Genomic DNA, 55,776 nt, shown 5'->3' on the forward strand with positions numbered 1-55,776 from the left:
TGCTGCTCTTCTTCCGCGACTGGCTCACCGCGCACGACCACCAGAACTGGCTCTGGACCTGCCTCGCCGGTTTCCTGTGGGGCTTTCCCGGCCTGGCCACGATGATGCGGCACGACGCCAACCGACGCCGCCGTCGGGCGGCCACCGCCGACCGTCAGGGCTGACCGGTCAGGGCTGCCCGTACGGCTCCGCCGGCTCGGCCGCCTCCGCCGGGCCCGGGGCCGGGCCGACCGACATGGCCTCGACCGCGCTGTCGTCGTAGATGGTGGGCAGCTCCTCCACCGGCGTCTCGGCGGTGTCGACCATCGTCTCCGAGTGGGCGCCACAGCCGTGGTCGGCGCTGACCACCCGGCCGTCGTCGGGGGCGAAGAAGTTGCCGCACGCGCCGAAGACCTGGCGCAGCGCGCCGGCCAGCGGCAGGTAGAAGCCGCAGGTGCCGCAGCGGGCGGCGGCGGGCGCGGCGGCAGAGATGGCGGCGTCCGGCCCGTGGTCGCCGTCGTACCACCGTTGGGCGGTATCGGCCCGTCCCTCCCGGGACAGCACCCGGGGCCGGCCCAGGCCCAACTCCCAGGCGGTTTCCTCGACGGCCGGGTCGTCGGAGAGGAGGTAGCCGGGGGCGAGCCGCTCGTCGTCCGCCGGGGTGGGCAGCAGGTCGCCCGGGCCCAGGTCGCCCGGCTTGAGCCGCTCCTGCCAGGGCAGCCAGCCGGGGGCGAGCAGCGCGTCCGGGCCGGGCAGCAGCACGGTCTCGCAGATGGTGACGTGCTTGCTGCGGGCGACCCGGGTCACCGTGACCGCCCAGCGCCAGCCGCGGTAGCCGGCCATCCGGCATTCGAAGTAGTGGGTGACGAGCCGGTCGCCCTCGGCGACGGCTTGGAGATGGTCGCCGATGTCGGTCGGCTCCACCTCGGTGATGGCGTCGCGGGCCACCTCGACGGCGGCGGCGCAGACCTGGTCGAGCCGGGGAGCGCGGGCGGAGGCGGGCCTGGTCACCCGTCCATTGTTCCCCATGCCCGTCGAGGACTTCTCGCCGGGTGATGCGGCACGCGCGGCGCAGATGGGCCAGGATGGGACACATGGCGCTGTCCTCCCGTTCCGGCCGCTCCTTCCTCGGGTGTACCGTCGGCACCGGCATCCGCGCCTCCCGGCTGCTGCTGCGGGGCTCACTGCACGGTGGGCGCTGGATGACCCGGCGGGCCGGCACCGCCCGGGCCCGCAGTGCCGGCAACGAGGTGGGCATGGTGCGCCTCTTCGACCTGCACGCGCTCTCCTGCGCCGGGGACACGCTGATCGCGATCGGCCTGGCCGGGACGATCTTCTTCGACGTCCCGCTGGGTGAGGCACGCAACAAGGTCGCGCTCTACCTGCTGGTGACCATGGTCCCGTTCGCCATGCTGGCGCCGGTGGTCGGCCCGCTGCTCGACCACTTCCGCCACGGTCGCCGCTACGCGCTGGCCACCACCATGCTCGGCCGGGCGTTCCTGGCCTGGCTGATCTCCGACTACATCGGCGGCTTCGGGCTCTACCCGGCGGCGTTCGGCGTGCTCGCCCTCTCCCGGGCCTACGGCGTGGCCCGCTCGGCGGCAGTGCCCCGGCTGCTCCCCGACGGCCTGGGGCTGTCCCAGGTCGGGGCGCGGGCCAGCGTGTACGGCACGGTCGCCGGCGCGCTGGTCGCCCCGATCGGGCTGGCCGCGTTCTGGTTCGGGCCGCAGTGGCCGCTCCGGGTCGCCTCGGTGATCTTCCTGCTCGGCATGGTGATCTCGCTCCGGCTGCCGCCGAAGGCCGACTCCGAACCGCCGGAGCGGATGCCGCGCCCGCTGCGGGCGATGCGCCGGCGCGACGGTGAGCGCCCGCTGGGCCGGGGCCGTCCCGCCGGCCGCCTGGTGATCGCCACGCTGATCGGGGCCGCCGCGTTGCGTGGGCTCTACGGCTTCCTGCTGCTCTTCCTCGCCTTCGCCATCAAGGCCGGCGACCTCACCACCGACTTCTTCGGCCGCACCCTGGGTGCCCAGGGCGCGTTGGGCCTGGTCGGCGGCGCGCTGGCGGTGGGCACGTTCCTGGCCACCGCGATCGGCACCCGGCTGCGCATCCACCGGCCGACCGCGATCCAGTCCAGCGGCACCGTCATCGTGGCCGGTGTGGCGGTGCTCGCCGCGATCAAGTTCTCCCTTCCCATGGTGGCGCTGCTCTGCCTGGTGGCCGCGCTGATGAGCGGGATCGCCAAGCTGGCGGTGGACGCCTCGATCCAGGAACGGATCCCGGAACGGCTGCGGGCCAGCTCCTTCGCCCATTCGGAGACCGCGCTGATGCTCGCCTTCGTGGCCGGCGGCGGCCTCGGTCTGGTGCCGTTCACCGGCCTGATGGGCGTGTCGGTCGTCGCCGGCGTGGCCGCGCTGGTGGCCGTACGCGGGGTGCTGGTCGCCGGCCGGCTGCGCGGTGAGCACCTGCTCGGCCGGCCGCTCGGCGACGACGAGCTGGCGGCGGCACCGGTCGGCGCGCCGGGCGGGACGGGCGTCACCGGGGCGGGCGGACCGGCCGTCACCTCGTTCGACGACCCGGCACCCACCTCGCCGGCGCCGCAGCGCGCCGACGCGCCACCGGCGGACGACGACGACCTCGCGCCGCCCGGGTTCCACATCTACCGCCCCTCGTCGTCCGTCGGCGGGCCCGGCGCGGCAGACGACGAGACCCGACGCGACCCCCGGGGGCCGCTGGCGTGACCGGGCTGCTGGTGGTCACGGCGGTGCCCGCCGAGGCCGAGGCGGTTCGCGCCGGCCTCACCGACCCGGGCGTGACGGTGCGCCCGGTCGGGGTCGGCCCGGCCGTCGCCGCGGCCGCCACGGCACGGCTGCTGGCGCTGGCCGAGGCGGCCGGCCGGCCGTACCGGGCGGTGGTCAGCGCCGGCATCGCGGGCGGCTTCGTCGGCCGGGTCGCGGTCGGCGGCACCGTGCTGGCCGACCGCAGCGTCGCCGCCGACCTCGGCGCCGAGTCGCCGGCCGGCTTCCTCCCGGTCGAGGAGCTGGGCATGCCCGCCGACCTGCTGGGGGTCGGCCGCACCGTGCCCGCCGACCCGGCGCTGCTGGGCGCGCTGCGCGCCGCGCTGCCGGCGGCCACCGTCGGCACGGTGCTCACGGTCAGCACGGTGACCGGCACCGCCGCGAGCACCACGGCCCTCACCGACCGGCACCCGGACGCGGTGGCCGAGGCCATGGAGGGGTACGGCGTCGCCGTCGCCGCGGCCCAGGCCGGTGTCCCCTTCGCCGAGCTGCGCACGGTCTCGAACCCGATCGGCCCCCGCGACCGCGACTCGTGGCGCATGCGCGACGCGTTCGCCGCGCTCACCACCGCCGCCGCCGCTCTCCACTGACCGCCTGATCGAACCGCATCACCGCCGCCCGCCTCGACTCGATGGTGAATCCACACCGGTGGAGCAGGCGCGCTCCGTCGTCCTCGGTGACGGCATGGGCCGACGGCACGCCGCACCGGGCCATCTCGGCGGTCAACACGGTCAACAGCCGCCGCCCGATGCCGAGCCGCCGGTATGCCGGCGCGACCAGCACCCCGTCCAGCACGAGATGGTGCCGATCCGGCAACGGATAGCCGAGGAGCAGTTCGTCGCTTCGCTCGTGTGCGCGCAGTTCGCCGACCAGCTCGCCGTCGGGCAGTTCGGCGACGAACCGCCAGCACGTCGTCGGAAGGGCCGGATCGAGGTATCGACGGACCCGACAGTCCCGGCGCACGCGCTCCCGGCGACGGTCGCGGTCCCGCTGGTCCCGGTCGAGCCGATACGTCACGGCCGGCAAGGGGGACGAGTAGCCGGCCGACTGGCCCGGCCAGTGTGCCCACCAGGCACCGGGCCAGTCCTTCGGTTCGCGCACCGCGCGGGCGTCCAGGTGCGCCGGGCAGTGCCGACCCGCCGCGTCCCGTAGCGCCTCCTGCGGCACCGACCGCAGCTCCGCGGACGACGTTCCGATGCACACCTCCGATGTCCTCGTGCCCACGACGAGCGGTGGCTGCCCCGCGTCCGATGACGACGCGATGGTGAGCCGGCCGCCTGCCCCGGCGACCAGCCGCTCCACGGTGCGGAAACTCGGCCCGACCGACCGCCCGGCCTCGATGCGGGCGACGGTCGTCTGCGGCACCCCCGACCTGGCGGCCAGCTCGCGCTGGCTGAGGTCCGCCGCTCGGCGCAGCGCTCGCAGCGTCGCACCCAGATCGATGATCAGCTCGGCGTCGGTCATCTAGCCATGTTCTGCTGTCGCGCCGCCACCCTCCACCCCGCGCCGTCCACCTGTGGACAACCCTGTGGAAAAGCCGTTCCGCTGGGGACGGGAAGGTTCACCGGCGCGCCTACAAACTTGATGGCGAGAACGGGTCGCGCCAACAGCGAGGCGGGAGTGGGACGATGGCGGGGCAGGCACCGCGTCAAGGGCGACTCATCCACGCCATCAAGTTCCTAGCGGCCGAAGAGCGGTGCTTGCGCCGGCACGGGAAGCGGCAGCCCGGGAACCGGGATGACGGGCCGGAGGGCGGGCGGAGTTACGGTGGGGGCGTGGCGCTCTCCCTGGCGATTTCTCCCTGCCCCAACGACACGTTCGTCTTCGACGCGCTGGTGCACGGGCGGGTGCCGGGTGCGCCGCCGGTCGAGGTGACCTACGCCGACGTGGACGTCACCAACACCGCGGCCGAGCGGGGAGCGTTCGACCTGGTGAAGGTCAGCTACGCGGCGTTGCCCTGGCTGCTCGACGACTACCACCTGCTGCCCTGCGGGGGCGCGCTGGGCCGGGGCTGCGGCCCGCTGGTGCTGACCCGGGGCGACCGGGCCGACCTGTCCGGCGCGACGGTCGCGGTGCCCGGCGAGCGGACCACGGCGTACCTGCTGTTCCGGCTCTGGGCGGCGGGTCAGGCCCCGGCGCGGATCGAGGTGGTGCCGTTCCACGAGATCATGCCGGGCGTGGCGGCCGGCCGGTACGACGCCGGCCTGGTGATCCACGAGGCCCGCTTCACCTACCCACGGCACGGGCTGACCGCCCTGGTCGACCTGGGCGAGTGGTGGGAGGGCGACACCGGGCTGCCGATCCCGCTCGGCGCGATCCTGGCCCGCCGCGGCGCGGTCGACCCGGTCGAGGCCGCGGCCTGGATCCGCGAGTCGGTGCGGCAGGCCTGGGCCGATCCCGAGGCCAGTCGGGGGTACGTGCTCGCGCACGCGCAGGAGATGGAGCCCGACGTGGTGGACCGGCACATCGGCCTCTACGTCAACGAGTTCACCGCCGACCTGGGAGAGGCCGGCTTCGCCGCCGTGGAGGCGCTGCTGGGCCGGGCCGCCGACGCCGGGCTCGTCCCTCAGACCTCCAGCTCGCGCGCCACCGCGTGGACGAGCTGAGCGATCTTCTGCGCGGCCTTGCGATCCGGGAAGCGCCCCCGGCGCAGGTCCGGCTGGACCTTCGCCTCCAGCACCTTGATCATGTCTTCGACCAGACCGTGCAACTCCTCGGCCGGCCGGCGACGCAGCTCCGCCACGGACGGTGGCGCCTCCAGCAGCTTGACCCCCATGGCCTGGGCACCCCGCCGGCTGTCCACCACACTGAAATCGACCCGCTGGCCACCCTTCAGGTCGGCGACACCCGCCGGTAGCGCGCCCTTCGGCAGGAACACGTCGCCACCCTCGTCACTGGTGACGAACCCGTATCCCTTGGCCGCGTCGTACCACTTCACTCGACCCGTCGGCACCTGTCGAACCCCGCTCCACTCGAACCGTCTACGCCTCCAAGGCTAGCCCGACGATCCGGTCGACCGCCGCCGAGAATTCGGTGAGATCATCCAGCACCAGGTAGGCCCCGGCCTCGCTCAACTCGTCGGTGGAACAGGGGCCGGTCGCCACTCCCACCCCCGGGATTCCGGCCGCCCGCGCCGCGGCCATGTCGGCCACGTGATCGCCCACGTAGAGCGTCGCGCCGTGCTCCCGCAGCGCGGTCGCCTTCTCCTCGGCGAACAGGTCACCGGCCAGGGCGTCGACCGGCAGGCCGAGGTGGTCCAGGTGCAGCTTCGCCAGCCGGCCGATCTTGGACGTCACGACCATCACCCGGCCGCCGCGCTCGTGCACCGCGCGCAGGGCCGCCGCCGCGCCCGGCATCGGCACGGTCGGGGTGATCGCGTACGCCGGGTACAGCTCCCGGTAGAGCGTCACCGCCTCCTCGATCCGCTCCGGCGGGAACCAGTTCGCCAGCTCGGTGCGCAGCGGCGGGCCCAGCCGGGACACCACCAGGTCCGCGTCCACCGGCACCCCGGTGCGCTCGGTCAGCGCCCGGTAGGCGGCCGCGATGCCGGGACGGGAGTCGACCAGGGTCATGTCGAGGTCGAAGCCGACCATCAGCGGAGACATGCCGAGAACCTACCCGGCGGGCTAGCGTGGTACGACGATGACCACCTCACTCGCCGACCATCTGCGGGCCCTGCCCGACGAGTCCCTGGCCGCCCTGCTCCAACTGCGGCCGGACCTCGTCGTGCCGGTGCCGGCCGACGTGTCCGCCCTCGCTCTGCGCGCCCAGTCCCGGGTCTCCGTGGCCCGGGCGCTCGACGGGCTGGACCAGTTCACCCTCCAGATCCTCGACGCCGCCCGCCTCACCCGCGGCCCCGAGGGCGTCACCTCCACCGACCAGATCCTCGCCATGGCCACCGCCGGGCCGCACCCGCCCGCCCCGACCGCGGTCCGCGCCGCGGTGGACCGGCTCCGGGCGCGGTTCCTGCTGTACGGCCCCGAACACGACCTGTACGTGGTGGGCGGCGTCGACGAGGTGTCCCCGTACCCGGCGGGGCTCGGCCGGCCGGCGGCGGAGCTGGACCCGCGCGCGGCGGCCCTCTGCGCGGAGCCGGCGAAGCTGCGGCGGACGCTGCTCGCCGCGCCGCCCTCGGCCCGCGCGGTCCTGGACCGGCTCGCCGCCGGCCCACCGGTCGGGACCGTCGCCCCCGGCGCGTTGGAGGCCCCGGCCACCGGCGCCGAGGACGTGCTCCCGCCGGACCTGGTCAACGGCGGGGCACCCACCGGCTCCCCGATCCGCTGGCTGGTCGAGCACCGGCTCCTGGTGCGCATGTCCGGCGGCCGCAACGGCACCGTCGAGCTGCCCCGCGAGGTGGGGCTGGTGCTGCGCCGCGACGCCGGTCCGCTCGGCCCGCTGCGCACCAGCCCGCCGGTGGTCTCCGGCCCCTCCCGCGAGGTCAAGGCCGTCGACTCGGCCGGCGCCGGGCAGACCATGGAGGTGGTACGCCACACCGAGGCGCTGCTGGAGGCGCTCGTCGTCGAGCCGGCCCCGGTGCTGCGCTCCGGCGGTGTCGGCGTGCGGGACCTGCGCCGGCTCGCCCGTGGCCTCGGGCTGGACGAGCCGACCACCGCGCTGCTGTTCGAGGTGGCGTACGCGGCCGGGCTGGTCGGCGAGCTGGAGCTGACCGGGGCGGCCAGCACCCGGTACGGCGGTGACCAGCAGATCATGCCCACCGGCGGGTACGAGGTGTGGCGGGCGGCCTCCCTCGCCCAGCGCTGGGAGCAGCTCGCCCGCGCCTGGCTGGCGATGCCCCGGCAGGCGGGCCTGGTCGGGCAGCGCGACGACCGGGACCGGCCGATCACGGTGCTCTCGCCCGAGGCGGAACGCGCCGGTGCGCCAGCCGCCCGGCGGGCCGTGCTCGCCGTGCTGACCGACCTGCCGCAGGGCGCCGCGCCGACCCCGGACGAGGTGCTGGAGACACTGGACTGGCGGGCGCCCCGGCGGGCGCGGGGTCGGGAGGCCGCGCACCGGGAGGTGCTGGTGGAGGCGGCCCGGCTGGGCGTGACCGGGCTGGGCGCGCTCACCTCGTACGGGCGGCTGCTGCTGGCCGAGTCGACCGACGCCGACGAGCGGGGCGACGACCCGCTCGGGCTGCGCTCCGACGCCGAGTCGGGCGAGCCGTCGACGACGGTACGCGCGCTGGATGCGCTGCTGCCCGCCCCGGTCGACCACGTGCTCGTGCAGGCCGACCTGAGCGTGGTGGTGCCCGGCCCGCCCGACCCGGCGCTCGCCGCCGAGCTGGACGTCATCGCCGAGCACGAGTCGGCGGGCGGGGCGAGCGTGCACCGGGTCACCACGGCGAGCATCCGGCGGGCCCTGGACGCCGGCTACACCGCCGACGACCTGCACGCGCTGTTCCGCCGCCGGTCGCGTACCCCGGTGCCGCAGGGGCTGACCTATCTGGTGGACGACGTCGCCCGCAAGCACGGTGGGCTGCGCGTCGGCTCCGCCGGGGGCTACGTGCGCAGCGACGACGAGGCGTTGCTCACCGAGGTGCAGGCGGACCGGCGACTGGAGCCGTTGGCGTTCCGCCGGCTGGCCCCGACCGTGCTCGTCACGCCGTACCAGGTCAACCGGATGCTGACCGCGTTGCGCGACGCCGGGTACGCGCCAGTGCCCGAGGACGCCAGCGGCGCGACGGTGCTGGCCCGGCCGAAGACCCGGCGGGCGCCGGCCCGCACACCGGTCACCGGTCGCGTGGTCGACCCGCTGGCCACGCCGAAGCTGCCGATGCCCCGCCTGCTCGGCGTGGTCGAGCACATCCGCCGGGGCGACGCGGCGGCCCGGGCGGCGCGGCGGGCCCCGGCGGTGGTCCGCGGCGGCGCGGCGGTCACCGGCCCGGCGCCGGTGCTCGGGCACGGCGACGCGCTGGCCGTGCTCCAGCAGGCGGTACGGGACAAGGCGCTGGTCTGGGTGGGTTACGTCGACGCGCACGGGGCGACCGCGTCCCGGCTGGTGCGGCCGGTGTCCATCGGCGCCGGCTACCTGCGTGCCGAGGATGACCGCACCGAGATGCTGCACACGTTCGCGCTGCACCGGATCACGGCCGCGGTGCTCCAGGAGTGACCCCTATTCGCCGTTGCGGCGCAGCGTGCCGACCACCGAGACGGCGAGCAGCAGCGCGAACGCCGCACCGGCGGACTCGCCGACCGAGTCGACGAAGCCCTGCCGCTGCACCAGCAGCCCGAACAGGAACCACCCGAAAACGCCCACCGCGGCGGCGGCGTAACCGACCATCACCGCCATGGAGACCCCGTGCTGCCGCGTCCGCTCGTTCTCCCGAAGCATGTCCTGGTCGACGGTCATGGCAAGCCCCTCCCCGCCCCGTGGTGGCCCCGGCTTCTACAGTGGCACCGACCGAAGCGTGCGGACAGGGGTTAAAACCCTGATCCGGCCGGTCCGGTCACGGGCTCGGGCGGGCTCAGGTGCCCAGGCGGCGGCCGATCACCACGACGCGGGTGCCGATCGAGCCCAGTTCCCAGAGGCGTACCGCGTCGCGGTGCAGCAGGTTGACGCAGCCGTGCGAGCCGATCGCGCCGTTGTGCAGGTAGGTGGTCGTCTCGTGGAAGCCGATCCCGCCGTTGAACTGCTGCCAGTAGGGCAGCCACACCTCGTACGGGTTGGACCACTCCTTCAGGTTCCGGCCGCCGACGGAGTAGGTGCCGGCCGGCGTGGCGTACCCGGACATGCCGGTGCGGGTGACGGTCGGACCCAGCACCACCTTGCCGCCGCGCATCGCCCACACGGTCTGCCGGGTCAGGTCGACGCAGAAGGTGAGCCGGGAACCGGCACGGCAGCGCGACACGTCGGTGTCCGCCAGGCGCTTCGCCACGTCGTACGTGGTGGGGCCGGCGCGACCGGTGGCCGGGCTGATGCCGTACCGGCTCTGGAACTTCCTGATCGCGGCGCAGTCGGCGGCGGACTGCGCACCGTCCACGCTCAGCGTCCCGAAACCGCCCAGCCGACTCAGGTATTTCTCCACGGCCCGCTGGTGTTCCCCCTCCGGGCACCCGGCGGGCCGGCTCGGCGTGGCCTTCGGCTTCGTGGTGGCGGTCGCCTTCGGCGTCCGGGTGGGTTTCGGCGTGGCCGTCCGGCTCGGCTGCGCCGACGGGGACGTCGCGGACCGCTCGGGCGTGGGCGGCGCGCTCGCCCCCGATGCTGCCTCCGTCAGCCCGACGGGCGCGGGGGTGCTGCCCCCGGCGTCCTTCGTCTGCGGATCGAGCGCGCACGCGCCGACGCCGACCAGTACGACGACCGCCAGACCGACGACCCGGGCGAAAAACCGGACACGCTGCATGGGCCCTCCCCTGGACAGTTGCCCCGCTTGCTAGACGTGTGGGTGGAGTATGACGTTGCCTGTCCAGCGAGACTTTTTTCCGACCTCGCCGGGCGTGCAAGACTGGATGGTCCGCCTTCGGCAGGTCAGCCGCCGTGCGGGCACGTTTCCCGGGCGATGCGAGGAGGACGCGGCGTGAGCGGTGGACCACTGATCGTGCAGTCGGACAAGACGCTGCTGCTGGAGATCGACCACCCGGACGCGCAGGCCTGTCGGATGGCCATCGCGCCCTTCGCCGAGCTGGAGCGTTCGCCCGAGCATGTGCACACCTACCGGCTCACGCCGCTGGGCCTGTGGAACGCGCGGGCCGCCGGGCACGACGCCGAGGGCGTGGTCGACTCCCTGATCAAGTACTCCCGCTACCCGGTGCCGCACGCGCTGCTGGTGGACGTGGCCGAGACGATGGACCGGTACGGCCGGCTGCAACTCGCCAACGACCCGGTGCACGGGCTGGTGCTGCGCGCCCTGGACCGGGTGGTGCTGGTCGAGGTGGCGAAGAGCAAGAAGCTCGCCGGCATGCTCGGCGCGAAGCTCGACGACGACACCATCGCGGTGCACCCGTCCGAGCGGGGCCGGCTCAAGCAGGCGCTGTTGAAGCTGGGCTGGCCGGCGGAGGACCTGGCCGGCTACGTCGACGGTGAGGCGCACCCGATCGACCTGGCCGAGTCCGGGAAGGACGGCGGCAAGGCGTGGACGCTGCGGTCGTACCAGCGGGAGGCGGTGGAGGCGTTCTGGGCCGGCGGCTCGGGCGTGGTGGTGCTGCCGTGCGGCGCCGGCAAGACGCTGGTCGGCGCAGCCGCGATGGCCGAGGCGAAGGCGACCACGCTGATCCTGGTGACGAACACGGTCGCCGGGCGGCAGTGGAAGCGGGAGCTGATCGCGCGCACGTCGCTGACCGAGGAGGAGATCGGGGAATACTCCGGCGAGCGCAAGGAGATCCGCCCGGTCACCATCGCCACGTACCAGGTGCTCACCTCGCGGCGCGGCGGCGCGTTCNGCACCTGCTGCCCGCGCCGATCTTCCGCTTCACGGCGGACCTCCAGGCCCGCCGCCGGCTCGGCCTCACCGCGACTCTGGTACGCGAGGACGGCCGGGAGGGCGACGTGTTCAGCCTGATCGGCCCGAAGCGGTACGACGCGCCGTGGAAGGACATCGAGCAGCAGGGCTGGATCGCCCCGGCGGAGTGCACCGAGGTACGGGTGACGCTGACCGACGCGGAGCGGATGGCGTACGCGACGGCGGAGGCGGAGGAGCGCTACCGGATGGCGGCGACCGCCCGCACCAAGCTGCCGGTGGTCCGCGCCCTGGTGGAACGGCACCCGGACGAGCAGGTGCTCGTCATCGGCGGTTTCCTCGACCAGTTGCACCAGCTCGGCGAATATCTGGACGCGCCGATCGTGCAGGGCTCGACCACGAACAAGGAGCGGGAGCGGCTGTTCGACGCGTTCCGCTCCGGCTCGTTGCGGACCCTGGTGCTCTCGAAGGTCGGGAACTTCTCGATCGACCTGCCGGAGGCGGCGGTGGCGATCCAGGTGTCCGGCACGTTCGGGTCCCGCCAGGAGGAGGCGCAGCGGCTGGGCCGGGTGCTGCGGCCGAAGGCCGACGGCCGGCAGGCGCACTTCTACACGGTGGTGTCGCGGGACACCATCGACACCGAGTACGCCGCGCACCGGCAGCGCTTCCTCGCCGAGCAGGGTTACGCGTACACCATCGTGGACGCCGACGACGTTCTCGGCCCGCCGCTGCCTACGGTGGAGTAACCGCAGCGGCCCGGGGCTGTCGGTCCACAGTGGCACAATCGGGGACCGTCACTGGAGCACCAGAAGGGACCCGAGTGAACCGCCGTATTCTCTCCGCACTGACCGTCGTCACCGTCGGCCTCGCCGGCGCGGCTGTGGCACCCACGTCCGCCTCGGCGAGCGACGCGCCCGGCTTCGTCTGCAACCTCACGCAGAACACCTGGCTGCGGGCCCAACCGCACGGCACCGTGCTGCGCACCCTGACCGCCGGGCGCGGGTTCCGCGCACACGGGGGCTGGGCCGAGGACAACGACGCCTGGGTGTACGGCCACGGCGCCGAGTTCCCGTCGCAGGACGGCTGGGTGCCGCTGGGCAACACCACCTGCTGAGTACCGGCAGGCAAGCGGAGGGGACGGCCACGGTGCGATGCGGCCGTCCCCTCCGGTGACGGTCAGCCCTTGCCGCTGGCGCGGAACGCGACCCAGGCGTCGCTCATCCGGTCGGCCTGCCCCGGGGTGAACATGTTCATGCAGGAGTCCTGCGTGTAGTCCATGAAGTTGTGGATCGGGTCGAGCCCCGGCGCGGTGCAGGTGTCCGCACCGACCGGGCAGTTGAACTGCGGCGCTGCCTCACGCGGGGTGTCGGCGACGAAGTCGCCGGAGGCGGAGCAGCCGTGGGCGAACGTGTGCTCCAGCATCAGCCAGTGCCCCACCTCGTGGGTGAGCGTGTCGCCGAGCGCGTACTTGCCGGCCGTGCCGCCCGGCATCGACTCGTCGAGCATCACGACGCCGTCGATGTAGTCCCGGCCGTTGTTGTAGCCCTTCGGGAAGTACGCCCAGCCGAGCAGCCCGCCGCCGATGTTCGCCGCGTAGACGTTGAGCGTGCGGGAGTCACCGGTGTAGAGCGCCTTCTTCATGTCCCGTTCGTTCTTGCCCGGCACCACCGTGTACCAGGCGCTGTTCACGGTCCAGGTGGTGTCGACGAGCGAGAAGCGGAACGGCGTGTCGGAGGCGTCGGCGGCGGTACGGCCCGCGTACGAGTCGTTGAGCACGGTCATCTGCGCCGCGATCAGCGTGTTCCACCGGGCCTTCTCGGCCGCGCTCAACTCGTGGTCGGAAACCATGTGGAAGATCGTCGGCACGTTGACGCTGCCGTTGGCCAGACGCGGCACGTCCTTGATCACGCCGTACGCCTTGGCCTCGTTCTCCGAGTAGAGCTGCGGCTCCTGGGCGGTGGCCCCTTCGCGTACCCGGGCGGCACTGTGCGTGTCCGCGCCGGGCTGGCAGGTCGCCGCCGGTGCGGCGGAGGCCGTGGCCTGCGCCCCGCCGGTCAGGAACGTGGCGGCGGCCATGGCGAGCACCGCAAGGTGGACTGTCGGTTTCCTGTGCATCGCTGCACCTTTCGAGAGGCAAGAAAGGAACACGGAACCGACGCGGGGTCGTCAAAGCTGCGGATCGATGACGTCGTCGTCCCGACATGAGAACACGTCAGCGGTGTCCGCAACAGCCCTCGACGGGGCCGGCCGCCCAGGTCAGCTTTCGCAGCAGTTCCTGGAGCCCGTCGCAGCGCTCTTGATCTGGGCACCGAGGAGATCTTGGTATGAATCGGCCCCTGGAGGGGCCATTTCGCACCAAGATCTCGCGTGCTGCGGCCCTCAACGCGCCAGAGACGCACTCCACCCTCACGCGATATGACTCTCAGTCATTATTATGACCCTGTGTCATATCGCTCGCCTTGGTGATGCCCGGATCTCGTCGCCTAACGGGGAGACCGACACCAGTTCGCCGAAGTGGTGCCATCCCGGTGGCACGATGCCGCCACTTCACCGAACTGGCGACGCCACCGCTCACCGGCCGGCGGATTCGGCGACGAAGACGCCTCGGCCGGGGCGACCCACCAACACGCCCCGCTCCCGCAACCTCGCCACCGCACGGCTGATCGTGGACTGCGAGACGTCGTAGTCGTCCGCCAACTTCCGCCCGGAGGGAAGCTGGGAACCCGGCGGATAGGTGCCGTCCTTGATCTTCTTCGACAGGTCGGCGAGCAGTTCATCCATGGTGGGCGGGATAGGCACGTCGGGCCCCTTGCAGTCGGTTGGCCCGCCCAGTATCGATCACGTTTTTCGACAGAGGCAACACATGTAGCACGGGTGACATAGGTGGGTAGGTGACTCGGCGACGTTCTTGACATAGGTGGTTCGGTGTCGATACCGTCGCTCTCGGTGATGCGGTGCTGTGCGGTCGGTTGGCACCTCTCGTACCGGCCCGCATCGCCCGGGACGTCAACACGCAACGCGCTCCCCTGGGCGCGAACTCCTCCGAAGGGCGGTCACCTCGTGCGCAACCCGTTCCGCCGGCAGGCCCGCCGGCCCGACGAACCCCCACCGCCGTACCGTTCCCCGCTGCACCCCTCGCAGGTGCGGGAACGCTGCTTCACCGTGCGTCGACGCGGCCTCGACCCGGCCGAGATCCGCGCCTTCCTGCACCGCGTCGCCGACGAACTGGCCGTCGCGCAGGCCACGGTGGTCGCGTTGCGGCAGGAGAACGTACGCGTCACCAACGCGCTCCGCGCCCAGTCGGCGCAGCACCGCTACCGATGACCGCGCGTTGGGTGATCCACCTGCCGGTGACCGCGCCGGACCTGCACCGGGCGCGCATCTTCGCCCGCACCGCCGCCCGGGTGCTGGCCCAGCTCAGCGCTCGGGTGGAGCCGGGCGGGGTCACCGTGTCGGCCGAGGACGCGCAGTGCGTACACCATTGGGTCTTCTGTGACCGGCCGCTGCCGGACGGCGGTGGCCGGTGCGCGTTGCCGGTGGATCACGCGTCGGCGTGCGCCCGCCGTGCGCCCTGGCCCCGGGGGCGGTGACCGACCCACGCCGACCGGGAGCGCGCGTCCCGGTCAGAGGCGGCGGGTGTGGGGTGGGGCGGGACGGCTGGGGTTGGCGTGGATGAGCACCGTCGCGCCGGCGGCGAGCGGGGCCAGCAGCCACTTCAGGGGTTGCTCGTGTGCGGCCGGGTCGACCAGCAACCGGTCACCGGCGCGCAGGTCGAGTTGCTCGGCGACCTCCGCGGCCAGCCGACGCCACGCGCCGAAGCTGGTGCCGTCCGGGGTGGCCGGGTCGGCCGGGTCCACGGCGGTGTAGTCCGGCGGGTCGGCGGGGTGCCGCAGCACCTCGGCGGACCAGTCCAGCCAGCCCGCCGGCACCTCGCCCGACCCGCCGACGCCCGACCCGAGCGCGCCGGGGCCGGTGCCGACCAGATAGCGGTGCGTGCCGTCGGGCACGTCCTCCAGCCAGTCGTCGAGCCGTTCCGGGGTAACGAACACCGCGTCGTACGGCCGGTCCGCGCCCGGTTCGAGCACCGGCAGGCCGGCCAGCGCGCGGGGCCGGAAGGAGACCGTCAACCCGACCGACCAGGCGCCGAGCAGCACCGCCGCGGTACGCCAGTGCGGCGGCAGCAGCACGGCCACGCGGTCACCGGGGCGCAGCCCGCAGCCGTCGCGCAGCAGCCCGGCGGTGCGGGCCGCCCACTCCCCCAACTGCGGACCGGTCAGGTCGGTGCGCTCGCCGGTGGCATCGTCGAGGTAGCTGAGCAGCGGCTCGTCGGTCGCCACGGCGGCGGGTACGGGTGCGGGCATCGGCTGGGCTCCTCCCTGGCGGTCAGCTCACCCTAGCCGGACGATCCGATCGGGCGACATCGTCGTCGCGCGCCGGCCGTCGACTTTGGTCGCGGGTCCCCTCGCCCGACGGCCGTATCGGCGGGCCGGGCCGACGCGGCACGGTGCACCCATGACAACCGAGCCTCCACGCCGGCTACTCGCGCCGGCCGTCGCGTTGCTGCTGCTCGCGCCCTGGACCGCCGAGTGCGCCTGGGGCGGCTTCACGCTCGCCGGTATGCCGTTCGTCGTGGTCGTGCTCGCCCCGATGTACGGCGGGGCGGCGCTGCTGATCCGGGAGACGACTCGACGGCTCGGGTTGGGCTGGCCGGGGATCGTCCTGCTCGCCGCCGCCTTCGGCGTGGTCCAGGCCGGCTTGGTCGACCAGTCGCTGTTCAACGCCGGGTACCTCGACGACACCCAGTTCGCCGACACCCGCGACGCCGCCGAGTCGACGCTGGTGCCCGGTCTCGGGTTCAGCGCCCGGCAGGCGGTCGACTACGTGGGCAACCATGTGGCGTTGACCATCTGCGCGTCGATCGCGCTGGTCGAGTCGTACCTCGGTGCGGGCCGCCGGTCGCGGCCCTGGCTGGGCCGTCCGGGGCTGGTCGTGGTCGCGTCGCTCTGGCTCGCCGGCAGCCTGCTGGTCTTCGCCGACGACGGCGGCCGGAAGGGCTTCCTGGCCACGCCGGTCCAGCTCGCGTTCGCCACCGGGGTCACGCTGGCCCTGATCGCCGCCGCCCTGCTGCGCGCCCGGCGACCCGCCGACCGGTCCCGCGCGGCCGGCTTCGAGCAGGAGCAGACCGCCCGCTCCGCGCCACCTCCGGTCTGGGCGGGGCTGGCGGTGGCGGTCGCCTACGTCGGTGCCGGCCTGCTGCCCGGCTGGCCCGGGATCGGGGTCGCGCTCGCGCTCGCGGCGGTCACCGCCGTCCTGCTCACGCGCTGGTCCCGGCGAGCCGGGTGGGGGCGACGACATGTGCTCGCCGCCGGCTCGGCCACCGTGCTCGTCGCCGCCGCGTTCGCGTACGACGTGCCGACCTACGCCCCGTCGAGCCCGGCGGCGGACCTGGTGGGCGACGTGGCGATCAGCGTCATCGTGCTGCTCCTGGTCGGCGGCGCGTGGTGGCGGGTCAGCGGGCGGGCAACTCGGGACCGCCGTCGAGCAGCGGGGCCAGCAGATCACCCTGCTTCGCCACCCGCTTGAGCACCTCGTCGGCCGGGTACGGGCGGGTCGACGGCCGTTTCCCGGCCGCACCGGCCTCCACCTCGTCCCAGGTCAGCGGCGTGGACACGGCCGGCACCGCCTGGGCGCGCAGTGAGTACGGCGCCACCGTCGTCTTCGCCGCGTTGTTCTGGCTCCAGTCGATGAAGATCTTGCCGGGGCGCAGGTTCTTCGCCATCTTCGACACGATCAACTTCGGGTGCGCCTGCTCCAACTCCTGGGCGATCCGCTTGGCGTAACCGGAGACGACCTCGGCGTCCTGGGTGCCGGCGATCGGGCAGCAGAGCTGCATGCCCTTCTTGCCCGACGTCTTCGGGCAGGCCGTGACACCGTCGGCGGCCAGCCGGTCACGCATCAGCAACGCCACCTGGCAGCACTGCTTCAGCGACGCCGGGGTGCCCGGGTCGAGGTCGACGACCATCATGTCCGGGTGCGCGCCGATCCTCCACTGCGGCGTGTGCAGCTCCAACGCCGCCAGGTTCGCCAGCCAGACCAGCGTGGGCAGCTCGTCGCAGACCACGTAGTCGATGGTCTCCCGCCCCTTGCTCGACCCGGGGGCGGGCAGGTTCTCCGTGCGTACCCAACCGGGGGTCGCGGCGGGTGCGTTCTTCTCGAAGAACGAGCCGCCGTCGACGCCGTTGGGGAAGCGGATCCGGGTGAGCGCGCGGTCGCGCAGGTGCGGCAGCAGCACCGGGGCGATCCGGGTGTAGTAGTCGATCACCTCGCCCTTGGTGAAGCCGGCCTTCGGAAAGAGCACCTTGTCCAGGTTGGACAGGTCCAGCGAGCGCCCCTCGACCTCGACCTTGAACCGGTCAGCCGGCATCGGAGACCTCCTCGGGCGGCTTGTCCGGGCGCAGGCGCAGGATCCGCGGGAAGCGCAGCCGGCCGTCCGGTGTCCGCTGGCCGTACTTGACCTCCACCACGACCAGGGGTGTTACCCAGATCGCGCCCCTTGCATCCTCGCGCGGCACCCCGGCGGCGAACGGCGACGCGGCGGCGCGCAGCGGCTCCAACTCGCGCAGCAGCTCCCGCTCGATCGCCGCGCCGATGCCACCACCGACCCGCCCCCGGTAGACGAGCCGCCCGTCCGGCCCGGGCACGCCGACCAGCAGCCCGCCGACCCGGCGGGCGCCGGGGCGCCAACCGCCGACCACGAAGTCGCCGGTGACCTCCAGCTTGACCTTCACCCAGTCCGGCGAGCGCACCCCGGCGCGGTACACCGAGTCGACCCGCTTGGCCATCACCCCCTCCAACCCGTGCTCGCCGGCCGCCGCGTAGGTGGCCGGGCCGTCGGCGAAGACCGGCGGCACCGCCCACCGGGCGGCGCCGAGCCCGAGCGCCTCCAGCGCCGCCCGCCGCTCCCGCCAGGGCCGGGCGGTCAGGTCCTGGCCGTCGAGCCGCAACAGGTCGAAGATCATGTACGTGACGGGTACGGTCGCCGCGAGCCGGGCCGCCTTGGCCGGGTTGCGTACGTGCATCCGCTCGGCGAGCGCGGTGAACGACGGCTGCCCGTCGGTGAAGAGCACCACCTCGCCGTCGAGCAGCGCGTCGTCGACCTGCTCGGCCAGGTTGAGCAACTCGGGGTACGCGGTGGTGATCTCGACGCCCGAGCGGGCGTAGAAGTGCCGGTCGCCGCGGGAGATGTCGGCGAGCGCCCGGACCCCGTCCCACTTGAACTCGTACGCCCAGCCGGCACCGGCCGGGATCTGCCCGGTCGTCGCGAGCATCGGCTTCAACGGCGCGCCGGGCACCTCCTGACTGTAGTTGCACGCGGAAGGGCGTGCGTCCCGTTCGATCGTTTGCGATTCTGGTGGGAGCCGGGGAGAGGAGCGCGGGGATGCGGGCCATCTGGAAAGGGGCGGTGTCGTTCGGCCTGGTGTCGATCGGGGTGAAGGTCTACTCGGCCACCCAGGAGAAGGACATCCGGTTCCACCAGGTGCACCGCGAGGACGGCGGGCGCATCCGCTACAAGCGCACCTGCTCGGTCTGCGGCGAGGAGGTCACCTACGACGACATCGCCAAGGGGTACGACCTCGGCGGCGGCGAGATGGTCGTCCTGACCGACGAGGACTTCGCCGAGCTGCCGCTGAGCACCTCGCACGCGATCGACGTGCTGGAGTTCGTGCCGGCTGAGCAGGTCGACCCGATCCTCTACAACAAGGCCTACTTCCTGGAGCCGGAGGGCACCGCCACCAAGCCGTACGTGCTGTTGCGTGACGCGCTGTCCGACTCGGAGCGGGTGGCGATCGTCAAGGTGGCGCTGCGCCAGCGGGAGCAGTTGGCCACCCTGCGGGTCCGCGAGGGTGTGTTGCTGCTCAACACCATGCTCTGGCCGGACGAGGTCCGCCAGCCCGACTTCGGCTTCCTCGACGAGGACCTGAAAGTCCGCCCGCCGGAGCTGGCGATGGCCAGCTCGTTGATCGACTCGATGGCCGGCGAGTTCGAGCCGGACGCCTTCACCGACGACTACCGGACCGCGTTGCAGGAGGTCATCGACGCGAAGGTCGAGGGCCGCGAGGTGGTGCAGCCGGAGGAGGAAGAGGCCGCGCCGGCCGCCGCGGTGGACCTGATGGCCGCGTTGAAGGCGTCGGTCGAGCGGGCCCGGGCGGCCCGGGGCGAGGCCCCGTCTGGTGGCGGCGCCGAGCCGACCCCGATCTCGTCGGCCCGCTCGGCGAAGAAGACCGCCGCGAAGCAGACCGCCGCGAAGCAGACTCCTACCAAGCAGACCGCCGCCAAGCAGACTCCCGCCAAGAAGAAGGCCGCCGAGAAGGGCGCTGTCGGGACGACCGCCGCCGGGACGACCGCGAAGAAGGCGTCGGCGAAGAAGACCGCCGCGAAGAAGGCCGAGCCGGCGAAGAAGGCTCCCGCGAAGAAGGCCACCCCGAGGAAGAAGTCGGCCTGAGCGGTTGGCGGGGCCCCGCTCCGACTCGCGTCAGGCGGGACCCCGATCGTCAGCCGCGGCCGAGCTTCTCGGTGGGGGTGACGCGGACGATGACGCGCTCCTCGTCCGGCCGGTGCCCCGGGTAGGTGTCCTGGCCGAGATATTTCTTCGCCAGCCGGTCGATGTGCTCGTCGGCGCCCTCGGTGACGAACTCGACGGTGCCCTTCACCCAGAGCGTGCGGAAGTCGTCGGCCTTGTCCACCACCGAGATCGCGACCACCGGGTTGCGCTCCATGTTGACGTACTTCTGCCGGCCCTTCGCCGTGTTGAACAGGATGTGTCCACCGTCGGTGTCCACCCAGACCGGGGTGACGTGCGGGGTGCCGTCGGCTTCGGTCGTGGCCACGTGCGCGAGCTGCGGCTCGTCGAGCAGGGCCAGGTCTTCTTCGGTGAGGATCGCCATGGTGCAGAAGGTACCCGCCCGGATGTCCGATCGACGCCCGGCTGTTAGGAAGGGGCCCCGCCTATACCAAATACGTTAAGAAGGGCCCCCGCCTTTCCTCACCAGGGGGGTGAGGGCGGGTACCGTTTGCGCGCACCCACCCACCTGCAGGGAGTCGACGTGAGCGAGCGAGTGGAGAACCGGTCGGAGGACCAGGCCGCCCCGGCCACCAAGGCAGGGCGGCGGCTGGCCGCCCAACTGGCCGAGAAGAAGGCCGCCGAGGCGCGGCGACGCCGGCAGTCGGTGCTGGGCGCAGCCGTCGGTGTGCTCGCCGTGGTGGCCCTGGTCGGCGGCCTCGTCTGGCTGAACAGCGGGGACGACGACAAGCCGGCCAACACGTCCGCCCCGGCCAGCCCGAGCGCCCCCGCCGAGCCCGCCGAGCCCTCCGCTCCGCCGGCTCCGGAGCTGCCCGCCGACCTCGACCCGGCGCTGAAGACCAAGCCGACCGTCCAGGCCGGCTCGGGCGAGCTGAAGAAGCTGACGGTCACCACCCTGGTCAAGGGGAAGGGCCCGGCGGTGAAGAAGGGCCAGGAGATCACCACCAACTACGTGGGGGTCACCTACAAGGACGGCAAGGAGTTCGACGCCTCCTGGCGCAACGGCCAGCCGGCCACCTTCCCGATCGGCGTCGGCCAGGTCATCAAGGGCTGGGACCAGGGCCTGGTCGGAGTGCCGGTGGGCAGCCGGGTGCAGCTGGACCTGCCGGCCGACCTGGGGTACGGCGAGAAGCCGCCGGCCGGTTACCCCGCCGGGGCGCTGCGCTTCGTGGTGGACGTGCTGGCGGCGAAGTAGGCGATCAGGCGCAGTTGGTCACAGCAGGGTTCCGCGCGCTCACCCAGCGGCAGTAGGTTCGAGGTCACCGCGGGCGTCCCCGCTCACGGTGACCTNGGTGATGTGGACGTACTTCGAGCCGGTCCACGCGGTGACCTACTTCCACCCGCGGGCCCGGGCCGCGTACGAGGCGGCCGGGCTGCGCGGCTACTGGCGGGGCTACTTCGCCGGCCGGGCCGCCCCCCTCGGGCCGGTCGACGCGCCGGCCGTGACCGCCGCGTTCTTCAGCTTCTCGCCCACCATGGTGGCCCGCGCGCTGCCCTCGGTGTGGCAGTTGGCCAGCCCGGCGGACGCGCTGCGCGCCCGGCTCACCGGCGCGGTGCAGGCGCTCGCCGAGTTCACCTACGAGCTGCCCGAGACCCATCTGGTCGAGGCAGCCGAGTTGCTGGAGGAGGCCGCCGGGCAGGTCGGCACGGCCGGCCGCGTGCTCGGCGCGGTCAACGCCGCGCTGCCCCGGGGCGAATATCCGCTGGCCCGGCTCTGGCAGGCCGCCACCACGCTGCGCGAACATCGCGGCGACGGGCATGTGGCGGCTCTGGTCACCACCGGGCTGGAGCCGGATGAGGTGGTCGCCTGGCGGTGCCGGGTCGACCAGTCCCGCGAGTTCCACCAGCGGGCCCGCGGCTGGACCGACGACGAGTGGACCGCGGCCGAGGAGCGGCTGGTCGAGAAGGGCTGGCTCACCCCCGACCGGGCGCCGACCGGACACGGCACCGCGACGTTCCGGGCCGCCGAGGAGGCCACCGACCGGGCCGCCCTGGGTCCGTGGCGGGCGCTCGGCGCGGAGCGTACCGAACGGCTGCGGGAGCTGCTCGAACCGATCTCGACGCGGTGCCGCACGATCATCCCGCCGCTGGCCCCGATCGGCCTGCCGGCGCAACGCTCGGCCGCCGTGACGCAGCCGGGCTGAGCCGGTCCGCCGCCCGTTGGGGCAGGATGGCGGCATGGTGGACGCGGTGCTCTTCGACCTGGACGGTGTGATCGTCGACTCGGAACCGGTCTGGGAGGAGGTCCGGCGGGCGTACGTGGCCGAGCACGGCGGCGTGTGGCAGCCCGACACGCAGCGCCGGCTGATGGGCATGAGCACCGGCGAGTGGGCCGCCTACCTGAGCGGCGAACTGGGCGTCGACCGGTCACCCGAGCAGGTCGCCGTCGAGGTGGTGGCCGAGATGACCCGGCGGTACGCGCAGCGCGTACCCGTGATCGACGACGCCGACGCGGTGGTGCGCCGCATCGGCGCGCGGTGGCCGCTGGGGCTGGCCAGTTCCTCCCCGACCCGGTTGATCGCGGCGGCGCTGGACGCGACGGGCCTGGCCGACACGTTCGGCGCCACGCTGTCGACCGAGGAGACCGCCCGGGGCAAGCCGGCGCCGGACGTGTGGCTGGCGGTGGCGGCCCGGCTCGGCGTCGACCCGACCCGGTGCGTGGCGGTGGAGGACTCGTCGAACGGGGTCCGTTCGGCGGCCGCCGCCGGGTGCCGGGTGGTGGCGGTGCCGCACGGGTCGTACCCGCTGGACCCGGACGCCGCATCGCTCGCGGCCGTGCTGCTCCCCGGGATCGACGCCCTCACCCCCGAGCTGGTCGAGACTCTCACCTGACCGGTTCCCTCCCCCGGTCCCCGGTAGCGTCGTTGTCGGGCAGCTGTTAAAAGGGGCCCCTTCCTCTACCGGAAGCGTTAATAAGGGGCCCCTCCTTACGTTTGGGGGTGCGATGAAGGCGATCGTGTACGAGCGCAGCGGGGATGCCTCGGTCCTGCGACTGGTGGAGCGGCCGGTGCCGGAGCCCGGCCCCGGCGAGGTGCTGGTGCGCATGGCCGTCTCCGGGGTGAACCCGACCGACTGGAAGGCCCGCGAGGCGTGGCCGGTGCCGGCCGGCGGGCAGATTCCGCACCAGGACGGCGCCGGGGTGGTCGAGGCGGTCGGCGAGGGCGTCGACCGGATCATGATCGGCGAGCGGGTCTGGATCTGGGAGGCCGCGTGGCAGCGTCCCTGGGGCACCGCCGCGGAGTACACCGTGGTCCCGGTCCGGCACGCGGTGTCGCTGGGCTCGGCCTCGTTCGACCTGGGTGCGGCGCTGGGCATCCCGTTCATGACCGCGCACCGCTGCCTGACCGCCGGTGAGTTCATGCCGGACAAGCTGCACGCCGGGGCGTTGAGCGACCATGTGGTGCTGGTGCAGGGTGGCGCGGGCGCGGTCGGCAACGCGGCGATCCAACTCGCCCGCTGGGCCGACGCCTGTGTGATCACCACGGTGAGCACGCCGGAGAAGGCGCAGCTCGCCGCCGCCGCCGGGGCGGACTTTGTGATCAACTACCGCGAGCAGGACGTGGTGGAGGAGGTCCGCAAGGTCGCGCCCGACGGGGTGCACACGATCGTCGAGGTCTCCGCCGCCCGCAACGCCGCCGCCGACGTGCGGATCCTGCGTACCGGTGGGGCGGTCTGCGTCTACGCCGACGACGGCGGCGACGAGGTGACGCTGCCGATCCGGCCGCTGATGGCCCCGAACGCGCGCTGGCAGTTCGTGCTGGTCTACACCGCGCCGAAGGTGGCGAAGGCGCAGGCGGTCACGGACATCGCGGCGGCGGTGGCGCAGGGCGCGATCCGGGTCGGCGAGGAGGCGGGTCTGCCGCTGCACCGTCATCCGCTGGCGGAGACCGCGGCGGCGCAGCAGGCGGTACGCGNACATCGGGACAGAGGCGAACAAGTTTCGCAACAATGGCGGTGCGGGTCACCCCGTGACGGACGGGCGGCCCCGGCGCGGTGCGAACGCCGGGGCCGCCCTCTGGGGAGGAGTGTCCGTTTCGCGGAACGTGTTCCTACCCGTGCAGGCGACGGTACGCCGGAAAGTGTTACAGCGCGGTCAGTTCCCGCACCTCGAGCACACCGTCCGCGTACCGCGAGCGCACCACCTTCTTGTCGAACTTGCCGACGCTGGTCTTCGGCACCGCGTCGACGAACGCCCACCGCTCCGGAAGCTGCCATCGGGCCACCGACGTGGACAGGAACTCCCGCAACTCCTCCGCGGTGACCGAGGCGCCCTCGCGGACCACCACGGTCGCCAGCGGGCGCTCGTCCCACCGCTCGTCCGGCACCCCCACCACGCACGCCTCCAGCACGGCCGGGTGCGCCATCAGCGCGTTCTCCAGCTCCACCGAGGAGATCCACTCCCCGCCCGACTTGATCACGTCCTTGGCGCGGTCGGTGAGCGTGATGTACCCGTCCGGGGAGAGCGTGCCGACGTCACCGGTACGCAGCCAGCCGTCCCGGAACTTCTCGGCGTCCGGCACGTCGTCGCCGACGTACCGGGCGGTCACCCACGGCCCGCGGACCTCCAGCTCGCCCACGGACGTCCCGTCGGCGGGCAGCGGCTCGCCCAGCGGGCCGACGATCCGCGCGGCCACCCCGGCCGGCACCCGGCCCTGGGTGTAGCGGTACCGCCAGGCGTCGTCGCCGGTCACGCCGGCCGGCGGGCGGGACACCGAGCCGAGCGGCGACATCTCGGTCATCCCCCAGGCGTGGATCACCTCGATGCCGTGCCGGTCGTGGAACGCGTGCATCAACGCCGGCGGGCAGGCCGAACCGCCGACGATGACCTCCTTCAGCGAGGAGGTGTCCACGTCGTGGCCGTCCAGGTAGGCCAGCAGGTCGGTCCAGATCGTCGGCACCGCCCCGGCCAGGGTGGGCCGCTCGGCGGCGATCATCGCGGCGATCGGCTCGGCCTGGAGGAACCGGTCCGGCATGATCAGCGAGGCGCCGGAGAGGAACGCCGCGTAGGGCAGGCCCCAGGACATGGCGTGGAACATCGGCACGATGGCCAGCTCGCGGTCGGTCGGGCCGAGGCCGAAGCCCTCCGGCATGCACACCTGGAGCGAGTGCAGGTAGATCGAGCGGTGGGAGTAGGCCACGCCCTTCGGGTTGCCGGTGGTGCCGGACGTGTAGCAGAGCGCCGCCGCGTCCCGCTCGTCCACCTCGGGCCAGTCGAAGACCTCCGGCCGGTCGGCGAGCAGGGCGTCCCAGTGGTGCACGGTGATCCGGTCACCGGCCGCCGCCACCAGCGGGGCCGGGTCGCCGCCGCCGACCACCACGACGTGGCGCACCGTGGTCAGCTCGCCGATCACCCGGGCCAGCAGCGGGATGAGCGTGGTGTCGACCAGCACCACCCGGTCCTGCGCGTGGTTGGCGATGTAGGTGACCTGGTCCGGGAAGAGCCGGAGGTTGAGCGTGTGCAGCACCGCGCCCATGCTCGGCACCGCGAAGTAGGCCACCAGGTGCTCGTTGTTGTTCCACATGAAGGTGGCAACCCGCTCGTCGCCGGTCACCCCGCACTCGTCGCGCAGCGCGTGGGCCAGCCGGGCGGCGGCGCGGCCCACCTCGGCGTACGTCATCCGGCGGGGTTCGGCGCCGGTCCAGGTGATCACCTCCGCCGCGCCGTGCACGGTGGCGCCGTGTTCGAGGATCCGGGAGACCTGGAGGGGGGCGTCCATCATCGTGCTACGCATGGGTGACAACGTAGTGTCGGCGTTCACACGAACGGAACCCCCGGAACGCCCGAGCCGACCCGATTAGCTGCGTAGATTGTCCGGATGAGCATCTCGTGGGCCGACTCGTACGTCGGACAGCTCCGCGCCCTGGCCGGTGACCGCACCCTGATGTTCGTCGGCGCCCGCGCCGTGGTGCGCGACAACGCCGCCCGGGTGCTGCTGATCCAACGCTCCGACAACGGCCAGTGGGCGCTGCCCGCCGGCGCCATGGAACTGGGCGAGTCGATCGCCGACTGCGCGGTCCGCGAGGTCCGCGAGGAGACCGGCCTGCGGGCGCTGCGGGTCAGCGCCTTCGCGCTCTACACCGGGCCGGACCGCACCAGCACCAACATGTACGGGCACACCTACCAGGTCTTCACCACCGCGTTCCGGGTCGACGAGTGGGACGGCGAGCTGTCCCGGTTCACCGACGAGACCACCGACGCGGGCTTCTTCCACCCGGCGCAGTTCCCCGCCCCGCTCTCGCCCAGCGTCACCGAAACCCTCGCCGACCTGGACGTCTTCGAGCAGACCAACCGCCTGATTCTGAAGTAGGCCGGCCCTGCCGGCAGCATCCCCGAGTAGGCCGGCCCTGCCGGCAGCATCCCCCGAGCAGGCCCGCTCAGAGCATCGTCTGCGACTTCGCCTCCATGTCGGCGGCGGCCTCGTCCTTCGACTCCTTGGGCAGCGGCTTGCCGCCCGGGGCGGCGGCCTTCCCGCCCAGCGGGTCCGCGCCGCCGGTGGCGCCCTGCGGCCCCGCGCCGCGCAGCAGGTGGTCCGGCATCGCCAGGGTGACCAGCACCGCCAGCACGGCGATCAGCCCGGTGGTCAGGAAGACCAGATGCAGCGCCTCGACGAACGAGGCCTGGACCGCGGCGCGTACCGGGCCGGGCAGGGCCAGGATCGCCGCCGGATCGTTGATCGAGAAGTTCCCGCCGGCCGCCACCGCCGCCCGCTGGTCCGGCGGGACCTGCGCGAGCGCCCCCGGCAGCCGGTCGGCCAGCGCGCCGGTCAGCCGGGACGACAGCACCGCACCCAGGATCGCCACACCGAACGACCCGCCCAGCGACCGGAAGAACGTGGCCGAGGAGGTGCCCGCCCCGAGGTCGCGGACGTCCACCGCGTTCTGCACGGCCAGGATCAGCGACTGCATGCACAGGCCCAGCCCGACGCCGATCACCACCATGTATCCGAACGCGGCCCAGAGCGAGGTGCCCACCCGGAGCTGGCGGAACAGCAGCATGCCGACCACCAGCACGGCCGCGCCGGCCACCGGGAACCACTTGTACCGGCCGATCCGGCTCATCGCCCGGCCGGTCAGGATCGACGTGACGATGATGCCGGCCATCATCGGCAGCATCAGCAGACCGCTGCGGGTCGGCGACGCGCCCTTGACGATCTGGAGGTAGAGCGGGATGAAGATGATCGACCCGAACATCACCAGGCCGAGCACGAACCCGGCGGAGTTGGCCAGCGCGAACGTGCGGCTGCGGAACAGCCGCAGCGGCAGGATCGGCTCCCGGGCCCGGGCCTCCTGCACCAGGAACGCCACCGCCAGGACCGCGCCGGCCACGAACAGCCCGACGATCACGCCGGAGCCCCAGGCGTAGGAGTTGCCGCCCCAGCTCAGCGCCAGCAGCAGGCAGCTCACGCCGGCGACCAGCAGCGCCGCACCGATCCAGTCGACCGCGTGCTCGCGGCGCTGGAACGGCACCAGCCGCATGACGTGCCAGCAGACCACGATGGCGAGGATCGCCAGCGGCACGTTGATGTAGAAGATCCACCGCCAGTTGGTCTCCGCGAAGTAGCCGCCGACCAGCGGGCCGGCCACCGACGACAGGCCGAACACCGCACCGAAGAGACCCTGGTAGCGGCCCCGCTCCCGGGGCGGCACCACGTCCGAGATGATGGTGAACGCCAGCGTCATCAGGCCACCCGCGCCGAGGCCCTGCACGCCCCGGGTGACGATCAGCTGGGTCATGTCCCGCGACAGGCCGGCCAGCAACGAGCCGAGCAGGAACGTGCCGATCGAGAAGAGGAGAACCGGCCGGCGTCCGTACAGGTCGGCCATCTTGCCGTAGAGCGGCGTCGAGGCGGTCGACGCCAGCAGGTACGCCGTGACCACCCAGGAGTAGTGGGTGATCCCGCCCAGCTCACCGACGATGGTGGGCAGCGCGGTGCCGACGATGGTCTGGTCGAGCGCGGCCAGCAGCATGCCGGTCATCAGACCGAACAGCAGCAGGCGGATCTGGCGGGCGGGCAACGCGGGTGCAGCGGCCTGGGCGGTCATCCCGCTTCCTATCCCACCGGGGGCGGATCATGCCCCCGGTGGGACGTCGAGTTTTGTCAGCCGGCGGTGTGCCGCCCCTCGGCGAACTCCTCCACGATCTTGTCGCAGAACGCCGGCAGGTCGTCCGGCTTGCGGCTGCTGACCAGCCCGTTGTCGGTGACGACCTCCTCGTCGACCCAGTTGGCGCCGGCGTTGGTGAGGTCGGTGCGTAGGCTCGGCCAGGAGGTGATGGTGCGGCCCCGCACCACGTCCGCCTCGACCAGCGTCCACGGGCCGTGGCAGATCACCCCGACCGGCTTGCCGGCGTCGAAGAACGCCTTGACGAACCGGACCGCGTCCGGGTCGGTCCGCAGGAAGTCCGGGTTCGCCACCCCACCGGGCAGCACCAAACCGTCGTACGCCCCGGCGTCCGCCTCCTTCGTGGTGACGTCGACCTCGTACTGTTTGCCCTGGTCAAGGTGGTTGAAGGCCTGGATCGAGCCGGACTCGATGGAGACCAGCTCCACCCGGGCGCCGGCGTTCTCCACCGCCTCGCGGGGCTTGGTGTACTCGACCTCCTCGACGCCGTCGGCGGCCAGGAAGGCGATGCGCTTGCCCTGAAGTGTCGCTGCCATGCTGCTTCTCCTCTCCGGGGTGTGTCTGCACGGTTCCCCCGACCGACGCCGCGAAACGGACGCCACCGGTGGCCCGCGTCCCACCCCGGCCGCCGCCCGGGTCAGGTTTGCCCGGTCGAGGCCGGGGGACCCGGAGGGGCATGGCAGGAGCAGCGGCGGAAGAACGCCGGCTGGCCACCGTGGTGGCGAGCTGGCAGGGGCGTCCCGTGCTGGTCGTCGGCGACGCCATGCTGGACGAGTGGCGGTTCGCCGAGTCGGAGCGGCTCTGCCGGGAGGCGCCCGCGCCGGTCCTCACCCTGCGCCGCCGGATCTCCGCCGCCGGCGGGGCCGCGAACACGGCGGTCAACGTCGCCGCGCTCGGCGGGCGGGCCGCGCTGGTCGCCCCGGTCGGCGCCGACGTGGCCGGGGACGAGCTGCACGACTGCCTGGACCGGGCCTCGGTCTGGGACCGTACGGTGAGCCAGCCCGGCCGGCCCACCCCGGTCAAGCGGCGGATGCTCGCCGGCAACCAGATCCTGCTCCGGGAGGACTCCGGCGGCCCGGAGGACGGCCTCGACGACGACGGGGTGGCCCGCCTGCTGACCGCGCTGCACTGCGCCAGCGAGGAGCTGCGCGCGGTGGCCGCCGGCCAGCCGGTCACGCTCGTGGTCTGCGACTACGGCCTGGGCGCGCTACCCACGGCGGTACGCGCCTGGCTGGTCGCCAACCGCGACCGGTACGGCACGGTGGCGTTGGACGCGCACGACCTGGCCGACTGGCGCGGGCTCAACCCGACCGTGGTGACCCCGAGCTTCGCCGAGGCGACCCGGTTGCTGGCCCGCGCCGCCGCCGGCTTCGCCCAGGCCGGGCCGGGCGCGGTCCGCAGCGGCGGCGACCTGCACCTGGACCATCCGACGGCCGCCGACGGCCCGTCCGAACTGGTGGTCGGCGCCGCGCCCGGCGGGGCCGGCGAGCGGGAACCGGGCGACGCGTTCGGCCCGGCCGGCGAGCGGGAACCGGGCGCTGTGCCCGGACCGGCCGAGCGGGGGACTAGCGACGCGTTCGGCGAGCGCGTTCCGGGCGGCCCGCATCCGGCCTCCGGCGCGCCCACCGGGCCGGCCACCGGCGGGGCGACCGGCCCGACCGGCGAGCCGACCCCCGGCGAGGGGCGGGTGGCGCTCACCGGGGACGGGGTCAGCGTGACCGGCACCGGGGTGACCGTGAGCACGGCGGCCGGCGCGGGCGTGGACCGGGCCGTGCTGGCCGAGTCGCGCCTGCCCGAACTGCGCGCCCACACCGGCGCGGACGTGGTCGCGGTGACGCTGGACACCGAGGGCGCGGTGGTCGGCGGTGCCGACGGCCCGACCCGGCGCAGCCACAGCACCCCGGTCCCGGCCAGCCACGCCGTCGGCGCCGGGGACGCGTACCTGGCGTCCATGACGCTGGCGCTCGCGGCCGAGGCGGGCCTGCCGACCGCCGCGCAGCTCGCCCAGCTCGCCGCCACCATCACCGTGGCCGACACCGGCACCTGCGTGTGCCGCCGGGAGGACCTGCTCACCGCGCTCGGCGCCGGCGGCGAGGAGGCCGGGCACCCGGCCCTGGTCGGTGCCGAGGAGCTGGCCACCCTCGTGGCCGAGCACCGCCGGGCGGGCCGGTCGGTGGTGTTCACCAACGGCTGCTTCGACGTGCTGCACCCGGGGCACGTCCGCTACCTGACGCAGGCCCGCGCGCTCGGCGATCTGCTGATCGTGGCGGTCAACTCGGACGGCAGCGTACGCCGGCTCAAGGGGCCGGACCGGCCGGTCAACCCGGTCGAGGACCGCACCGCGCTGCTGGCGGCGCTCGCCTGCGTCGACCATGTGGTGGTCTTCGAGGAGGACTCGCCGGCCCGGCTGATCGAGGCGGTCCGCCCGGACGTCTACGTCAAGGGCGGCGACTATCCGCCGGAGATGGTGCCGGAGGCGCCGCTGGTGCGCCGGCTGGGCGGGCAGGTGCGCACGCTCGGGTACGTGCCGGACCGCTCCACCTCGGCGATCATCGACCGCATCCGCGCCCAGTCGAACACCCCCACCATGAACGAGGGCAGGCCGGCGTGACCCGACCGCTGGACCCGGGCACGCTCGAACAGTTCCGCCGGCCCCGGCGGCTCGACGTGCTGATTCCCACCCGCAACCGGCCGGCCGAGCTGGCGGTCACCCTCTCCGGGCTGGCCGGGCAGGAGGGCGTACCCGGCTTCGGGGTGGTGGTCAGCGACCAGTCCGACGGCGAACCCGCGTACGCGCACCCGGCGGCGGCCACCATGGTCCGGGCCCTGCGCCACCGGGGGCACCCGGTGCTGCTGACCCGGCGGCTGCCCCGGCGCGGGCTGGCCGAGCACCGGGCCTACCTGCTGTCCCGCTCGGCCGCCGACGCCGTGCTCTGTCTCGACGACGACGTGTGGCTGGAACCGGGCACCCTGACCCGGCTGGTGACCGCGCTGCACGAGCTGGGCTGCGGGTTCGTCGGCAACGCGGTGCACGGGCTCTCCTACACCGACGACGTCCGCCCGGACGCGCACCGGCACTACGAGGAGTGGCCGGGCCGCCCGGAACCCGAGCGGATCCGTCCGGGCACGCCGGAGTGGCACCGGGCGTCGATCCACTCGGCGGCGAACCTGCTGCACGTCACCGAGAAGCTGGGCCCGCCGGCGGGCGCGTGGCGGGCGTACAAGGTGTCCTGGATCGGCGGTTGCGTGCTGTACGACCGGGCCAAGCTGATCGACGCCGGCGGCTTCGACTTCTGGGCCCGGCTGCCCGAGCGGCACCAGGGCGAGGACGTGGCCGCCCAGCTCGCGGTGCTGGAGCGCCACGGCGGCGCCGGCGTGCTGCCCAGCGGGGCCTACCACCTGGAGTCGCCGACCACGGTCACCGAGCGGGACGTGGAGGCGTGGGAGGTCGTGCTCAGCGAGTCGACGGCGGAGGTGTGAGCAGCTCCCGGGCCGCCTCGACCACCTCGACGAGCGGCACGTCGGCCACGAACGACACCCGGTGCGGGCAGTCGCCGTCGCCCGGCCGGTGCGGGTAGATCCCGGGGGTGCAGTCGACGCCGCAGACCGGGCAGCGGGTGGTCCAGGCGGCGATCGGGCGGTGCCGGCCACGCAGCGGCGACGCCCCGTTGATCAGGTTGCCGACCCAGAAGATCCCCACCGTGGGGGCGCCCACCGCGGCGGCCAGGTGCAGCGGGCCGGTGTCGTTGGAGACCACCAGCGCGCAGTCCGCGTACGCGGCGGCGAGCGCGCCGAGACGCAACGTGCCGACCTGCGGGCGGACCGGCACGCCGGCCGCCGCGACCACCGCGTCGACCGTCTCCCGCTCGGCCGGGGTGCCGGTGACCAGCACTTCGTACCCGTCCCCGGTCAGCAGCCGGGCCACCTCGCCGAAGCGTTCCGCGGGCCAGCGCCGCCGGGTGTCGGTGGCGCCCGGGTGCAGCGCCACCCGGGGTCGGGTGAGTGGGCCGAGCACGACGGCGGCCTCGGCCCGGTCGGTGTCGGTCACCGCCAGCGTCGGGGTGACCGTGGTGGCCGGCGCCCCGACCAGGGCGGCCACCTCCAGGTAGCGGAACACCTCGTGCTGGTAGTAGACGTAGCGCAGCCAGCGGTCCAGCGGCGGCGCGTCGTCGGCTCGCAGCCCGGCGGTGACCCGGGCGCCGAGCCGCGCCACCAGCGGGTTCGAGTTGGCGCCGCCGCCGTGCATCTGCACCGCCAGGTCGAACCGTTCGGCGCGGGCGGCGGCCAGGAAGTCCGCCGGTTCGACCGCCGTCTCGTCCGGGCCGGGCTCGCGGATGCCGGGCCCCGGCGGCACCACCAGCACCCGGTCCACCGGGCCGGGGCGGTCGCGCCAGAGGTCCGCGTGCCACGGCGCGCCGAGCAGCACGATCTCCGCCGACGGGTACGCGGCCCGCAGCGCGTCCAGCGCGGGGAGCGCGAAGATGAAGTCGCCGAGCGCGTTGGCCCGCAGCACGGCGATCCGCTCGACGTCCGGCACACGCTCGCCGACCGGCCCGAGGACCGCTGGGGTGCCCACGACTCCTACGGCCGGTCGGTCTCGTCGACCGTGGTGTCCGGGTGGTGCAGCTCCCGGTCGGCGGCCGGGTCGACCGGCATCGACGTACGGTCGACGGTGGCGCGCGGGCCGGTGCGGCCGACGGTGATGGTGCGCGTCGCGGGCCGGGCCGCCCGGGGCAGCCGTACCCGCAGCAGGCCGTGGTCCATCACCGCGTCGATCCGCTCCGGGTCCACCCGCGACGGCAGCTCGACCCGGTATTCGAAGCCCCGGGTGGTGAACCCGCCCGGGATGCCCTGGTCGGCGTTGACCTCGGCCTCCGACCGGGCCCGTACGCACAGCTCCCGCTCGTCCAACTCGACGGCCACCTCCTCGGGCGCGACGCCGGGCAGGCGGACCACCACCTCCCAGCCGTCGGCCACCTCGCTGACGTCCACGTCCGGGGTGCCGGAGCGTCCGCCGACCAGGCGGCTCAGCTCGGACCGCAGCGCCTGGAGTTCGCCCATCGGGTCCCAGCCCTGCTGGCGACCCCGCCAGCTCCGACCGCCGCTCTGTTCCGTCATCGCACGTCTCCGATCCGTTGGGTGGCCGAGGGGGGTCGCAGCGAGCTGGGCGCGTCGAGGTCGTGCTCCGGGTCGACGCCCACACCCAGCCGGTCGACCAGCTCACCGCCGAGCCAGGCGCTGACCCCGAGGATCGCCAGGGCGACCACCTCGATGGCGATCAGCGCACCTCCGGCGGCCCGCGAGTCGGCGTTGAGCCGGACCGCCCAGACCGCGGCGAAGAGGAGGATCACCGCGACGTTCGCGCCGGCGTGGGTGAGCCCGACCCGCTTGGCCCGGGTGCCGGCGGGCAGGGCGAGCAGGTCGAAGGCGCCGGCCGCGGCGGCCAGCAGGCCGCCGATCAGACCGACGGTGATGTTCCAGTACGCGACCTCGCCGAGGAAGTCCGGCCCGCCCACGGTGTCGATCAGGTCGAAGATCACCGCGGTCACCAGCAGGCCCACCGGGAACATCACCAGCATCGGGTGCACGGGATGGCCGAGCACCTTCAGTCGGCTCTCCATCTCCGCCTCCATCCGTGACATCCGCGGCACTCGACGCGGTCTCCTAGGCTGACCCTGACGGAAATCGACCCGTCGCGGGCCCGAACCGTCGTCAAGGTCAACGGACGGGGGAGGAAGACGTGACGACACAGGAGATCACCAGCCCGGAGGAGCTACGCGACCTGCTCGGCGCACCGATGCCCCGGGCGCTCGCCAAGGAACGCCGCACGCTGCACCAACGCGACCGGGACTGGCTGGCCGCCTCGCCGTTCTGCCTGGTCGCCACCGCCGACGCGGACGGCGCCTGCGACGTCTCCCCCAAGGGTGACCCGCCCGGCTTCGCGCTGGTGCTGGACGACACCACCGTCGCCATCCCCGAGCGGCCCGGCAACCGCCGCGCCGACGGCTACCGCAACATCCTGGCCAACCCGCACGTCGGGCTGATCTTCCTGATCCCCGGGCGCACCGACACGCTGCGGATCAACGGTCGGGCCCGGCTCGTCCGCGACGCGCCCTGGTTCGACCGGATGGAGGTCGAGGGGCACCGGCCGGTGCTCGCCGTCGAGGTGACCGTCGAGCAGATCTTCTACCACTGCGCGAAGGCGTTCCTCCGCTCCGAGCTGTGGCGGCCGGAGACCTGGCAGCCGGACGCGCTACCGTCCCGGGCCCGGCTGGTCAAGGAGGTGGAGGCCCCGGCGGAGAGCCTGGCCGACCTGGAGCGCTACTACGGTCCCGACTACGCCCGGAAGCTCTACGTCGACCGGTGATCACTTCGCCGGCGCGTACACCGCCGGCACGCCGACGTCCGACAGCGCCCGGGCGAGGTGCGGGGCGGTGGTCTTCACGTACGCCGCGCCGATGTGCGAGCCGCCTCGGTAGATGAGCACGTTGCCGAACACCACCGGGCACCGGTCGGTCGGGCAGACCGCGTCGAACAGGTCGATCATCTTGACCTCGGGCACCCCGGTCACCGCCCGCCGCTGCATCCGGTAGGCCGGTTCCTGGTCGTGGCGTACCCGGTCGAACGCGCAGGCCGACAGCGCCTTGCGATTCTCGTCGGCGCACGTCACGGCCGCGCCGGGGTGCGGGTTGTTGGCCATCACGACGACCCGCGTGCCCACCGCGTCGAGCTTCCGCCACGAGGCCCGCACGCCCGCCACCATCGCGTCGACCGAGGGGCCCCTGCCGGCGGCGGTGAGCGCGGTCGACGCCGACTGCGAGGTCACCACGTAGTCGGGCCGTTCCTCGACCAGCCGGCTCAGCAGCGTCCGGTTCCACTCGATGCAGTCGGTGTACGGCTTGCCGGAGTTGTCGCCCTTGAGCATCTTGGCGCTGGTGAACGCGCAGCCCGCCTTCGCGGTGATCACCAGCTTCCAGTCGTTCTGCGCGGCGAGCACCTGGAACGCCGGCAGCCACTGGTCCATCTTCGATGNTCGGGTTGCCGTAGGTGCAGGACAGCACCTCGGCGCCGACGACCTGCTGGAAACACTTGTCCCGGTTGGTGTCGGGCACGTCCATGAACCCCTGCCGGATCTGCAGCGGGTCCGGCGTGATCACGTCGAACCGCTCCGGGACCGGGCCGATCGGGGCGGTGCCGGGCATGGTCGACAGCAGCGCCGCGCCGGGCGCGTACCGGCTCCTGCCCGACGTCGCGGCGGCCGCCGCCCACGCGCCCATGAGCACCAGGGCGAGGCCGGCGCAGATCCCGGCCATGGTGAAGTTGCCGCCGAGGCTCAGCGCGAGACGCGGCGACGCCGAGATCTTCCGCGAGTGGCGCAGCGGGTTCTCCACCAGCCGGAAGGTGACCCAGGCGGGCACCACCGAGGCGAGCGCGATCGCCAGCCCCTGCGTCACCGACAGGTCACCCCAGTGCGCGGCGGCCACGATGAGCATCGGCCAGTGCCACAGGTACAGCGAGTACGACAGGTCACCGACCCAGCGGAAGGGCCGGGTGCCGAGCACGACGACCGGCCCGCGCGAGCCCGCGGCGACGCCGGCCGCGATCACCGCGGCGGCGCCGAGCGTGGGCAGCGCGGCAGCGTACCCGGGCCAGGCCGTCTTCGCGCTCACCAGCAGCGCCGCGGCCACCACCGCGACCAGGCCGGCCCACGCGAGGACGACGGCCGGCAACCGGGGCAGACGGGCGGCGGCGGGCGCGAGCAGGGCGACCCCCGCGCCGACGGCGAGTTCCCAGAGCCGGGTGGTGGAGACGAAGAACGCCCGCTCCGGTGCGGTCGCCGTCTCGACGATCGACCAGGCGAACGACGGTACCGCCAGGACCGCCAGACCGACCCACAGCACCGGCCGCACGTTCGTCCGCCGCAGGCCCCGCGCCGCGAGGATCGCCAGGACGATCAGCAGCGGCCAGAGCAGGTAGAACTGTTCCTCCACGGCGAGCGACCAGAAGTGCTGGACCGGCGACGTGGACGCGTTGTCGGCGGCCAGGTAGTCGACCGCACGCTCGGCGAACCGCCAGTTCACCACGTAGATCGCCGCGGCGGCGATGTCGCCGCCGATGACCTGCNACCGCCACGGCGGTGGCCGCCAGCACCACGGTCGCGGCGGGCAGGATGCGCTTGGCCCGCCGGGCGTAGAAACCCCACAGCGAAACCCGGCCGGTGCGCTCGATCTCGGCGATGAGCTGGCCGGTAATGAGGAAACCGGAGATCACGAAGAAGACGTCGACCCCGACGAAGCCGCCCGGAAGAAACGGCAGCCCGGCGTGGTAGAGCAGCACCAGCCCGACGGCCACGGCGCGAAGGCCGGCGATGTCGCCCCGGAACCGCGACTCACGCCCGGTCGCCGGGCCTTCCCCGGCCGCCACCTTCGTCAACTCCGGGGAAGTCATCACGATCCTCATGTTCTCGGGGCACGGGCCAGGGAACGATAGCGGCCCCTCACGCGGGTGGGCAATCGCGTACGACGTCGATTAACCAGCACGGGCGGGGGTACCGATTCCGGTGCAGACGACTGGACGACAAGGAGTGGCCATGGCCAGAAAGGTCGAGAAGTCCATCGACGTCGACGTGCCGGTCAGCACCGCGTACAACCAGTGGACCCAGTTCGAGGAGTTCCCGCGGTTCATGGGTGGCGTGCGGGAGGTGCGCCAACTGGACGACCGGCGGATGCACTGGATCGCCGAGATCGCCGGTGTGCAGCGCGAATGGGACGCGACCATCGTCGAGCAGGTGCCGGACCGCACGGTGGCCTGGGCGGCCACCGGCGGCACCCCCAACGCGGGCGCGGTGCACTTCGCGCCGCTCGCCGCCGACCGCACCGAGGTCCGGCTCCTGCTGGAGTACGAGCCGGAGGGCCTGGTCGAGCAGGCCGGCGACAAGCTCAACATGGTGGACCGGCAGGCGCAGTCCGACCTCGAACGGTTCAAGGACTACATCGAGGGCCGGCAGGTCGAGACGGGCGGATGGCGCGGGACCATCGCCCCCGGCGGGGCGGGTCTGCCGGACCCGACGGCCCGGCACCGCGCGGACACCGACGAGGAGCCGCCGCCGGAGACCGAACCCGAGTACGCGGCGCGGCGGCCGGGTGCCGTCGCGCCCGATTCGGGCGGGTAGATCTTCTTCCTCCCTGCCGGAGTGGGCCCGGCGGGCCGGTCCGCGTGGGCCGCGTCCGCCGGGCCCCCTTCGTGCCGGGAGGCCATCACCAGCTCAGAGTTTCCGTTCCGCCGTCCAGGTTGAGGTAGTCCGAGATCTCGCCGCCACGCCGGGGCTCGGTGTCCGAGTCGGTGGGTGCGGCCAGACCGAGTTCGGCGTACAGCACCTTCCGATGCGCCGTCACCACCGATTCGACCAGGTCGAAGTATTCGTACGCCGCGGCGCGGACACGTCGGAACGCCGACACCGTGACGAGCGCCCAGACCACGAGGAACACCGCGGTCCAGAGGACCCGGTGCGTGGTCCGCAGATGTCCCGCCCACAGCAGCGGCACGAAGACGACGGCGCCCAGGCTCAGCATCCACTGCTGGACCCGACCGAGCACCGTCGCGGTGGCCGAGGCGAGCCGGTCGTGCATGTCTTTGGGAATGAGCACGAGCAGGACCGGCCAGGTGGAACCGAGATCCAGCCCGTAGGCGCTCCTGATGCGCTGATTCGCCGCGGCCTGCGCGTTACCGATCCGGGTGGGGGCCAGCGCGGTGTCACCGAGCGCCGGAAAACGCCGCCGCTCGGGGTGGTCCGGCCCGGTGCCCGGACCGGTCAGCCCGGCGCGACGCTTCTCCAGGTGGTCGCGGCGCCAACGGGTCAGGTCGTTCTCCGGCCAGCGACCGCACAGCCACGCCAGCACCGGCTCGGCGGCGGCGCTCAACAGCGCCGCGGTGACGATCACCACGACCGCGGCGAGGATGAGCAGCGCCACCGGGCCGCCCGGCTTGTTGNGTCCGAGCGGCCCAGCAGCAGCGTCCCGGCACCGAGCAGCCAGAAGAGCACCGCCGAGCCGAGCAGGTAGGACTTCCATCGGACGGCGAGCGTGTTGGTGATCGATCCGACCAGTGGCGTCACGGTCGAGGAACCAACGTCAGCAGCGTACGGGGGTGGTCGTCGCGCGGGCAGTAGTCCTGCCGGGCGGGGTGGAAGCGGTCGCCCCAGTCCTGGTAGTCGCAGGTGGGCACCGGGCACTTCCAGGTGCGGCCCGGACGTTTGCGGCCCTGCGCCGGGTCCAACACGTCGCCTCGGCTGCCGATCGGCGCGGCGTGCATCCGCCGGTAGATCGCCCGCAGCTCGGGCTCCTGAGCCAGGAGCGCCTCGGCGTCCTCGGCCGACACCTCCGGCGCGGCCAGCAGCGCCTCCACCCTCGCCCGTACGGGTGACGGCAGCTCGCGGTAGGCGTCCTGTTCGGACAGCCGGATCAGTTCCGCACGCCACCCGGGCGTCTGGGCTTCCGTCATCCCGCAAACACTCCCGGATACGTCTCGGCGAGCAACCGTTTGAGATAGAAAAACGACAAATACGCCGACTATTCGTCCGTTGACCGCCTCACGGCGACGAGGACAACATGGTGCCATGGATCAGACATCGTCGTCCCCCGTGCCCGCCCGCCACCCGGGCCGCGCATGACGCAGGAATGCGTCGATGTCCACCTGACCCTCGCACGGGAACACCAGGGAAGGCTCCACGTCAGCCTGACGGTCGCCGCCAACGACTTCGTCGAGTCGTGGACGGACGGGTATCAAGCTGGCGACCGGTCGTTCCTGGAGGAGTACGCCGCCGACGTCCTGTCCTTCGAGGCCGTCGCCGGCCAACTCGACATCCGGCACCCCGGCAGGCTGTACGAGAACCTCCTGTTCCGCGGCGCCGCCTGGGACAATCTGCTGGAGATGCGCCGCACACTGGCCGGCCGGGCTTACATCCGGTTCGTCCTGTCCGGCGACCCCGAGGTGGTCGACCTGGCCTGGGAGGCCGCGCCCATCCCGCGCCTGAGCGGCGGCGTCGGCCCCCTCGGCGGCGAGCGGGACACCTCGCTGGTGCGCGTCACCGGTGGCACCGCCCGGCGGTCGGCCGGGATGACCAACTCCCGGGTCCTCGTCGCGACCGCCACCGACCTGACGGGACCGCAGAGGCTGCCCGACGGCCTCGCCATCGACCTCGGCGACGCCTCCGGCCCGCTGCCGCGCGACGCCGACCGCATCCGGGCGACGCTCGGCAGCATCGGCTACGAGGTGGACGAGCCGGCCGAGGTCACCAGGAGCAGCCTCGGCGGCAAGCTGTCCGCCCGACACCACGCCGTCGTGTTCTGCGGCCACCGGGTCACCACCCCGCGTCCGGGGCTGGTCGTGCACGCCGCCGCCGATGACGAGGAGGCGACCGCCGACCTGCTCGACGACGACTGGCTCGCGGCGCTGGTCGGGGGCGCACCACCGGCGTTCGTCGCCCTGGTCGCCTGCCACAGCGGCAGCGCGGTCGGCTCCTGCGGCCCGCTCGCCCGCCGGCTCGCCGCCGCCGGGGTGCCGCTGGTCGCCGGGGTCTACGGTGCCATCGCGCACCACGACGCCGACGAGTTCGTGGCGACCCTGTTCGAGGAGCTGGCACAGGGCAGCCCGGCCGACGTGGCCGTGGCCGTGGCCCGTACCCGGTTTCGGGACCGCTCGGTGCTCCCGGTCGTCTACGCGCACGACCTGAGCGGTCTGCGGCAGCAGGCGCCCGCGCCGAAACTGCCCGAGCCCGTCACCTTCCGGGCCCGGGCGTTCCCGGCGGGCTGGTCGCCGCGGACGCCGATGCCGCTGTCGGCGGACCGCTGGAGCCGTCTGGATCTGCTGTGCACCCTCGACCGCGGCCCGCTCACGGTCGTGCTGGCCGACACCGCGTCGCTCAGCCTCGCCGACTCGCTCAACGCCGCCGAGGATCTCCTCCAGCGCGTGGCGGTCCGGCGGCGGCACCCGCTGACCCGGCGGGCCTGGCGGGACTACGACGCCGCGAAGGCCATCCCGGAGACGCGTGCGGACTGGCTCAACCTGACCAGCCACCCGGCCACCGTGCGGGCGCTGCTGGCGGAGCGCCCGGACGCCGCCAACCTCGGGCTGGTGGTCCGGGCCCACGTGCCGCGCCCCGCCTGGCGGTACGGCGACGAGTGGGCACGGCTGATCGCCCGGTTCGCCGAGTTCCGCGACACCGAGCTGCCGGCCGCGGCGCTGCTGGTGCGGGTGGTCGCCGACACGCCGCTCGACGCCGTCCTCGGCGCCGCCGACGTGGCCGGACGGATGGCCCCCCGGCACGAGCCCGACCTGCTCTACCGGGACCAGCCCTGGGCCGGCTCCGCCACGCCGCTGCGTGGCACCGGAGCGGCCGCGTTCCGGGCGGCGGTCGCCGCCGCCCGCCGGGCCCGCGGCCTGCAAACCGACCCGCCGCCCCCGGTCGACGGCGACCCGGCCTCGGCGGACACCGCCGCGCGGCAGCTCGTGGCCGCGCCGCCCGAACGGTTCGCCGACGAGGTGGCGTTGCTGCTCGACGTGCGGGACTGGTTACCCGGCTGCTTCCAGCCGTTGCTGACCGCGTACGCCCGGCACCGCGACGGCCCCGGCCGCTATGCCGCGCTGGTGGCCGCCGCCGGCGTCGACGACCATCTGGACCGCTGGCTGGCGGAGGCGGTCGCGGCGGGCCGGCCACCACAGCCCGACGAGGCTCCGGCTGCGGCGCTGCGGTCGCACGTCGTGGACGCCCTGCTGTGGGCGCTGCGCCGCCGCCGCGACCGGGCCCTGCTCGACACCTGGCTCGAATGGCGGGTGGACGAGCCGGCGTACCGCCTGATCGGCCGCGCCCGGGCCGGTGCGGCCCGTCCGGACTGGGCCGCCGAGGACCCGGCGGCGGTACGCACCTGGGCCCGCGAGACGAAGCTGACCTGGGCGGCCCTGTCCGAGGCCGACCCCGCCCTGCCCGGCTGGTGGGCCGCGATGTCGCAGGTGCCGCTCACGCCGGAGTCGGCCGAGTCGCTGCTCACGATGAGCCACCCGTTTCCGCTGGTGACCGGTCTGCGTGACCCCGACGACCGGACCCGTGGCGACGTCACCGACGCCGACCTCGTCGCGGTGCTGCGCCGCGGCTACCAGCCCACCCGATACGAGAGGGCCTGAGCATGCTCCTCGCCGACTGGCACTTCTGCTGCCGCATCCGCCTGCAACCCGGCGACACCGGCGCCTACCTGTCGCTGCTGGAAGTGCTGAGGTCGCCGCAGCCGCGCCCCGACCTGCTCGACCTCGCCACCGCCCAGATCACCGCGCTGGAACCGGTGCAGCAGGCGTACGCCATTCCGGCGCTGGTCGGCGCGGCGCGGCGCACCACCCACCCGGAGACCGTCGGCCGGGTGACGACGGCGCTGGTCACCGCCGTCGGGCCGGACGCGCCCCCGGCGCTGGTCCACCTGCTCACCCGGCTCGGCTCGGCCACCGACGGCGACATCATCGAGGCGCTGTCCGCGCTCCCGCCCGCCGCCGCGACCGCTTCCACCACGGCGCTCTACCTCGACCTGCCGGACCGGACCGCCGAGGTGGCGACGCTGGCGCTGCTCCGCAGCGCCGCCGAGCGCATCCCGCAGACGGTGGACTCGTTCGTCGAGCAGCGCGCGGACCTGTTCGATCCCGCCCTCGACGGACTGTGGGGACGGCTCCCGCACCTGATCGCCGTGGAGACCGCCGCCATCGTCGGCTCCGACGCCGAGCACCCCGGCGAGAAGGGCCGTCGGCTCACCGGCCGGATGCTCGGCGTGACCGGCGCGGACGGGCTCGCCCAGCCGGACGTGCTGGAGACGATGGCCCGGCTGTGGTTCATCGACGGCACAGCCGAGGACATCGAACGCGAGGCGGTCGGCTTCCGGCGGCTCGACCACCTGCACGCGGAGCTGGGCGGATCGGCGGGCGACGAGGCGTACGCATGGCTGCGCGCACGGCCGGAGCCGCTGTTCGGCCGGATGCTCTGGCAGACGACGCTCTGGCTGTTCGCGGCCGAGCGTGACCCGGTCGGCACGACGACGCTGCTGGAACGGTGGTGGGGCGCCCCGCCCTCAGCCGCCAGCCGGGCCGGCAGGGGCACGCCGATGCGGGTGTGGCTGCCCGGCCACCCACCCGAGCTGGCGCGGGCCCGGACCGCGCTGGAGGAGCTGCTCACGTTACGGCTCAAGCCCGGCTCCACGCGGGTGCCGGTCGAGCTCAACGTCGGCGCGTACGACCGGATGCAGCCGCTGACCGGTAGCCTGCTGTTCTCGCCGTGGCTGCACCGGCAGGACTCGACGTTCCACCCGATGGCGCTGCGGGACCAGGCGGTCGACCAGCGCAGGCGGCGGCGTGCCGTCACCGAGGGCACGTTCCCGCACCTCGGGGACAAGGCCGCGCTGTTGCGGCTGTTCGGCGCCCTCGGCGTGGCCGGGTCGCTGCTGGGGGCGGCGGGCGAGCAGCCACCGGCGTACCTGATCGACCTGTTCCTGCACGCGGCCGACGTCCTGAGCTCCAACCGCCTGCGGCGGCACCTGGGCGGATTCCTCGGCGCCCCGCCGGCGGACGACGATCCACCGCTGCTCAACGGCCCGATGACCGGCCTGGCGCTGTACGCCCACGAGCTGACCCTCCGCATCGGCAGCGGTCGCGACTCCTCGGCGCTGGCTCCCTCGGCCATCGCGGCCCGCCTGCGGGAGACCGTCCGGCACGAGCCCGGTGAGCGCGGCATGCTCCTGGTCGGCTCCCATCCGCTGCAACGGATCAACCTCTTTCAGGAGGCGGCCACGATGGTCGCCTCGCACTGGGCCTACGAGGCGTACTCGGGGCTGGCCGACGTGCCCCTCACGGCCCCGTCGTCCGCCTGGTACGCCGAGGAGGGCGGCCCGTCGCCCGCGGAGCAGGTGGTCGCGCTGGCGATGGACGAGATGTGGCGTTACGCCCCGAAGTCGGCGGCCGTCCGGCTCCTGGAATCGGCGACGCTGGCGATGGAACACTTCCCGCGGATCTTCGCGCAGGTCGACCGGACGGAGTGGAGCTGGCTGGCCCGGCTGACCGACGGCCACGTCGTCAACGCCCGCCAGGTGCTGCTCGCCGACGTCCCGTCCGTCGACGACTGGATCGAGGTGCCGATCCCCGCGCCCGACCCGAAGGGCACGACCGACCTGGCGATGCTGACGGTACGCCTTGAGGCACTGCTCGCCGCCCACGCGGCCGGCGAGCACCCGGACTGGGTCCGTGCGTGGCGGGACCGACTGTCGCGGGTCAACCACCGTCACGGCCTGCCCCGGGACATCCGCCGCCGGATGCTCGACCTGCTCGACCTACGGCCGGACGGGGACGACGACGCCGTGCTGCGCCAGGTCCAGGAGATGGTGGTCGACGCGGTCGCCGAGTTCTCCAAGGCCGCGCCCCGCTACCTGGACCGGCTCGCCGCCAAGCTCAGTGCGGACCTGCCGATCGGCCCGACGNGCGTTGCGGGTCCGCCTGTTCCGCACGATGCTCGCCGACGACGACCACGAGACCGCCGGAGGTCCGTGGGAGCGGCACGCCCAGTTGATCGCCGCCGCGCAGCGGACGCAGTTGCTGGAACGCTTCGTCACCGTGGCCGGCAACCTGACCGCGCGACCGTGGGAGTGGTTGCGGGCGGCCGAATCCCTGGTCGCGGCCGCCCAGCCCGGCGAGCGGGTCGATCCGCGCCTGCTCGCCGCGGCGTTCCCGCAGGGGTACGAGCTCACCCGGGTGCCGCTCAACGTGTCGCTGCGCCGCTTCGGCCACCACCACGTCCAGCGGGACGCCACGGATCTGTTCGACGTCGACGTCCCACGCGACCGGCGGCTGCCCGCCGGGCGCGTCTGGCTCAGTGGCGTCGTCGCCGGCACCGAGAACGAGGGGCGACGCGTCCTGGTCAACGTCGGGCTCGGCACCCGGCCGTACGCGTTCGCGTCCCGCCTGCGCGCCGAGTTGGGCGACCTGGTCGCCGTCCACGTCAACGACGGCAGGGTCGATTCGCTGGAGCTGCTCCACCGGCGGCCACCCGTCGCCGGCGAGGTCCGCCGGGCGTCGTTCGTGGTACGCCCCAACGGGGTGTCGGTGACCGTCGACGGCTACCGGAACCGGAGCATCGACTACCAGACCCGCGGCTCGTCCACCCCGCCGTCGGTCGTCTTCGACCACTGGGACCCGGACGTGTCCGGATGGTTCCGCGACGGCGCACCCTCGGAGATCTCGGGCCGGACGATGGTGCGGTGGGACGACGAGAGCCGGGTGTGGTTGCCGGCCGACCGCACCTTCGCCCACTTCGTCAGCGCCGAGCTGGGCGCCGGCGAGACGACCGTGGTCCTCATCGAACGGGCGGTCACCCCGGACGGGGACGCGTGGCGCGTGGCCACCCGGCCGGGCGACGTCTACCTGCTGCCGCCGGCCGCCTGGACGCGGACCGCCCGCGAGCAGCTCACCCGGTGGCGCATCGACCAGCGGCAGCGCGGCGAGGTCGAGGGCACCGGCGGGCACGGCGACGAGAACGGCCTGCTCATCCACGTACGCCTGCGGACCACCGGGACGGGCAACCCACTAGTCGAGCTTGCCGACCGGGCGCCGGCCGCGTCCGCGGAGCGGTGGCGCGATCTCGCGGACGGGCCGTTCGACGACCGCAACCTGCGCTGGCGTCAGGTGTTCGACGGCTCCGACACGCACCTGGCCACCTGGTCCGACGGCGCATGGGTGATGGCGACCGACGTCCCACAGATCGCCGAGACCGTCACCGTCAACGTGGGGACGCATCCGGGCGGCATCGCCTCGTCGATGGCGTTCGAGCTGTGGCCCGACGGCTGGAACGACGAGCGCCGGCGCCAGGGTGAGGCCCGCGGCCGGGTCGCCGACCGCAAGAGCCTGCACGACGCCGAGCGTCCCGGGGACCGCTTCGGCGCGCTGCGGTACGTGCGTGAGGATGACCTCTTCACGATCAAGCCGCTGCGGGTCAGGGACGGGATGTACAGCTCCGTCCGCGGCTACACCCGGGACGACCTGCCCGTGGAAATCGACTTCGACTCGCTCACCATGGACTCCACGCTCAGCAGAGGGCTCACGACCGACCGCGTGGTGGTGGTCCGCTCGATCCGCGTCAAGCGGGCCGAGCACACGCAGGAGCCGGTGCCGGTCGGCACCGACGTCCTCGAACGTCACCTTCCCGGCCCGGACCGGGGCCGGCTCGCCCGCCTGGAGCGGCGCTCCGACGGCGTCGCGGGGCTGGTCGCCTGGGTCGTGCCGCACCACGAGGAACACGACGCCTGCGGAGTCTGGCTGGAGGACGACCGGGGCGCCTTCGCCTGCACGGTGCCGCGCAGCGCGTTCTCCGCCCCGCCCCGGCGGCAGGGTGACCTGGTGTGGGCACTCTGGCAGCCGGGCGGGTGGACCTTCGAGGCGAGCACCCGGCTGATCAACGTCCGCGCGCTCTGGCAGGCCGTTCCCCCTCCCCAGGGGCAGATGCCGCCCTCGCTCCACCTCGGCCTCGGCGTCGTACCGCCGGGCGGCCTGCGTGAACTGATCCAGCGCACCGACCGGGCCGAGGTCGTCGTCGCGACGCCGGGCCGGACGACCCGCGCGCACCTGGCCGAGATGTCCAGGGGCGGTGGCCGGCAGGTGCCGGTCGGTGCCGGCCGGGTCGAGCGGCTGTGGGACTTCCCCCACGGTGGCGGCTGGGTGAGCCGGGTCCGGCTCAAGCTCCCCGACGGCCGGTACCTCTACGGGCAGGCGCTGTCCGGGGCGTTCGGGCGCGGCGGTGACAGCTGGTCCGGGATGCGGATACTCGTCGACGAGTACGAGACCGACGACGGCCGGACCCTGCTCGACGTCCACCGGCGGTTCCTGCCCGGCCGCGGCAACACCCGGGCCACGCCCGCTCGGGTCGACGACGACCAGCGGATGCGGGAACGCTTCGACCACTGGTTGCGCACGGGCGACCGGCACGCCACCGGCACGCTGCGGCCGGGACTGGCCGACCTGGACGGGCTGCGGGTTCCGCTGACGGAGGGCGGGTGGACGGCCGACGTGCCGATCCCGACGGCCGACACACCGTGGGTGCCGGGCCGCACCGAGTACGGCACCGCCGGCGCCCGTTTCCTGCTCGCTGAAGACCCGGTGACCGGGCGGTGGCACGGTTCGTACCGCCTCGCCGAGCCGCTCACCGTGGAACGGTTCGCCCGCCCGCNCAGACCCTGTTCTTCGCCGGCCTCGACCAGGCGGGCGACTACCGATTCGAGTTCGGCTACGGCTGGACGGTGCTCGTCCCGGCCGACCGGGTACGGGTCGGTACCCAACCCGCGCCGTCACTGTTCTTCGGCGACCGCATCAGGGCCGTCTCGTTCGAGCGGGAGGAGGCGGACGGCGGGGGTGAACGGCTGGTGCTGGCGATCCTCCCCGACGACGTCCAGTGGGAGATCGAACACGAGCTGTGGGCCGGTGACCAGAGAACGCTCCAGCTCGTGACCGTCGCGATCCACCCGCAGGACGAGGACGTCACGGTCGAGTCGGTGACCGTCTCACGGGCCACCCCGGCCCAGCCGCTGTCCACCGACGTCCGGGAGAGGCGCCTGCGCAACGCCCGGTTCGACCGCACCAGCGTCGAGCAGATCATCGCCGCGCTCCCCGAGGAACTGCGCGACTCGGCCCGTACGGTGCACCGCACGCTCATCGTCGAGGTCGATCGCGGGCCCGACGCGAAGCCGTCCGCCGAGCGCCCCTACCTGACGCTGTGGTTCCTCACCCCGGCCGGCGAGGCGGCCGGCGGACGAGGGCTGCGCAAGGGCCACCGGCTCCTGATGGAGCGACGACGCGTCGAGCGCAGCGGCGGCGGCCGGTTCCAGAACGACATCCTGGTCGCGTTCTCCCTCGACGGCGTCCACGGCCAGGCGACCGAACCGGTCGAGGTCCGGGTCCTGCGGCGCTCGTTCTCGTACCGGGAGGCGACGCTACGCCGGGCCCTGGAGAAGCAGCAGCGCAACGAACCGGTCGGCCTGCCCGCACGGATGTGGGTGACCATCGGCGAGCCGATGGAGCCCGGCGTCTGGACGGGCAGCACCGTCGACGCCCCGGCCCGCAGGTCCGACACGCTGCGCGACTGGCTGGCCACCATGCCCGGCGCCGTCTTCGCGACCGTCATCGAGGTCCTGCGCACCGGCGTCGTGGTGGAGCTGAGCCCGGGAGTCCTCGCCCAGATCGACGTGGACCAGGGGGTCGCCCGGCGGCTGCGCGCACGCGACATCGTCTCGCTGCGCCGGACCGGTGGCCGGATCTTCGTCGCGCCCGCCGTCTCCGCCGACACGTCGTTCGCCCGCCGGAGCCGGCCCGCCACGCTCCTGCCGATGGACAACATGCTGCGGCGTCCGCAGGAGTTCCAGCGCGGCAACGGCAGGTTCACCGTCGTGTCCCTGCCCAACCTCGCGGTCGCCGGTGGCGGGCACACCGAGGCGGTCATGCGCCGCCAACACCCGAAGCTCGCGCTGATCGCCTCCGACGGCCGGCAGGCGAAGATCGTCGGCGGTCCGGACGAGGTACGGGCCGCGACCGTCAGCGCCGGGAAGGAGGACCAGCCGACGCTCGGGACCGTCGGGACGGATGGACCGCCGCCACCGGACGCCACCGGATGGCACCGGCTGTCGTTCGCGGACCGGCCGGCCCGGGACGTCGCCCGGCACTGCCGTCGCGGCCGCTGGGAGTACCACGACCTGACCACCGGGACGTGGACCCGCGGGCGGGACGAGCAGATCGTGTCCCGGCCCTTCGAACTGCCCGTGCCGGCCCGGCCGTCGAACGACCCGCTGTTCTTCGACGAACGATGGTCGCTGCGTTACCGGCCGGCCGACCTGGAACGGTTCGCGTACCCGGCGATCCCGCTCCTGGAGGACCGCAACCTCGGCCGGGAGCGTACCTTCCCGGTCGCCGGGCTGCTCAAGGACGGCCAGGGCATCTGGTTGGAGCTGGCACCCGGCCGGGTCGTCGAGGTGCCCGGCAGCATCCTGCACGCGCCCGGAACCCCGATGAGCCTGGACCGGTTCCGCTGGCGCGACATGGCGCCCGGCGACGAGGTGACCGTCCGCTCGACGGCCTCGTCCCCGGTGGCGCTCAACCCGCTCGACCTCGTCGAGTGGCAGCCCGGCCCGCGCGGCTTCCTCGGCAACCGGCGTGCGCTGCTGCTGGTCACCGGACAGGACCCGGAGAGGGGCAGCATCAGCCTGGCCGGCGGCGAATGGCAGCTCACCTACCCGGCGGGCTGGGAACTGCAGTCGGACCTGCCACCGGGACGCTACTGCTGGCTCGACCGCGACAACGAGCTGACCCCGATGCGCGACGGCGACCTGCCGGAGCCGGGCGACGTGCTGCTCGCGACCTGGAAGTCCGACCGGTGGACCGTGGCCGGGCTCGACGCCCTGCGGTGCGAGCTGGTCGCGGAGCCGGCCACCTGGCTGTCCGAGGCGCTCGCCCGTGATCCCGAGCGGAGCATGGTCCTCGATGCGGTCGGGGGGTATCTGCCCGTACGGGTCACCGAAGGCGACGCCACCGGCGTGCGGGTGACCCCGGCCGGCCTGTCCGAGCCGCCCTCGGTGCACGGGCAGATCCTGCAGGCGCGGGTGCTGGGTGAACTCGCCGACGGCACCGTGCTCGCCCGCCACGGCCGGACGTTGCTGCGGGTCGAGCTGAAGGCCCTGCTGCCCGGCCTGCCCCGCCGGCTGGCCGCCGACGTCGTCGCCTGGATGCGCCGCAGCCGCGAACGTACCGCCGTCTGGATGCGCGTCGACCGGGGACGGCTGGTGGCCGGGGCAGCACCGACCGCGGCGCAGGGCACCGAGACCACGGTCGAGCCGCTCACCGCGATCGGCGACCACGGTGTGGTGTGCCGCGAGACCCGGTCGCTCGCGCTGCGATGGCTTCCCGCCCGGCAGTGCTCCTGGGCGACCGGCCTGACGGCGTCCGCGCTGCACAGTGCCGTGGTCGGTGAGGACTCGCTGACCGTCCAGGTACGCGAGGACGCCACCGTCTCCACCACGACGACCGCCGCCGCCCGGCACCACTGGAATCGGCTCTCGCCGGGCAGCTCCGTACGGGCCGTGCCGCTGGCCGCTCTCCACGCGGCCGACGACCTGCACCACCGCTACCTGGTCCGGCTGTTCCCGGACGGGTGGCTCGCCGAGTTGGTGAGCGAGAACCACCACCAGGTCGGTCCGGACGTCGATCCGCTGCCGATGCTGGTCACCGAGAGGTCCGCCCCGGATCGGGCGGTACGCCTGGTGGAGAAGGGCATGCGGCGCACCCGACTGGACGTCTGCGCGTGGATGGCCGAGTCGCTCGGCGGGGCGCCCGTACCGGCCCGCCTCGCCGCCTACGCGGGCGCGGAGGCGGACGGGGATCTCGGCGTCGCCGTGGTCCGGGCGTACCAGAGTGGTGAGGGTGCCGCCGCCGCCCTGTTGCCGTGGCTGGAGACCGTGGACGGCGCGACCGAACTCGACGTGGCGCCGGCGCTCGCCGCGGTGCTGCTGCTGCGGCAGCTCGGCAAGGAGCAGACGACCCGGCTCGCGGCACGGCACGCCGTCCGGCTGGCCCACCGGGTGGGTGTCTCCGCCGCCCGCTCGCTGCACCTCGGGCCGATCGCCCGGATGTTGCACGCCCGCGCGCGCGGCGAGTCACCGGTCGGGCAGGAGGTCCGGCTCGCCGCCATCGACCTGGGTGGCATCGACGCCGCCGGACGACCCGACCCCCGGTTCTCCGGGTCGCTGCGGGAGAGCCAGGCCAACGACCTGCGCGCGTTCTGCCTCGGCGTCATCGGCCGGTCCCGCAGCCAGGTGGCGCAGGGTCCCATCGTCGCCCTCGCGGCGGGGCTGCTGGCCGCCCTGGGCGACACCACCCACGCGGGCCTGCTGATGGAGCCGGGACACCGCGACGCGACGCTGTGGCCGCTCGCCGCGCTCGGCCGGGCGCTCACCCCGCACCCGGGCGACCTCGTCGCGCAACCACACCTCGAAGACATGCAGGCCCGGCTGCTGCAACGGCTGCTCGCCGCAGCCGTCGAGGTGCCGTTCAGCATGATCGTCATGCCGCGGGACGCCCCCGACGAACGCGAGGCGAAGGAGGCCCGCAAGCTGCTCGACCTGCTCCGCGACGTCGCGCGAACGTCACGGACCTGAGCCGAGGAAGGCGCGGGCGGTCAGGAGGTGCAGAACGGTGCCGGCCGGGTGAGGCCGAGCTCTCCGCAGTTCCACTCGGTGCCCTGGTCCTGGTACCGCCAACCCGTATCGGTCGCGTAGTGGAACAGGTAGCGGACGGTGCCGCCCGCCGGTCGCCGCACGTCGGCTGCCGCCCAGATCTCCGCGCACTGCACCCCGGCCGACGCGAAGGACCAGCCCGGCGGCAGCTCGACCAGATCACCGAGGGTGTCGAGGGAAGGACAGTCGGGCTTCCCGGCGGTGCTGCCGGGCGCGGCCACGGACGTCGCCGACGGGTCGGGCCGGCTGACGGCGAAGGCGACCGCACCGCCGACGGCGCACACCATCGCTGCGGCTGCGGTGCCGGTGGCGAGAACGGCCCGCCGCTGCGACTGCCGCGACCTGCGCAGGGACCGCTCATACAGGTCGGCGCTGCCGCCGTGTTCGCTCAGCTCGGCCATGGCCTGACGCAGCGGCCCGAGGTCGTCGGTCATCAGGCCTCCTCCATCACGGCCGAGAGCAGTTCGGGCGCTATCTGCCGCATGCGGGCCAGCGCCTTGCTGGTCTGACTCTTGATCGTGCCGACCGAGCACTGCAACAGCTCCGCGGCCTCGACCTCGCTGCGGTCCTCGAAGAAGCGGATCACCAGCACCGCGCGCTGTCGCTGGGTGAGTTGCGCGAGGGCCTGGTGCAGGACGAGCTTGAGATCGGTACGGCGGGCGTGGTCACTGCCGGGCTGCACCACGTCGGTCAGTTCCCCGGGCAGGGACTCGGCCACCCTGCGGCGCCGCCACCAGCTCACATGCTGGTGGTACATGGCGGTGCGGGTGTACGCCTCGAAGTGCCCCGGATCGTCCAGCCGCCGCCGGCCCCGATGGGTCCGGGCCAACGCGTCCTGCACCAGGTCCTCGGCGAGGTGCCGGTCACCGGTCAGCAGGAACGCCGTCCGGAGCAACGCCGGCGAGCGGGTCCGGACGAACTCCCGGAACTGGTCGTCGATCGATCCCGCCATGCCCCGCTCCTGCCGCCACGTACCGCACAGGTAGTCAGGGCACGGCGGCGTCGGTGCGGCCGGCTGACTGTGGCGCACACCGTAGCCAGTGTGCGCCACCGCCCGCAAACCGCGGTCACTGTCGGTCAGTCGGAGGTGCAGAACGGCGCCGGCTCGGTGAGGCCGAGCTCCTTGCACTCGTATCCGCTGCCCTCGCCGTAGAACCTCCAGCCCGGACCGGCCGTGTAGTGGAACAGGTAGAAGCCGTCGGCGGCCCGCGAGCCCTGCAGGACGGCCCCCGCCCACCCCTTCACGCACTCGATACCACCGAAGGCCAAGCCCATCGGCAGCTCGACCAGCTTCTGCAGCTCGGTTTCCGAGGGACAGCCGGCACTCTGGACACCCCCGGCCGCCTCGGTGGTCACTGAGGGCGTGGCAGGCGCGGTGGAGCCGGAACCGGGTGTCGCCGTCTCGCCACAGGCGGTAAGTGCGAACAACGCGATGGCGGCGGGCAGCAGAAGACGGCGTGCAGACATGTCCGGACCCCTATGGATCGTGGCGATCGTTGCGTACATCCGGGTACATGCGATCCGCCGCCCGCAGGTTGCCGCCGACCAGAACTTTTTTCTGGGCCCGGCGAGCCCGCGGCACCTCGACGCGGGTCAGGGCCGGGCCGCGCCCTCGACGGGGGTGCTTTCCTGCGGGCGGAGTGCGGCCAGGAGGCTGTCGAGTCGACCCCAGGCCCGCGCGCTGGCGACATGGTCGATGTAGTCCCGGGACTCGACGATGAGCCCATCGCGGATACGCATCACGAAGACGCACGGCACCGTGAATTCCTCACCGGTCTCGGCGACCCGCCCCTGATAGGCGAACTCCGCGACGATCACCTCCGGGTCCGCGGTTTCGTGAATCGTCACGTCGACCGGCTTACGGATCAGCGTCCGGGCGACCGGAGGCGGCGCGGTGAAGTGATCGTGCAGTTCACCACGGCTACGCAGCGGCGGCGGGTCGAGTGGGTGGAACGGATGCGTGACATGGGTTTCCTCGGCGTACAGGTCGGCCAGTTCTTCGTACGGGCCGTCGCAGACGCCGTTCACCAGTCGGAGGAAGGTCTCGCGTGGGCTGCTCATGCCGGGCTTCCTGTCGTCGACCTCGGGAAACGGCGAAGCCCAGGCCGATGACCTGGGCTTCCGTGCCGAGCCGCCTGACGGAATCGAACCGTCGACCTACGCATTACGAGTGCGTCGCTCTAGCCGACTGAGCTAAGGCGGCAACGATCGCCAAGTGTACGGCACACGCGGCCCGGAGCCGAACCCGATCCCCTCACGTCCAGAACCGGACATTCGCTCGCATCCGGCGAGACTTCGCCCGCCGTCCGGGCTACCCTGCGGCGGGTGAGCGACGACCACGTACCGCCGCGGCAGCCGGATCCCGAGGTACGCCCGGGTGAGGGGGCCAGCCGTCGGCCACGCCGGCTGGACCCGCTGGAGCTGGGCTTCACCCCCCGTCGGCCGGTGCCCTGGCTCGCGCCGCTGCTGCTGATCAGCACCGGCCTGCGTACGCTGCTGGCCTCGCTGTTCGGGGCGTACCTGGACAAGCGGGAGTTGCAGAACGCCTTCGGTGACGACACGTTCCGGCAGGTCGGGCCGGACGGCGGGCTCTGGCTCGACTACGTGGCCGACCTGGGCGACGGCTTCGACGCCACGTACTCGGTGGCGTACCTGCTCGCCCAGCCGGAACTGACCGTGGACGGGCACCGGCTGCCCCGGGCGCAGACGCTGGTGATGGGTGGCGACCAGGTCTACCCGTCGGCGGGCTACCAGGCGTACGAGGACCGCTGCAAGGGCCCGTACCAGGCGGCGCTGCCGGTGGCGCCGCCGGAACGGCCGACGCTCTTCGCGGTGCCGGGCAACCACGACTGGTACGACGGCCTGACCGCGTTCCTGCGGCTGTTCGTGCGCTCCCGGGACCGCCACTTCGCCGGTTGGGGCACCGGGCAGTCCCGCTCCTACTTCGCGGTGGAACTGCCGGCCGGCTGGTGGCTGCTCGGGCTTGACGACCAGTCCGGTTCCTACCTGGACGATCCGCAGCTCACCTACTTCGACGAGGTGGCCCGCAAGCTGACGCCGCAGTCCCGGGTGATCCTGGCGGTGCCGGCACCGACCTGGGTGAAGGCCGTCGACCACCCCGACGCGTACGACTCGATCGACTACTTCGTCCGGACCATCGTCGCGCCCACCGGGGCGCACGTACGGCTGCTGGTCTCCGGGGACCTGCACCACTATGCGCGCTACGCCGGCCCGGAGGGGCGGCAGCTCATCACCTGCGGTGGCGGCGGCGCGTACCTCTATCCGACCCATCATCTGCCGCAACGGCTGGAGGTGCCGCCCCGGGACACGATGACCCGGCGGGCCAGCCGCACCCGCGAGTACGACCTGGCCGCCAGCTATCCGGACGCGGCCCGGTCCCGGCGGTACGGCTGGGGCATCTTCGGCCGGCTGCCGTTCCGCAATCCGGGTTTCACCACGTTGCTCGGCACCCTGCACACGCTGCTCATGCTGGCCATGGCCGGGGTGGCGGCGCAGCGGGTCGGCACCGCCGAGCAACGGCTGTTCAGCGTCCCGCTGGTGTTGATGCTGGTGGTGACGATGCTGGGCGCGGCGGTCTTCGCCAAGCCGCCCAGTGCGGGTGGGAAACGGCACGCCCGGCACTGGATCCTCGGGGTGACGCACGGGCTGGCGCAGGTGGCGCTGGCCGCCGGTGGCACCTGGCTCTGGCTGCGCCTGCCGTTCTACGACTGGCCCTGGCCGATGCCGGCGGTCGCCGCGGTGGTGCTCTACGGGCCGGTCATCGGCCTGGTCGCCAGTCAGCTCGTGGCGCTCTATCTGCTGGTGGCCGGCGCGTTCGGGGTCAACGTGAACGAACTCTTCGCCGCCCAGGGCATCGAGGACTCGAAGGCGTTCCTCCGGTTCCGGTTCGAGCCGGACGGCACCCTCACGATCTATCCGATCGCCCTGGACCGGGTCTCCCACGCCTGGCAGATAAACCCGGACGACGCTCCCACCGCCCCCTGGCTGACCCCGAAGACCCCCCTGACCCCCCGCCTGGCCGAACCCCCCATCACCCTCCGCTGACCGCGAGGCCCCTCCCGTCGACAAACAGGGGGATCAGCGCTGGTCGTGGGCCTGCCGTGGGCCGCAGACCGAGGCACGGGAGCACATGGAACGCGAGCCGTCGGCGTCCAGGCGGACGGTGACCGCGTCGCGCGGGACGCTGTGGCCGACCACCTTGCCCCCGCCCTGGGGGGTCTCGACCCGGGTGCCGACCGCGGGCGCGGACTCCTGGAACCGCTGGTACAGCGGATGTTCGTACTTCAGGCAGCACATCAGCCGCCCGCACGCGCCGGAGATGCGCAGCGGGTTGAGCGGCAGGTCCTGGTCCTTCGCCATCCGGATCGTCACCGGCTCGAAGTCGGTGAGGAACGTGGCGCAGCACAGGTCGCGCCCGCAGGAGCCGATGCCGCCCTGCACCCGCGCCGAGTCGCGAGCGGAGAGCTGTCGCAGCTCGACCCGGCAGTGCAGGGTCGCCCCCAGGTCGCGGACCAGCGACCGGAAGTCGACCCGGTGCGGCGCGGTGAAGTAGATCGTGGTGCGGTCGCTGCCGGTCTCGGGCGTGGCCAGGACGTGGTCGACGGCCACCACCTTCATCGGCAGCCCGTGCTCGCGGATCAGCCGCTTGGCGGCCACCTTCGCGTCGGCCTTGCGCCGGCGCAACGTCTCGTCGCGGCGCAGGTCGTCGTCGCCGGCCAACCCCGCGAGCTTCGGGAAGCCCTCGGTGTCCTCGCTGACCCACTGTGCGGCCCAGACGCACTCGGCCACCTCGGGACCCTCGTCGGTGGGCACCAGCACCCGGTCACCCACCTGCGGGCGAAGCTCGCCCGGGTCGAGGTAGTAGAGGCGCCCGTACCGGTTGAAGCTGACCGCGCAGAGCATGCCCATGCACCCACCCTACGCGGACGGACGCGGACCGACCGCCGTCCGGTCGACCCACAGGTCGATCCATCCCGATCGAATTGACCGAAGCGCCTTCCCCGCCTCGCCCGGACGGCTGAAACCTCGGCCGACCCCGGGACAAACGCCGACCGACCGCGTTGAGTGAAGGCATACCTGCGGGGGGTGCAGGGGATGGCCACGGCGTCGCCGCCGGTGCCCGGCCACGGCCGGATCGGCGCGCGACGCCGTGGACCGTCAGTGGCCGATCCGGGTGGTGCCGCCGAAGCGCGGCGCGGCGGTGGCCCGGTCCCGCCAGGTCGTCTCGGCGAGGCTCGGCCCCCACTGGCGCAACAGCGTCTCGGCGCCGTCGTAGGCCACCCCCAGCACGCCCAGCACCCGAGTGGCGATCTCGGCCGCCGCCGACGCCTCGACCCGACCGGGCTCGACACCAGGCCGGCCGGCCGCGTGCACGGTGACCGCCTCGGCGGAGCCCAGCACCTCGGCGAGCGCCCGGGCCAGGGCGGCCCGGGTGCTCTCCACCCAGCCGGCCAGCGCGTCCGCGTAACCGGCGGTCGCCTCCAGCCGCCCGACCAGACTCTCCGGCCCCTCGTCCAGGTGCCGGAGCAGGGCGGTGCGCGCCTCGTCGTACGCCGCGGCGGCCGACCCCGACCAGGCGACCGGATCGGCGAGCAGGGC

General features: G+C 73.4%; 49 protein-coding genes, 1 tRNA gene and 5 pseudogenes (2 of these 55 only partly in view). 23 read left to right on the plus strand and 32 right to left on the minus strand.

The window, feature by feature from the left end:
• Positions 1-164: the 3' portion of a DUF2530 domain-containing protein gene (locus B1205_RS04480; protein WP_089154466.1), read on the plus strand. It extends 100 nt beyond the left edge of the window; the window shows 164 of its 264 coding nt (coding positions 101-264); its start codon lies beyond the left edge, outside the window; its stop codon occupies positions 162-164.
• Positions 165-168: 4 nt separating this feature from the next.
• Here B1205_RS04480 and B1205_RS04485 read toward each other — a convergent pair whose 3' ends face one another.
• Positions 169-1,008, minus strand: coding sequence for a DUF3027 domain-containing protein (locus B1205_RS04485; protein WP_089154467.1), 840 nt, complete (start codon positions 1,006-1,008; stop codon positions 169-171).
• A 65-nt stretch (positions 1,009-1,073) separates the two neighbouring features.
• On the opposite strand from B1205_RS04485, the gene B1205_RS04490 reads away from it, so the two are divergent.
• Together B1205_RS04490 and B1205_RS04495 are read left to right on the plus strand one after the other, a co-directional pair.
• Positions 1,074-2,717 (plus strand): MFS transporter, encoded by a 1,644-nt coding sequence (locus B1205_RS04490; protein WP_089154468.1) that lies wholly within the window; start codon positions 1,074-1,076, stop codon positions 2,715-2,717.
• On the plus strand, positions 2,714-3,364 hold the full coding sequence (locus tag B1205_RS04495; protein ID WP_089154469.1) for a futalosine hydrolase: 651 nt from the start codon (positions 2,714-2,716) through the stop codon (positions 3,362-3,364). Before B1205_RS04490 ends, B1205_RS04495 begins: the two co-directional genes overlap by 4 nt.
• On the opposite strand, the gene B1205_RS04500 is transcribed toward B1205_RS04495, so the two are convergent.
• On the minus strand, positions 3,336-4,238 hold the full coding sequence (locus B1205_RS04500) for a GNAT family N-acetyltransferase (protein ID WP_089154470.1): 903 nt from the start codon (positions 4,236-4,238) through the stop codon (positions 3,336-3,338). The genes B1205_RS04495 and B1205_RS04500 overlap by 29 nt on opposite strands.
• Positions 4,239-4,549: 311 nt before the next feature.
• Between B1205_RS04500 and B1205_RS04505 the strand changes: the two genes are divergently transcribed.
• On the plus strand, positions 4,550-5,380 hold the full coding sequence (locus tag B1205_RS04505) for a 1,4-dihydroxy-6-naphthoate synthase (protein ID WP_089154471.1): 831 nt from the start codon (positions 4,550-4,552) through the stop codon (positions 5,378-5,380).
• Here the strand turns inward: B1205_RS04505 and B1205_RS04510 are convergent.
• Complete coding sequence (locus tag B1205_RS04510; protein ID WP_073826071.1) at positions 5,341-5,727, minus strand: cold-shock protein; 387 nt, start codon at positions 5,725-5,727, stop codon at positions 5,341-5,343. The two genes, B1205_RS04505 and B1205_RS04510, sit on opposite strands and share 40 nt — an antisense overlap.
• Positions 5,728-5,755: 28 nt before the next feature.
• On the minus strand, positions 5,756-6,379 hold the full coding sequence (locus B1205_RS04515; protein ID WP_089154472.1) for an HAD family hydrolase: 624 nt from the start codon (positions 6,377-6,379) through the stop codon (positions 5,756-5,758).
• Between the two features lie 37 nt (positions 6,380-6,416).
• On the opposite strand from B1205_RS04515, the gene B1205_RS04520 reads away from it, so the two are divergent.
• Entirely contained in the window at positions 6,417-8,882 is a 2,466-nt protein-coding gene (locus tag B1205_RS04520; protein ID WP_089154473.1) for a helicase-associated domain-containing protein, read from the plus strand.
• A gap of 3 nt (positions 8,883-8,885) precedes the next feature.
• On the opposite strand, the gene B1205_RS04525 is transcribed toward B1205_RS04520, so the two are convergent.
• On the minus strand, positions 8,886-9,122 hold the full coding sequence (locus B1205_RS04525; RefSeq protein ID WP_089154474.1) for a hypothetical protein: 237 nt from the start codon (positions 9,120-9,122) through the stop codon (positions 8,886-8,888).
• Positions 9,123-9,237: 115 nt separating this feature from the next.
• A complete protein-coding gene (locus B1205_RS04530; protein WP_089154475.1) occupies positions 9,238-10,113 on the minus strand; it encodes a L,D-transpeptidase family protein in 876 nt (291 codons plus the stop codon).
• A gap of 174 nt (positions 10,114-10,287) precedes the next feature.
• Here B1205_RS04530 and B1205_RS04535 point away from each other — a divergent pair.
• Positions 10,288-11,912: pseudogene (locus tag B1205_RS04535) on the plus strand (DNA repair helicase XPB).
• A 74-nt stretch (positions 11,913-11,986) separates the two neighbouring features.
• Entirely contained in the window at positions 11,987-12,280 is a 294-nt protein-coding gene (locus tag B1205_RS04540; protein ID WP_089154476.1) for a hypothetical protein, read from the plus strand.
• Between the two features lie 62 nt (positions 12,281-12,342).
• On the opposite strand, the gene B1205_RS04545 is transcribed toward B1205_RS04540, so the two are convergent.
• The gene (locus tag B1205_RS04545) at positions 12,343-13,281 is read right to left on the minus strand and encodes a zinc metalloprotease (protein ID WP_089154477.1); all 939 of its coding nucleotides are present in this window, start codon (positions 13,279-13,281) and stop codon (positions 12,343-12,345) included.
• Positions 13,282-13,737: 456 nt separating this feature from the next.
• The gene (locus B1205_RS04550; protein ID WP_089154478.1) at positions 13,738-13,947 is read right to left on the minus strand and encodes a winged helix-turn-helix domain-containing protein; all 210 of its coding nucleotides are present in this window, start codon (positions 13,945-13,947) and stop codon (positions 13,738-13,740) included.
• A 279-nt stretch (positions 13,948-14,226) separates the two neighbouring features.
• On the opposite strand from B1205_RS04550, the gene B1205_RS04555 reads away from it, so the two are divergent.
• Positions 14,227-14,490: a DivIVA domain-containing protein gene (locus tag B1205_RS04555; RefSeq protein WP_254909719.1), complete on the plus strand. Its 264-nt coding sequence runs from the start codon at positions 14,227-14,229 to the stop codon at positions 14,488-14,490.
• Entirely contained in the window at positions 14,487-14,756 is a 270-nt protein-coding gene (locus tag B1205_RS04560) for a hypothetical protein (RefSeq protein WP_089154480.1), read from the plus strand. Before B1205_RS04555 ends, B1205_RS04560 begins: the two co-directional genes overlap by 4 nt.
• Before the next feature lie 33 nt (positions 14,757-14,789).
• On the opposite strand, the gene B1205_RS04565 is transcribed toward B1205_RS04560, so the two are convergent.
• On the minus strand, positions 14,790-15,527 hold the full coding sequence (locus B1205_RS04565) for a TIGR03089 family protein (protein WP_089154481.1): 738 nt from the start codon (positions 15,525-15,527) through the stop codon (positions 14,790-14,792).
• Between the two features lie 151 nt (positions 15,528-15,678).
• On the opposite strand from B1205_RS04565, the gene B1205_RS04570 reads away from it, so the two are divergent.
• Positions 15,679-16,749, plus strand: a complete 1,071-nt coding sequence (locus B1205_RS04570; protein WP_089154482.1) for a hypothetical protein — start codon at positions 15,679-15,681, stop codon at positions 16,747-16,749.
• On the opposite strand, the gene ligD (B1205_RS04575) is transcribed toward B1205_RS04570, so the two are convergent.
• Positions 16,676-17,590, minus strand: coding sequence for a non-homologous end-joining DNA ligase (gene ligD, locus B1205_RS04575; RefSeq protein ID WP_089154483.1), 915 nt, complete (start codon positions 17,588-17,590; stop codon positions 16,676-16,678). The genes B1205_RS04570 and ligD (B1205_RS04575) overlap by 74 nt on opposite strands.
• On the minus strand, positions 17,580-18,518 hold the full coding sequence (gene ligD, locus B1205_RS04580) for a non-homologous end-joining DNA ligase (RefSeq protein WP_089154484.1): 939 nt from the start codon (positions 18,516-18,518) through the stop codon (positions 17,580-17,582). The genes ligD (B1205_RS04575) and ligD (B1205_RS04580) overlap by 11 nt, the downstream gene beginning before the upstream one ends.
• An 86-nt stretch (positions 18,519-18,604) precedes the next feature.
• Between ligD (B1205_RS04580) and ku the strand changes: the two genes are divergently transcribed.
• Positions 18,605-19,669 (plus strand): non-homologous end joining protein Ku, encoded by a 1,065-nt coding sequence (gene ku / locus B1205_RS04585; RefSeq protein WP_089154485.1) that lies wholly within the window; start codon positions 18,605-18,607, stop codon positions 19,667-19,669.
• A 49-nt stretch (positions 19,670-19,718) separates the two neighbouring features.
• On the opposite strand, the gene B1205_RS04590 is transcribed toward ku, so the two are convergent.
• Positions 19,719-20,111, minus strand: a complete 393-nt coding sequence (locus B1205_RS04590) for a PPOX class F420-dependent oxidoreductase (RefSeq protein ID WP_089154486.1) — start codon at positions 20,109-20,111, stop codon at positions 19,719-19,721.
• 159 nt (positions 20,112-20,270) lie between these two features.
• On the opposite strand from B1205_RS04590, the gene B1205_RS04595 reads away from it, so the two are divergent.
• The 4 genes and pseudogenes from B1205_RS04595 to B1205_RS04610 form a co-directional block, all read left to right on the plus strand.
• Positions 20,271-20,942 (plus strand): FKBP-type peptidyl-prolyl cis-trans isomerase, encoded by a 672-nt coding sequence (locus tag B1205_RS04595; RefSeq protein ID WP_089154487.1) that lies wholly within the window; start codon positions 20,271-20,273, stop codon positions 20,940-20,942.
• Between the two features lie 100 nt (positions 20,943-21,042).
• Positions 21,043-21,891, plus strand: a complete 849-nt coding sequence (locus B1205_RS04600; RefSeq protein WP_089154923.1) for an SCO6745 family protein — start codon at positions 21,043-21,045, stop codon at positions 21,889-21,891.
• 34 nt (positions 21,892-21,925) lie between these two features.
• Positions 21,926-22,579 carry an HAD family hydrolase gene (locus B1205_RS04605; protein ID WP_089154488.1) on the plus strand — a complete coding sequence of 218 codons (654 nt, stop codon included), beginning with the start codon at positions 21,926-21,928 and terminating at the stop codon, positions 22,577-22,579.
• A gap of 112 nt (positions 22,580-22,691) precedes the next feature.
• Positions 22,692-23,669, plus strand: a pseudogene (locus B1205_RS04610) (NADPH:quinone reductase); the annotation flags it as partial.
• A 160-nt stretch (positions 23,670-23,829) separates the two neighbouring features.
• On the opposite strand, the gene B1205_RS04615 reads toward B1205_RS04610, so the two are convergent.
• On the minus strand, positions 23,830-25,464 hold the full coding sequence (locus B1205_RS04615) for a fatty acid--CoA ligase (protein WP_176308465.1): 1,635 nt from the start codon (positions 25,462-25,464) through the stop codon (positions 23,830-23,832).
• Positions 25,465-25,563: 99 nt separating this feature from the next.
• Between B1205_RS04615 and B1205_RS04620 the strand changes: the two genes are divergently transcribed.
• A complete protein-coding gene (locus tag B1205_RS04620) occupies positions 25,564-26,055 on the plus strand; it encodes an NUDIX domain-containing protein (protein WP_089154490.1) in 492 nt (163 codons plus the stop codon).
• Between the two features lie 67 nt (positions 26,056-26,122).
• Here B1205_RS04620 and B1205_RS04625 read toward each other — a convergent pair whose 3' ends face one another.
• Positions 26,123-27,790, minus strand: coding sequence for an MDR family MFS transporter (locus B1205_RS04625; protein WP_089154491.1), 1,668 nt, complete (start codon positions 27,788-27,790; stop codon positions 26,123-26,125).
• A gap of 56 nt (positions 27,791-27,846) precedes the next feature.
• A complete protein-coding gene (locus B1205_RS04630) occupies positions 27,847-28,404 on the minus strand; it encodes a type 1 glutamine amidotransferase domain-containing protein (RefSeq protein WP_089154492.1) in 558 nt (185 codons plus the stop codon).
• Between the two features lie 140 nt (positions 28,405-28,544).
• Here B1205_RS04630 and rfaE2 point away from each other — a divergent pair, with 140 nt between their 5' ends.
• Entirely contained in the window at positions 28,545-30,479 is a 1,935-nt protein-coding gene (rfaE2, locus tag B1205_RS04635) for a D-glycero-beta-D-manno-heptose 1-phosphate adenylyltransferase (protein ID WP_089154493.1), read from the plus strand.
• The gene (locus tag B1205_RS04640) at positions 30,476-31,348 is read left to right on the plus strand and encodes a glycosyltransferase (protein ID WP_089154494.1); all 873 of its coding nucleotides are present in this window, start codon (positions 30,476-30,478) and stop codon (positions 31,346-31,348) included. Before rfaE2 ends, B1205_RS04640 begins: the two co-directional genes overlap by 4 nt.
• Here the strand turns inward: B1205_RS04640 and B1205_RS04645 are convergent.
• The 3 genes from B1205_RS04645 to B1205_RS04655 are packed head-to-tail and all read right to left on the minus strand — an operon-like array spanning position 31,323 to position 33,489.
• Complete coding sequence (locus B1205_RS04645) at positions 31,323-32,444, minus strand: glycosyltransferase family 9 protein (RefSeq protein WP_089154495.1); 1,122 nt, start codon at positions 32,442-32,444, stop codon at positions 31,323-31,325. The two genes, B1205_RS04640 and B1205_RS04645, sit on opposite strands and share 26 nt — an antisense overlap.
• Positions 32,445-32,449: 5 nt before the next feature.
• Positions 32,450-32,986 (minus strand): Hsp20/alpha crystallin family protein, encoded by a 537-nt coding sequence (locus tag B1205_RS04650; RefSeq protein WP_089154496.1) that lies wholly within the window; start codon positions 32,984-32,986, stop codon positions 32,450-32,452.
• A complete protein-coding gene (locus B1205_RS04655) occupies positions 32,983-33,489 on the minus strand; it encodes a DUF2231 domain-containing protein (RefSeq protein ID WP_089154924.1) in 507 nt (168 codons plus the stop codon). The genes B1205_RS04650 and B1205_RS04655 overlap by 4 nt, the downstream gene beginning before the upstream one ends.
• A 119-nt stretch (positions 33,490-33,608) precedes the next feature.
• Between B1205_RS04655 and B1205_RS04660 the strand changes: the two genes are divergently transcribed.
• Positions 33,609-34,235: a pyridoxamine 5'-phosphate oxidase family protein gene (locus B1205_RS04660; RefSeq protein WP_089154497.1), complete on the plus strand. Its 627-nt coding sequence runs from the start codon at positions 33,609-33,611 to the stop codon at positions 34,233-34,235.
• Here B1205_RS04660 and B1205_RS30885 read toward each other — a convergent pair whose 3' ends face one another.
• From B1205_RS30885 to B1205_RS30895, 3 genes and pseudogenes are all read right to left on the minus strand, one after another.
• Positions 34,236-34,892 (minus strand): SGNH hydrolase domain-containing protein, encoded by a 657-nt coding sequence (locus B1205_RS30885; protein WP_254909720.1) that lies wholly within the window; start codon positions 34,890-34,892, stop codon positions 34,236-34,238. It lies immediately after the preceding gene.
• A gap of 433 nt (positions 34,893-35,325) precedes the next feature.
• A pseudogene (locus B1205_RS30890) lies at positions 35,326-35,952 on the minus strand (acyltransferase family protein); the annotation flags it as partial.
• Between the two features lie 97 nt (positions 35,953-36,049).
• Positions 36,050-36,328 (minus strand): annotated as a pseudogene (locus tag B1205_RS30895) (acyltransferase family protein); the annotation flags it as partial.
• Positions 36,329-36,458: 130 nt separating this feature from the next.
• On the opposite strand from B1205_RS30895, the pseudogene B1205_RS04670 reads away from it, so the two are divergent.
• Positions 36,459-36,905, plus strand: a pseudogene (locus tag B1205_RS04670) (SRPBCC family protein); the annotation flags it as partial.
• A 220-nt stretch (positions 36,906-37,125) separates the two neighbouring features.
• Here B1205_RS04670 and B1205_RS04675 read toward each other — a convergent pair.
• Together B1205_RS04675 and B1205_RS04680 are read right to left on the minus strand one after the other, a co-directional pair.
• Entirely contained in the window at positions 37,126-37,839 is a 714-nt protein-coding gene (locus tag B1205_RS04675; RefSeq protein ID WP_089154498.1) for a hypothetical protein, read from the minus strand.
• Positions 37,840-37,978: 139 nt separating this feature from the next.
• Positions 37,979-38,368: a hypothetical protein gene (locus B1205_RS04680; RefSeq protein ID WP_089154499.1), complete on the minus strand. Its 390-nt coding sequence runs from the start codon at positions 38,366-38,368 to the stop codon at positions 37,979-37,981.
• 165 nt (positions 38,369-38,533) lie between these two features.
• Here B1205_RS04680 and B1205_RS04685 point away from each other — a divergent pair, with 165 nt between their 5' ends.
• Positions 38,534-41,047, plus strand: a complete 2,514-nt coding sequence (locus B1205_RS04685; RefSeq protein WP_089154500.1) for a CHAT domain-containing protein — start codon at positions 38,534-38,536, stop codon at positions 41,045-41,047.
• Here the strand turns inward: B1205_RS04685 and B1205_RS28905 are convergent.
• Positions 41,017-41,805, minus strand: a complete 789-nt coding sequence (locus B1205_RS28905; RefSeq protein ID WP_140157971.1) for a hypothetical protein — start codon at positions 41,803-41,805, stop codon at positions 41,017-41,019. The two genes, B1205_RS04685 and B1205_RS28905, sit on opposite strands and share 31 nt — an antisense overlap.
• A gap of 273 nt (positions 41,806-42,078) precedes the next feature.
• Positions 42,079-42,651, minus strand: coding sequence for a hypothetical protein (locus B1205_RS04700; protein ID WP_140157972.1), 573 nt, complete (start codon positions 42,649-42,651; stop codon positions 42,079-42,081).
• A gap of 3,528 nt (positions 42,652-46,179) precedes the next feature.
• Here B1205_RS04700 and B1205_RS04710 point away from each other — a divergent pair.
• The gene (locus B1205_RS04710; RefSeq protein WP_089154505.1) at positions 46,180-50,079 is read left to right on the plus strand and encodes a hypothetical protein; all 3,900 of its coding nucleotides are present in this window, start codon (positions 46,180-46,182) and stop codon (positions 50,077-50,079) included.
• Positions 50,080-50,099: 20 nt separating this feature from the next.
• Here the strand turns inward: B1205_RS04710 and B1205_RS04715 are convergent, their stop codons facing one another.
• From B1205_RS04715 to B1205_RS04735, 5 genes are all read right to left on the minus strand, one after another.
• Complete coding sequence (locus B1205_RS04715; RefSeq protein WP_089154506.1) at positions 50,100-50,591, minus strand: hypothetical protein; 492 nt, start codon at positions 50,589-50,591, stop codon at positions 50,100-50,102.
• The gene (locus B1205_RS04720) at positions 50,591-51,109 is read right to left on the minus strand and encodes a SigE family RNA polymerase sigma factor (protein WP_089154507.1); all 519 of its coding nucleotides are present in this window, start codon (positions 51,107-51,109) and stop codon (positions 50,591-50,593) included. The genes B1205_RS04715 and B1205_RS04720 overlap by 1 nt, the downstream gene beginning before the upstream one ends.
• Before the next feature lie 125 nt (positions 51,110-51,234).
• A complete protein-coding gene (locus B1205_RS04725) occupies positions 51,235-51,663 on the minus strand; it encodes a hypothetical protein (RefSeq protein WP_140157974.1) in 429 nt (142 codons plus the stop codon).
• Positions 51,664-51,750: 87 nt separating this feature from the next.
• Complete coding sequence (locus B1205_RS04730; protein ID WP_089154509.1) at positions 51,751-52,218, minus strand: nuclear transport factor 2 family protein; 468 nt, start codon at positions 52,216-52,218, stop codon at positions 51,751-51,753.
• Between the two features lie 68 nt (positions 52,219-52,286).
• Positions 52,287-52,360, minus strand: a tRNA-Thr gene (locus tag B1205_RS04735).
• Between the two features lie 122 nt (positions 52,361-52,482).
• On the opposite strand from B1205_RS04735, the gene B1205_RS04740 reads away from it, so the two are divergent.
• The gene (locus B1205_RS04740) at positions 52,483-54,222 is read left to right on the plus strand and encodes a metallophosphoesterase family protein (RefSeq protein WP_089154510.1); all 1,740 of its coding nucleotides are present in this window, start codon (positions 52,483-52,485) and stop codon (positions 54,220-54,222) included.
• A 33-nt stretch (positions 54,223-54,255) separates the two neighbouring features.
• On the opposite strand, the gene B1205_RS04745 is transcribed toward B1205_RS04740, so the two are convergent.
• Both B1205_RS04745 and B1205_RS04750 read right to left on the minus strand, forming a co-directional pair.
• Positions 54,256-55,086 carry a PSP1 domain-containing protein gene (locus B1205_RS04745; protein WP_089154511.1) on the minus strand — a complete coding sequence of 277 codons (831 nt, stop codon included), beginning with the start codon at positions 55,084-55,086 and terminating at the stop codon, positions 54,256-54,258.
• 249 nt (positions 55,087-55,335) lie between these two features.
• Positions 55,336-55,776, minus strand: the 3' portion of a protein-coding gene (locus B1205_RS04750) for a hypothetical protein (protein WP_089154512.1). Its footprint extends 228 nt past the window's final position; 441 of the gene's 669 nt are visible here — the last part of the coding sequence; the start codon falls outside the window, past its right edge; its stop codon occupies positions 55,336-55,338.

Origin of the sequence: Micromonospora sp. NBS 11-29 (assembly GCF_002140155.1) — a bacterium.
Taxonomy (GTDB): Bacteria; Actinomycetota; Actinomycetes; order Mycobacteriales; family Micromonosporaceae; genus Micromonospora.

What these genes read in the sequence shown, in the direction of transcription:
- B1205_RS04525 (WP_089154474.1), bottom strand. Translation starts at nt 9,122, where the DNA reads ATGACCGTCGACCAGGACATGCTTCGGGAGAACGAGCGGACGCGGCAG.
- B1205_RS04500 (WP_089154470.1), bottom strand. Translation starts at nt 4,238, where the DNA reads ATGACCGACGCCGAGCTGATCATCGATCTGGGTGCGACGCTGCGAGCG.
- B1205_RS04530 (WP_089154475.1), bottom strand. Translation starts at nt 10,113, where the DNA reads ATGCAGCGTGTCCGGTTTTTCGCCCGGGTCGTCGGTCTGGCGGTCGTC.
- B1205_RS04650 (WP_089154496.1), bottom strand. Translation starts at nt 32,986, where the DNA reads ATGACGGAACAGAGCGGCGGTCGGAGCTGGCGGGGTCGCCAGCAGGGC.
- ku (WP_089154485.1), top strand. Translation starts at nt 18,605, where the DNA reads ATGCGGGCCATCTGGAAAGGGGCGGTGTCGTTCGGCCTGGTGTCGATC.
- B1205_RS04590 (WP_089154486.1), bottom strand. Translation starts at nt 20,111, where the DNA reads ATGGCGATCCTCACCGAAGAAGACCTGGCCCTGCTCGACGAGCCGCAG.
- B1205_RS04680 (WP_089154499.1), bottom strand. Translation starts at nt 38,368, where the DNA reads ATGACGGAAGCCCAGACGCCCGGGTGGCGTGCGGAACTGATCCGGCTG.
- ligD (WP_089154483.1), bottom strand. Translation starts at nt 17,590, where the DNA reads ATGCCGGCTGACCGGTTCAAGGTCGAGGTCGAGGGGCGCTCGCTGGAC.
- B1205_RS04745 (WP_089154511.1), bottom strand. Translation starts at nt 55,086, where the DNA reads ATGGGCATGCTCTGCGCGGTCAGCTTCAACCGGTACGGGCGCCTCTAC.
- B1205_RS04600 (WP_089154923.1), top strand. Translation starts at nt 21,043, where the DNA reads ATGTGGACGTACTTCGAGCCGGTCCACGCGGTGACCTACTTCCACCCG.
- rfaE2 (WP_089154493.1), top strand. Translation starts at nt 28,545, where the DNA reads ATGGCAGGAGCAGCGGCGGAAGAACGCCGGCTGGCCACCGTGGTGGCG.
- B1205_RS30885 (WP_254909720.1), bottom strand. Translation starts at nt 34,892, where the DNA reads ATGGACCAGTGGCTGCCGGCGTTCCAGGTGCTCGCCGCGCAGAACGAC.
- B1205_RS04720 (WP_089154507.1), bottom strand. Translation starts at nt 51,109, where the DNA reads ATGGCGGGATCGATCGACGACCAGTTCCGGGAGTTCGTCCGGACCCGC.
- B1205_RS04605 (WP_089154488.1), top strand. Translation starts at nt 21,926, where the DNA reads ATGGTGGACGCGGTGCTCTTCGACCTGGACGGTGTGATCGTCGACTCG.
- B1205_RS04565 (WP_089154481.1), bottom strand. Translation starts at nt 15,527, where the DNA reads ATGCCCGCACCCGTACCCGCCGCCGTGGCGACCGACGAGCCGCTGCTC.
- B1205_RS04520 (WP_089154473.1), top strand. Translation starts at nt 6,417, where the DNA reads ATGACCACCTCACTCGCCGACCATCTGCGGGCCCTGCCCGACGAGTCC.
- B1205_RS04615 (WP_176308465.1), bottom strand. Translation starts at nt 25,464, where the DNA reads ATGGACGCCCCCCTCCAGGTCTCCCGGATCCTCGAACACGGCGCCACC.
- B1205_RS04620 (WP_089154490.1), top strand. Translation starts at nt 25,564, where the DNA reads ATGAGCATCTCGTGGGCCGACTCGTACGTCGGACAGCTCCGCGCCCTG.
- B1205_RS04730 (WP_089154509.1), bottom strand. Translation starts at nt 52,218, where the DNA reads ATGAGCAGCCCACGCGAGACCTTCCTCCGACTGGTGAACGGCGTCTGC.
- B1205_RS04485 (WP_089154467.1), bottom strand. Translation starts at nt 1,008, where the DNA reads ATGGGGAACAATGGACGGGTGACCAGGCCCGCCTCCGCCCGCGCTCCC.
- B1205_RS04625 (WP_089154491.1), bottom strand. Translation starts at nt 27,790, where the DNA reads ATGACCGCCCAGGCCGCTGCACCCGCGTTGCCCGCCCGCCAGATCCGC.
- B1205_RS04560 (WP_089154480.1), top strand. Translation starts at nt 14,487, where the DNA reads ATGACCGCGCGTTGGGTGATCCACCTGCCGGTGACCGCGCCGGACCTG.
- B1205_RS04725 (WP_140157974.1), bottom strand. Translation starts at nt 51,663, where the DNA reads ATGTACGCAACGATCGCCACGATCCATAGGGGTCCGGACATGTCTGCA.
- B1205_RS04515 (WP_089154472.1), bottom strand. Translation starts at nt 6,379, where the DNA reads ATGTCTCCGCTGATGGTCGGCTTCGACCTCGACATGACCCTGGTCGAC.
- B1205_RS04715 (WP_089154506.1), bottom strand. Translation starts at nt 50,591, where the DNA reads ATGACCGACGACCTCGGGCCGCTGCGTCAGGCCATGGCCGAGCTGAGC.
- B1205_RS04545 (WP_089154477.1), bottom strand. Translation starts at nt 13,281, where the DNA reads ATGCACAGGAAACCGACAGTCCACCTTGCGGTGCTCGCCATGGCCGCC.
- B1205_RS04700 (WP_140157972.1), bottom strand. Translation starts at nt 42,651, where the DNA reads ATGGGAGCCGACCAGGAGCATGCCGCGCTCACCGGGCTCGTGCCGGAC.
- B1205_RS04655 (WP_089154924.1), bottom strand. Translation starts at nt 33,489, where the DNA reads ATGGAGAGCCGACTGAAGGTGCTCGGCCATCCCGTGCACCCGATGCTG.
- B1205_RS04490 (WP_089154468.1), top strand. Translation starts at nt 1,074, where the DNA reads ATGGCGCTGTCCTCCCGTTCCGGCCGCTCCTTCCTCGGGTGTACCGTC.
- B1205_RS04570 (WP_089154482.1), top strand. Translation starts at nt 15,679, where the DNA reads ATGACAACCGAGCCTCCACGCCGGCTACTCGCGCCGGCCGTCGCGTTG.
- B1205_RS04685 (WP_089154500.1), top strand. Translation starts at nt 38,534, where the DNA reads ATGACGCAGGAATGCGTCGATGTCCACCTGACCCTCGCACGGGAACAC.
- B1205_RS04630 (WP_089154492.1), bottom strand. Translation starts at nt 28,404, where the DNA reads ATGGCAGCGACACTTCAGGGCAAGCGCATCGCCTTCCTGGCCGCCGAC.
- B1205_RS04550 (WP_089154478.1), bottom strand. Translation starts at nt 13,947, where the DNA reads ATGGATGAACTGCTCGCCGACCTGTCGAAGAAGATCAAGGACGGCACC.